Source organism: Loigolactobacillus iwatensis (genome assembly GCF_003950295.1).
GTDB lineage: Bacteria > Bacillota > Bacilli > Lactobacillales > Lactobacillaceae > Loigolactobacillus > Loigolactobacillus iwatensis.
Genome location: NZ_RHNP01000019.1, coordinates 1 through 51559, shown reverse-complemented (window position 1 = coordinate 51559; position 51559 = coordinate 1). Strand labels below are relative to the sequence as shown.

Below are 51559 nucleotides of genomic sequence, written 5' to 3'. Positions count from 1 at the left end.
ACTTTAACAGAATATAAAAGTGGTGAATCATAATTCCGTCGAATTATGATTCACCACTAATGTTAGTCAGTTTTTGTTGCATTATCCTAGTCAGGTAAGTAAGTGCTGGTCGATCCCGATACTCTTTTTTTGGTTGAAAGGCAGTCATTGTAATTTTGGAGTGGGACTTTTCTAAAGCCTCCGTAATTGAGTTTAAGGATAGATATTGTCCCCCAGTTTTAACGTGTGTAATACCGTTTTCTTGATTAATACTGCCGTTGATTGCGTTGATAACGATATCGAATTTAACGTTGGTGGTCGCAAGTTTCTCGCTAGGAATAAACTGATTGGCCCCTAATTGGTTCAATAAATTAGCGTGTTTTGCGGCTGCAACTGCCGTGACCGATAAACCGGCGATTTTAGCCAATTGAAGTAATAAACTACCGACACCACCAGCCGCACCTTCAATTGCCAGTGATTGGTCTGGCTGAATTGATAGTGCATTGAATAAAATATTATAGGCAGTTATACCAACTGAGGGTAACCCAATGGCTTGTTCAATCGGAAAATCAGGGGGCAAGCGGCCAATCTTATTATGTGAAACGGGCACCTGGCTGGCGTAACCACCAATGTTGGGGTGTGCAATTACAAGTTCACCAGGCAGGTAGTCGGTGACCGCACTACCAATGGAATTAATCGTGCCAACAACGTCAGTACCGGGAACGATGGGAAAAGGTAAGGGCCGCTCAGCTTGTTGCTCACCACGACGTAGGGCGGCATCATATGGATTTAGACCAAAGCCAATGACGTCAATTAAAACTCGAATCGGGGACAGTACTGGTGGGGCCTGAACTATTTTTTTGAAAACTGATGGCGGTCCGAATTGATTAAAACCGAAGCTTTGCATAGTAACCATCCTTTCTATATTGCTATAAGCGTATCATAGCAAAGCTTCTTGAAAATAAGAAGAATAACGATTCAACAACAAAGTTAGAGGGAAGAGTGCATTTTAGTCCGAATTCGCTTATAATGAAAGACTGGTAATACAGATTAATGGATCAAGTACCAGAAACATTTCTTCATTAATTTGTTGTTGGACATAGACAAAATTAGTTAAGGAGTCAACATGTTTTTAAACTACAAGCCAACTTGGAAGTTAAGTGCAGTGGTACAAATAACCCCTGCAGATTTAAAGCGGCACGGCATTAAGGCTGTGTTAGCTGATCTTGATAACACTTTGATTGCTTGGGATAATCCAACGGGAACAAAGGAGTTGCAAGCTTGGATTAAAACTATGGCAGAGGCCAAGATTCCAGTAGTTGTGGTCTCTAATAATAACGCTAAACGAATTCACCGCGCAGTCACATCACTTGGGTTACCTTACATTGCTCGGGCCATGAAACCATTTTCCTTTGGTATCCGGCGGGCTAAGGTTCAATTGGGCCTAGCTGATAGTGAAATTGTCATGGTGGGTGATCAATTGCTAACGGATATGTTGGCCGCTAATGCAGCGCATATTCGGACAATCTTAGTACATCCTTTAGAGGAAACTGACGCGTGGAATACAAGTATCACACGCTTTTTTGAAAAATTTTTTATGCGGCATTTAGATCGGGAATATCCAGAATTAACGTGGAGGAATAGCCTAAATGACTGAGAGTAATGAAGAAGCACTTTATTGTATTGGGTGTGGTGCCCAGATTCAAACAACGAAACCAAATGAAGCAGGTTACACACCACAGGCCGCTTTAGAAAAGGCCAAGGAAACGGGTGAATTATACTGCCAGCGTTGTTTTCGATTACGGCACTATAACGAAATTTCTGATGTGCGCTTAACGGACGATGACTTTTTGGCCTTATTAACTCAAATTGGCGAGGCCGATGCGTTGATCGTTAACGTGGTGGATATTTTTGATTTTTCTGGTAGCTTAATTCCTGGCCTTCACCGTTTTGTGGGTGATAATCCGGTTTTGCTAGTTGGAAACAAGGTTGATGTTTTACCGGGTTCAGTTAAGCGGACTAAAGTAAAAAATTGGTTACGAGAACAAGCACACGCAGTTGGGTTACGACCAATTGATGTTCTATTAACCAGTGCTAAAAATGGTTATGAATTAGATGATTTATTAGCCGCAATTGAAAAATACCGGAATGGGCGTGATGTTTACGTTGTCGGGGTGACTAATGTTGGTAAATCAACTTTGATTAATCAAATCATACGACAAACAACGGGAACGCAGGATTTAATTACAACTTCACGCTTTCCTGGAACAACGTTGGATAAAATCGAGATTCCGCTGGATGATGGGCATAACTTAATTGATACACCGGGAATTATTCATCGTGAGCAGATGGCCTATTATTTAGGGGCCAAAGATTTAAAATTAGTGACGCCGCAAAAATCAATTAAGCCTAAAACATATCAATTAAATGGTGGGCAAACCGTTTTTTTGGCTGGGTTAGCACGTTTTGATTACGAAGAAGGACCAAAGCGTAGTTTTACATTTTATTTAGACAATAATCTATTGGTTCACCGAACTAAATTACAAAACGCAACGGACTTTTACACCCGCCAAGTGGGTAAATTATTACAACCACCACGGGCCAAAGAAGTCGCAGCCTTTCCTGAATTGGAACGTATCCAGTTCACACCGAAAGAAAAAAGTGATCTTGTTTTTGCCGGACTGGGTTGGGTAACAGTACCAGCCGGAGCAGTTATAGCAGGCTGGGCACCTAAAGGGGTAGCGGTTAGTTTGCGGAAAGCATTAATTTAAAGGAGATTAAAATGACGTTAACAGGTAAACAAAAGCGTTTTTTACGAGCGCGCGCCAATCGATTACGGCCAGTTTTTCAAGTTGGTAAAAATGGCTTGACAGCGACGTTTATTCGCCAAATCGACGAAAGCTTAGAGCGAAATGAGCTAATTAAAATTAATTTATTACAAAACACGACGGTATCGGCCAAAGAGGTTGCGACTGTCTTAACTGAGGCTTTGCCTAAGCTAGTTGTCGCACAAATTATTGGGCATGTGTTAGTATTATATCGTCCAGCAGAAAAAGAAAAGTATCAACGAATTTCTGCTCAAGTAGCAGCTTTATAAAGAGGTGTAGCAGTTGTGGCTAATGAAACATTAACCCAACCTGTAATAACAGTTGAAACTAAAAAAAAGATTTTAGATAATGGACGACATAAACAGGTTGGCATTATGGGCGGTACTTTTAACCCGCCTCATATCGGTCATTTGATTATGGCGCAAACAGTAGGAACACAATTAGGGTTAGAGAAGATTTATTTTATGCCTGATGCTAATCCACCCCATGAACACCCGAAAAATGCCATCTCGGCTGATCATCGGGTTGCAATGGTCAAACGTGCCATTACGGGTAATCCTTTGTTTGATCTTGAATTGGCAGAAGTTAAACGTGGTGGAATTAGTTATACGTATGATACGATGTCCAATCTAAAACAACAGCATCCAGATACGGATTATTACTTTATTATTGGGGCTGATATGGTCAATGACTTGCCACATTGGCACCGAATCGATGAGTTATTAGAACTGGTTCAATTTGTTGGCGTTAAACGACCTGATTTTCAAGTTCATAGTCAATATCCAGTGCTTTGGGTGGACGCGCCATCTTTAGATGTTAGTTCATCAATGATTCGAAAACGCTTAGCTTGTGGGCTGTCAATTCGGTACTTAGTGCCGGATGAGGTTTTAGATTACATTGAACGAGAGGGGCTTTACCGTGACTAATGTCAGTTATCCTCAGAAATTAGTACCACTTGATCGGAAAACTTTATTAGAGCGCATTAAGGCACAGCTAACTAAGGGCCGCTTTCAGCACGTTTTACGGGTTGAGCAAACGGCACTTGATTTGGCTGAACGTTATGGTGGTGATCGGCAACGGGCTGGTTTAGCGGGCTTAGTTCATGATTACGCCAAGCAACGTCCTGATGCAGAATATAAGGCCTTGATTCGGACGGAAGGCTTTGATCCAGAACTATTGGCTTATAATAATGGTATTTGGCACGGCGTTGTTGGGGCCTTTATTATTGAGCGTGAATTAGGTATTCACGATGAACAAATTTTAAATGCTGTTCGGCGGCATACAATTGGTTCGGACAATATGACAGTGCTGGATAAAATTATTTTTGTAGCAGATTTTATTGAACCAGGTCGTGATTTTCCGGGAATAGCGGAAGCACGGCAGGCCGCCGCAACTTCATTAGATGCAGGTGTGGCGTTTGAAATTAAACAGACGCTTAATTATTTATTGAGTACAAATAAGAAAATATATCCAAAAACAATTGCAACTTATAATGCTTACGTTGCAAAATAGAAATTTATTGGCAAATTGATGTTATCACGTGTTATGAAATTAGAGGGGGATTGATTGTTAGTGGATAGTCGAGAAATGTTAGAAATTGCAGTACGTGCCGCCGACGGTAAACGTGCTGAGGATATCGTTGCCTTAGATGTTCGAGAAGTTAGCCTATTAGCTGATTATTTTGTAATCATGCAAGGCAACTCAAAACGACAAATGGACGCCATTTTAGATGAAATTGAAGAAAAAGAAGAATTGGCGGATGTTAAAGTTGTTCGGGTGGAAGGCAAAAACTCAGGTAAATGGGTTTTAGTTGATTTAGGGGATATTGTTATTAATATTTTCAGCCCAGAAGAACGGGCCTACTATAACCTTGAAAAACTTTGGTCCAACGCTGAGACAGTTGACGTAGCCGATTGGATCGACGCATGATTTACCAAACTTTTGCCACACTATATGATGAGATGATGGATACCACCTTATATGATAGGTGGCTTTCTTTTGTTCAAAAATACGCCCCAAAAAAGGCCCATAAATTATTGGAATTAGCGTGTGGAACGGGTATTCTGGCCGTTAAATTAGCCAAACAAGGGTATCAGGTTACCGGACTTGATTTGTCAGAGGAGATGTTGACCCTTGCGGCAAATCACGCGATGGAAAATCAGGTAACATTACCACTTATTCAAGGTAACATGTTGGATTTAAGTGATATCGGCCAGTATGAAATTGTGACTTGTTTGGATGATTCATTATGCTATATGCCAGATGAAGCAAGCATTGAGCAAGTTTTTCAGCAAGTTGCCGCTTGCTTGAAGCCAGGTGGTCAGTTCTTATTTGATATGCACTCATTACACCAAATTGATGACCTTTTTCCTGGGTACATGTATAACTATAAATCCGTTGATCAGGCCTTTATGTGGACCAGTTACGTTGGTGAGCACCCACATTCCATTGAGCATGATTTAACCTTCTTTGTTTGGGATGATGAGCGCCAGGCCTATCAAGAAATTAGTGAGTTGCATAAGGAACGAACCTACCCGATTGAAGTCATTCGCCAGGCCCTCCTTGCAGCGGGCTTTTCCAATGTAATAGTTCGAGCAGAATTTGGTGATGAAGCCGTCACTGCTGATAGTATCCGTTGGTTTTTTGTTGCACAAAAGGGTGATTAAAATGCTACAAGCAACAGGAATGATTGTTGAATATAATCCATTTCACAACGGTCATTTGTACCATTTACAGCAAGCACGAAAACGAACCCAGGCGGACGTGCTGGTTGCAGTGATGAGTGGTAATTATCTTCAACGTGGGGAACCGGCAGTGATTGATAAATGGCAGCGCACTAAGGCCGCATTAGCTAATGGTGTTGATTTAGTTGTGGAACTACCTTTAGCAACTGCTGTTGAACCTGCTGATCGTTTTGCGCAAGGGGCACTCGCAATTTTGAGCCTGTTAGGGTGCTCGGCGTTAGCATTTGGTACTGAAAATGAACAGATTGACTACCAAGCAATTGGTCAAAAATTGGCGGCGTTACCTGCTAGACACACTTATTTTCGTGACTACAAACAGACCTACGCTACGCAATTAAATCAGTACTATCGCGACACACTGAATTTAAATATTGATACACCCAATCAATTATTGGCACTCAGTTATGCGACTAGTAATGCAAAGTTGCCTAGGCCGTTAAAATTAATTCCGATTGCACGAAGTGGTTCTCAGTACTTAGACCAAGAACTAAATGGTAGTGCAATTGCTAGTGCAACGGCCATTCGCCATTTGATTACTGCGGTTGATTTTTCCCACGCAGACTTGGAAAAAGTTGTACCTAACGAAACCTATCAATCTATAGTGACGCAACCAGTTATGAATTGGACGGCCTTTTTTCCCTATTTGAAATATAAAGTAGAGTCAAGTTCTTTATTTGAGTTAGGTCAAATTTACCAAATGACCGAAGGCTTGGAATATCGGTTTAAGAAAGTTGTTCATCAAACAACTAATTTTTCAGAGTTATTGCGAGCCTTAAAGTCCAAACGATACACTTACACACGTTTGCAGCGCGTTTGCTTATATATCCTGTTGAATATTAAACAGACGGAAATCATGACGACGTTAGAGCGGCCCTACATCCGTTTGTTGGGCTTTAATGAAAAGGGCCAGGCTTACCTTCACCAAATCAAACAGGATCTAAAAGTACCATTAATTAGTCGGGTTGATCAGGAAGTAGGGGGCGAGAATGGCTTATTAGCGTTAGAGGTTAAGGCGGATTGGCTATACGAGCAACAAACTGGCCGTGCACAAGATTTTGGTCGAAGTCCACTTCGAGTTTGAAATTTTCTACTTGGCCAAGGCGATTTAATTTAGCGTAATAAAAAAGGATTGCGGTAAAAAGATCTCACCGCAATTCCATTTTTGTTATTATTGTTCAACCACATGGGCGGCCTTAACCTCGTCACTTGCTAAGGTTAGGGTTCCCGCTTCATAAAGAATATCATATTTGACGGCCCGACCAATATTCAAAAAGTCGCGGGGACTAGATGTAATGACCGTGTCATCAGTGGTAATTCGAACAGAAGTAACTTCGTTTAACGTCATTGTTTTTCCGTTCGTTAACTCTAAGGTTAAAACGTTATCCATTAAAAGAACCTCCTAAATAATATAAATTACGCTGCCAAATAGTGGCTTTGTTTATTAGTATACCCTAATCTTGTACCCTTATAGTTGTTGGGTCAATTGTTTTATTGCAAAAAGTAAGCAGTATGATCGACCGTTTGGTGTTTTTGGCAATTTGTAAAGAAAATTAAATGGAATTTGGGCATAAATACTGTTAAATCGGTGCTCAGCTGCGTAAAGCAAAATACATTGACAAAGCTATTTTGCACAGTTATAATTATTGTCGTTGCGTTAGGAGGTACGTTCGATGAAATGGTCGTTACTTGAACTTGAGAAGTACCGTGAAACACCACTAAATATTAAGGAAACACTTGATTTAAAGCAGTCATTACAGGATCGTAATGCTGATTTACTTGATGTTAGTCCTGTACTTGTTGCTGGGATAGTTGCGTTAGATGGTGACAAGATTATCACTTCTTTGAAGGTCAAGGTAACCTTAACGTTACCTTCCACACGCTCTTTAAAACCAGTAACGTTGCCACTTGATTTCGCGATTAGCGAACTCTATGCGTCCGCTACACAAGCCGCAAATGAAGAGCAGTCAGATTCTGTGATTCCGTTAGAAGATGGCTCCTTGAACCTCGATAAGGCAGTCGAAGATAATATTTTGTTGCAGATTCCACTAAAGGTTTTAACTACTAGTGAGCAACAAGCCGATATCGATATCCCAAAGGGGAACGGTTGGGAAGTTATCTCTGAGGATACTTACAACCAGCGGCAGGCAGCAAAGAAGAAACAAGTTGATCCGCGTTTTGCGCAGTTAAAAGGCTTATTTGGTTCGAATCAACCAGAAGACTAAGCTCAAAACGATTAAGATAATTTATTTTAAGGAGGTGGATTTAATGGCAGTACCAAAAAGAAAAACGTCAAAGGCGCGTAAACGTCTACGTCGCGGACACATTAAATTAGTTACGCCTAACTTGAGCCCATGCCCAAACTGTGGTGAATTAAGAATGTCACATCATGTTTGCCCAACTTGCGGCTTTTATGATGGCAAACAAGTAGTCAACACAGGTTATACTAAATAACTAGAACCTGTTTAAAAGCTTTAGCGGCCATGGCGCTAAAGCTTTTTTTGTGTTGCAAACTCACTTTTACTTTTATTTAGTGACTGTTTTTGATAGGATAAGAGTGTTAACTATTGAAGGAGGCTCAATGATTTATGGAAAATAAAAAACCCCAAATTGGCGTTGTCGGTATGGCCGTCATGGGGAAGAACTTAGCACTGAACATTGAGAGTCGCGGTTATACGGTTGCCATTTTCAACCGAACAGGCTCAAAAACAGAGGCTGTTGCCAAGGAACATGCGGATAAGAATTTGGTACCTAGTTATACGATTGAAGATTTTGTTGCATCACTGGAAAAACCACGTCGAATTATGATGATGGTTAAAGCCGGTGCAGCAACAGATGCTGTCATTCAAGAAATTTTACCTTTATTGGATAAGGGTGATGTTTTAATTGATGGTGGTAATACCTTCTTCAAAGACACAATGCGCCGTAACGCAGAATTAGACAAGTCCGGTATTAATTTTATTGGGACTGGTGTTTCTGGTGGCGAATTAGGTGCCCTACAGGGGCCTTCGATGATGCCTGGTGGTCAAAAAGAAGCTTATGACTTAGTTGCCCCAATCTTTGAAAAGATTGCTGCTAAGGCTAAAGATGGCAAGCCTTGTGTAACTTATATTGGCAATAATGGTGCTGGCCACTACGTTAAGATGATTCATAATGGGATTGAATACGGTGATGAAGAACTAATTGCTGAAAGCTATAACCTATTAAAAAACGTGGTTGGTTTATCTGTTGATGAAATTGCAGCTATTTTCTCCGACTGGAATAAAGGCGAATTAGATAGTTACTTGATCGACATTACTGCGGATATTTTAACGCGCAAGGATGATCTTGGTTCTGGTGAGCCAATCGTTGATAAAATTTTAGACCGGACAGCGAATAAGGGAACTGGTAAATGGAGTTCAAGTAACGCCTTAGAACTTGAAATTCCGCAATCACTAATTACTGAGTCCGTTTATGCACGTTATATTTCAATGATGAAAACTGAACGGGTTGCTGCAAGTAAAGTTTTACCAAAACCAGAAGGTAACGTTTCTTTTGACAAGGACAGCGTTGTTGAAATGATTCGTAGAGCTCTATACTTCAGCAAAATCATGAGTTATGCCCAGGGCTTTGAACAAATGCGGATTGCTTCTAAACACTATGACTGGAATCTTCAGTATGGTGAAATTGCAAGTATTTGGCGTGAAGGTTGTATTATTCGGGCACGCTTCTTGCAGAATATTACGGATGCTTACGACAAAGAACCTGAACTACAGAATTTACTTTTAGATGATTACTTCAAGGATATTGCCAAGCGGTACCAAGAAGCAGTTCGTGATTTAGTTGGCATTGCTGTTAAAGCAGGTGTGCCAATTCCTGGCTTCACTTCTGCAATTACTTACTACGATTCTTACCGTGCAGAACGATTACCAGCAAATATTATTCAGGCCCAACGCGATTTCTTTGGTGCCCATACTTATGAGCGGACAGATCGTGACGGTAGTTTCCATTATTCATGGTACAAAGAACAATAATTAGTTAATTTATGAATTAATTGATGATATAAAACATGAGTCTCGTGGGTATCGTTTTAGTCAACTACCTAATTAGAGCAACTTTTGTTTTATATCATTTTTTTATCATTTTATGGTAATGGTCTGTGAGTTAGTTTAGAGGGAATTGGTGGCTTTTTTACACTATTCATGGTAGAATACTACCTTGTATGAGTTATTTAAATATTAAAGTTTGAATTTAGTAAATAAAAAATACAATTATGACGTAACACTGTGAAAATGTTAATAGTCTTTCAAGGAGTTGTGCGGTTGAATGAGTAAAATTCTAATTATTGAAGATGAAAAAAATCTGGCCCGTTTTGTTGAGCTTGAATTGAAACATGAAGGTTATGAAACGGCTGTTCATTATAATGGACGAACAGGTTTAGATGCTGCGCTAGCAACTGATTGGGACGCCATCTTATTAGATTTGATGTTACCTGAATTAAACGGTTTAGAAGTTTGTCGGCGTGTTCGGCAAGTTAAGAACACACCAATTATTATGATGACAGCACGGGACTCAGTTATCGATCGTGTTTCTGGTTTGGACCATGGTGCCGACGATTATATCGTTAAGCCATTTGCCATTGAAGAATTATTGGCACGTTTACGGGCTTTACTACGCCGAATTGATATTGAAGGCGAGCAAAATAATGCTAAGCAAACAACTGTTTCGTATCGAGACCTAACAATTGAGAAAGAAAACCGGGTTGTTAAGCGCGGGAACGAAACAATTGATTTAACGAAGCGCGAATATGAGTTATTGCTAACGTTAATGGAAAATATCAACGTTGTCCTAGGCCGTGATGTCTTGCTTAACAAGGTTTGGGGTTATGAAAGTGAAGTTGAGACGAATGTAGTTGATGTTTATATTCGTTATTTGCGAAATAAAATTGATCGAGACGGTGAGGAAAGCTATATTCAAACCGTTCGTGGTACAGGGTACGTGATGCGCTCGTGAAATCCATCACTGCTGATAAACAACAAAAGCGGGCTCGGCGTTTTTCATTAAAATGGAAGTGGGCGCTGGGTGCCGCTTTTGGTATATTCATTGTTTTTGCATTCTTTTCAATTTTAATTTTTAATCGTTTTACCGCTATCATGCTAGGTCAAGAACAGACTAACCTGCGTGATACCATGACATTGGTGGTTGAACGCCTAAATAATCAATCGGATACCTTAACACACGCAACAGTTTTACCATATCTTCGTCCTGATTTGGCAACGCCAGCGGATGAGGTTCCTAAGAGTGATCAAAACGCGAAGAAAAATATCTATACTGATTCGATTATTGTTAAATTGGCCCGTGAGGATGTGACCGTCAGCGTTTATAATCCTAATGGTAAGTCAATTTTTGCTTCACGGAACATTCCAACAAAATTTAAGAAGACGGCCAATATTGATATTGAGCGAACAAAAATTCATGGCGTAAATGGCTTTATTGGTCGGCGGCCAATTCGTTCTCGAACTACTGGACGGATTATCGGTTACGCGCAGGTGACGACACAACTTGGAACCTTACGCAAGGATCAGAATCAACTGTTGAAGGCCTTTTTTGGTATTGGGTTACTTGCTTTCTTGATTAGTGGATTAGTGGGGTACCTTTTGGCTAGTTATTTCATGCGACCGATTAAGTCAATGACCGATACAATTGATATTATCAAGAATGATCCACAATCAGCAGAACGAATTCCTCAGGTTAAACGAAATGATGAATTGGCCGATTTAGCCAACTTATTTAACGATATGCTGGATCGAATGCAGCGGTATATTGAACAACAAGAAGAGTTTGTTGAAGATGTTTCGCATGAATTACGCACCCCGGTCGCAATTATTGAGGGCCACTTACAAATGTTGAATCGTTGGGGAAAGGATGATCCGGAAGTTTTGGCGGAGTCAATTAGTGCCTCCGTCCAGGAAATCACCCGGATGAAAAGTCTAGTTCAAGAGATGTTAGATCTAACTCGGGCTGAACAAGTTGAGGTTCATTATCCCCACGCAAAGACTGACGTTAAGGACGTTACGCAGCAGGTCTTCAATAATTTCAAACTCATCCATCCTGATTTTACCTTTACCTTGGATGACGATCTGGATCAACCGACGATCGTTAAGATTTATCGGGACCATTTTGAGCAAATTATGATTATTTTGATGGACAATGCTGTCAAGTATTCTGAAAAACGGCAAGAAGTTCATTTGTCAATTGCGCGTACGGGTAATCAAGTTGAAATTGCTGTGCAAGACTTTGGTGAGGGAATTGCCGAAGCAGATCTTGCACGAGTCTTTAATCGTTTCTACCGGGTTGATAAAGCGCGGAGTCGTGATAAAGGCGGCAATGGTTTAGGTTTGTCAATTGCCCAACGCTTAGTTGATAGTTATCATGGCAAAATTTCAGCAGAGAGTGTACTGGGTAGTGGCACGATTCTTCGAATGAGCTTTCCTATTTTAAATACGTTGCCCAAGGGTGAGTCACCAATAGCGACAACTGATGATTCGAAGTAAAGCGTTGCTAAATGATAGTTTAATAACTAAAAAACGTCACTGACAAAATTGTCAGTGACGTTTTTTAATTACCGTTCGTGGTGTTGTTTACCAGAATTACGGTTCTTTTGATTAGAATTTGTGTTTGATTTAGCAGCCACTTTTTTAGGTTTGGCTGCAGGCTTTGCGGTTTCTTCCACAGGTTTAACAACTTGCTTAGGTGGATTTTTCTTTAATTCTTCGGCAACTTCGGCCTTAATTTTTGGCATATAGTAGAAATTCGTAATAACCGTTTGTAGAATAGCTAGTAAACCACCAGCTAAGAAGTAGAGGCCTAAGCCAGCTGGTGAGGCCAAAGAAATGAAGAACGTCATTGCAGGACTCATTAACATCATCGTCTTCATTTGCTGTTTCTGACTTTCTGGTAATCCGATTAAGGAAATATAGCCTTGGATGACATAGGTTAAAGTTGCAAGAATCGTGATCACGAGGTTCGTTTGGCCAAGGCTAATTCCCATGAAAGTGCTCTTAAAAAGCACTGGATCGTACTGAATAGCCATATACAAGGCAGAAAAGACAGGTAACTGAATTAATAGCGGCAAGCAGCCGATACCACCAGTCATACTGACACCGTTGTCCTTGTAAAGCGTCATCATTTCCTGGCTAATTGCAGTACGTTCTTCGTTAGTTTGTGCAGCTTTTTGGCGCTTCTGGATATCATCCATTTGTGGTTTAATTGCGGCCATCTTTTGTTGTTGCCGAGTTGATTTTTTGGACTGGCTTAACATTAGTGGTAATAGAATTAAACGAACAACGAGTGTGATGATTAGAATTGCCCAACCATAGTTAGGCGGATTACCGAATAGCTTTGCAATCCAAGTGATTAAGTGCTGCATTGGTAAACCAAGAAACTTGTAAATTGGTCCGTAAAGAAAGCCAGTAGGTGGCGTTCGATGAATTTGTTGGTTTGAACAGGCCGATAAGAATAAGGTCAAAACTGTAAAAAGTCCGCCGTAAGTAAGTAGGCGTTTAGATTGCTTCATTTATTTAATTCCTTTCAAGTAAAGTCTTCTTGAATACTATACTTGAAGGGAATCAATTTTTCAATGAGACTTTAGTCGGTTACTTGAAAGCCGCGGTAGTTACCGGGCCTTATTTCCGCAAGGTCTACACGAGTTACCTTGCCGTAGGGTGAGGGTGATTCCTTAATTGAGGAAATGAATTTCTCAATTTGCTTGTTACTACCACTGGCCTCAATGTAGACTGATCCATCAATTAAGTTACGAACAATACCGCTAACACCAATTTTATCCGCTAAACGTTTGGTTGAGAAGCGAAAACCAACGCCTTGGACACGACCGAATACGGTCAATTGAACAGTACGCATTTTTTAGCCTCCTTTTTCAATTCCATTTAATGAACAGCAATAATTTTAAAAATCATGGTATAATGCAGAAAAAATGAAGGACGTGTTTTTGTGTCATTAATCCAATCTTCCAAGAACAATTATATCAAAGACTTACGTAAGTTGGCGCGAAAAAAGGAGCGTTTGGCCCAACAACGTTATTTAATTGAGGGAATTCACTTAGTTAAAGAAGTACTTAAGTCCAACGCTAAAGTTCAGGCCGTGTTAGCAACGGAAGCTTTTGAACAAAGTGAGTGGCTTGCTGGGGTTACTGTTCAGTGGATTTCAGAGGAAGTTGCTAAGACGTTGGGTGAAACGATTACAACGCAAGGAATCTTTGCTGTAATTGAGTTGCCTAAACTAGAAAAACCCGCAACTTTAAATGGTGCGTGGTTACTTTTGGACCAAATTCAGGATCCAGGAAATATTGGAACAATGGTACGAACGGCAGATGCCGCAGGCTTTAATGGTGTTGTGTTGGGCCAGGGTAGCGCTGATTTATATAGTCCCAAGGTAGTCCGATCTATGCAGGGAAGCCAATTTCACATTGCAATTTATGAGGCCGATTTACTAACCTGGTTTGCTGATTTTAAGGCGGCGGGAATACCGATTTATGGAAGTGAATTAAACGAAGGTGCGATTGATTTCCGAACAATTAAGTCACAAAATGATTTTGCGTTAGTCATGGGAAATGAAGGAAACGGAATGCAAGCGTCGTTATTAAAAATGACGACCCAAAACCTGTATATCCCCATAAAAGGGCAGGCAGAGTCATTAAATGTTGCAGTTGCGGCCGGCATTTTAATGTTTCAATTAAGCGCTGCCAATTAAAGCTTAATTTTCTTTAATGTTCAATGATATTGTTCGCAATTTTCTTAATAATGGATTAAACTAAATTTAATTAGGGTAAGATTAATCCATTGAAGAAAGGCAGCCATTGAATGAAAAAAAATTTAAACTGGCAAGATGATCAGGCATACGTAAATGAAGTTGCTGATTTATTAGAGACCGACGCTGTTAAACGACTAGCTGATTACACACAGCACCATTTTTCTAACCGACTAGAACATTCAATTCATGTTTCTTACCGTAGTTACTTAATCGCCAAGAAGCTTAAATTGGATGCACGCGCAACTGCACGTGGTGGTCTTTTACATGACTTATTCTACTATGATTGGCGGACAACTAAGTTTGATCTTGGTACCCACGCTTATATTCATCCGCGAATTGCGTTACGTAATGCAGAAAAGCTAACTCAATTATCAAAAAAAGAAAAAGATATTATTATTAAACACATGTGGGGTGCAACGGTTGCGCCGCCACGCTATCCAGAAAGTCTGATTGTTTCAGTGGTTGATGATTATTGTGCCATTGATGAATACGCGATTCCTGAAGCAACTAAGTTACGACAATCGTTCAAGCAACGGGTATTAAATCTTACAACCAAACTAAATGGTTAATACTAGGGAGTGAACCCAGACTTTTGGCGCACACTCTAGAGTAGCATTCGGAAATAGTAAGCGGCTAGGGCCTTTGTCCCAGCCCTTTTTTTGTTGTTTATCTAAATCTTGAAGATGGCGCTTTGGTCAGATAGGTTTACTTTTTTAAAGTAAGTATGCTAGAATAATTTCGAGGTGAGAACTATGACAGAAAAGACAGTTGCAGAATGTCAAAGCGAGCAGTTTCACTTATGCCCTAAATTTCAAAAAACTTTTACAATTCTTGGAAAAAAATGGAACGGTTTAATTGTCGACGTTCTTCTCGAAGATGGTACGCAACGCTTTAAAGATTTGGCAAAAAAGGTTCCTAAGTGTAGCGACCGGGTATTAGTTGAACGTTTAAAAGAACTTGAACAAGAAAAAATTGTTGAAAGAAAAACTTATTCTGATTCTGCATTAATCGAATACCAATTAACGCCGCAAGGACAGGATCTTGAACAGGTTATCACTGCCGTTCATAGTTGGTCGGATACTTGGCTTGATGCAAAACAATGCGTTGAGGAGTTGACGCACTAGGCTTTTGTGCTACAATTAATACCAGTTTAAAAATGCAGATGGAAATTAGTAGCTAGGTTTAATCATTCAGAAAGTTGACTATTTTGATGGAAGGTCGATCGACTATGCCTGGTGAATTTCACTTCCGGAGTTGGCTTTGGGCGTGCACAGCACAAATAAAGTTCCGGCACAGGCCGTTATCCTGTCTGAGTGCACACCTTTTTAATTAAGGCTTGTGAACTAGGGTGGTAACGCGAAACCTCGTCCCTTTATTAGGGTGGGGCTTTTTTTGTGTCAAAAATAAACATCTGTTAATTCAGTTAAAGGAGATTGAATATGAGTACTTTACAAGAAAAATTAACTCAGTTACAGCAAAAGGGTAGTCAGGATATTAAGGCGGCAAGTGATTTAAAACAATTAAATGATATCCGGGTTAAATTATTAGGAAAAAAGGGACCAATCACGGAAGTTTTGCGCGGAATGCGTGATTTAACAAAAGAAGAGCGACCAGCAGTTGGTAGCTTTGCGAATAAAGTTCGGGATGCCTTGGCCGAGGTTGTTGACGAAAAGAAGGCCGAGTTAGAGCAGGCAAAAATTGCGCAACAATTAGCCACAGAAACAATTGATGTGACCTTACCTGGTGACCAGCCTAAAGTTGGCGCACATCACGTTATTTCACAGGTCATTGAACAATTAGAGGATACATTTTTAGGAATGGGATTCAAGGTTGTCTATGGTTATGAAGTTGAAGAGGAAAAGTACAACTTTGAAATGTTAAATATGCCTAAAGATCATCCTGCTCGTGATATGCAAGATACTTTTTATATCACGAAAGATGTTTTAATGCGGACCCATATGTCACCGGATGAAGCCCGTGAATTAGAGAAACATGATTTTAGTCAAGGACCACTAAAAATGGTTAGTCCTGGCCGCGTGTACCGACGTGATACTGATGACGCAACCCATTCACACCAGTTTTTCCAAATGGAAGGCCAGTATATCGGTAAGAATGTTACAATGGCCGATTTAAAAGGAACTTTAGAATTCGCTATTCGCCAAATTTTTGGTGAAGAACGGGAAATTCGTTTCCGTCCAAGCTATTTTCCGTTTACTGAACCGTCAGTTGAAGTAGATATTTCTTGCTTTAAGTGTAACGGAAAGGGCTGTGATGTTTGCAAACATACTGGTTGGATTGAAGTTTTAGGTGCTGGAATGACACACCCGAATGTCTTAAAAGCGGCCGGCGTTGATCCTGAAGTTTATGGTGGTTTTGCGTTTGGTTTAGGTATCGACCGCTTTGCGATGCTGAAGTATGGTATTGATGATATCCGTAATTTTTACCAAAATGATGTGCGTTTCTTAACTCAATTTGAAAAGAGAGGCTAGAGTCTGATGAAAGTATCTTATAACTGGTTAAAGGATTATATTGATTTAGATGTCACCCCAGAAGAATTAGCAAATAAAATCACCTTGACTGGTATTGAAGTGGAGGACACCTTCCATCCAGATGCTGGCCTGAAGAAGATTGTAGTAGGTTACGTTGTTTCAACTAAACCGCACCCAAATTCTGACCATTTACAATTATGTCAGGTGGATCTTGGCGCTGATCCAGTTCAAATTGTTTGTGGTGCACCTAATGTTGCTGCTGGCCAAAAAGTAATTGTTGCGCTACCAGGATCGCGGATTGCAAACAACGAAAAAATTAAAAAAGGTAAAATGCGAGGCGAAGTTTCTAACGGAATGATTTGCGCGTTACAGGAAATTGGGTTTAGTACTGACATAGCGCCGCAAGCGTATGCCGACGGAATTTATGTTTTACCAGCGGATGCTAAGGTTGGTGCACCGGTGTACCCTTATTTAGGTATGGATGACGCAATTTTAGATTTGGCCATTACACCTAATCGAGCGGACGCACAAAGTATGCGCGGTGTAGCTTATGAAGTTGGTGCGGTTTACGCTAAGAAACCACATTTTGACGTTGCAAAGCCGGTAGAAACTGCTAAACCAGTTACTGATGTTTTACAGGCTAGCGTTGCAGCTGAAAAAGATGCACCTAGTTATAATTTACGCGTGATCGAAAACGTTAAAATCCAACCAAGTCCACTTTGGTTACAAATTAGGTTGTGGAACGCAGGGATTCGGCCAATTAATAATGTGGTTGACGTCACTAATTACGTGATGTTGGATTACGGCCAACCAATGCACGCTTTTGATTATGATAAAATTGGTTCAAAAGAAATTCTAGTTCGCCGAGCAACTGATGGTGAGAAGTTGACAACGTTAGATGGTAATGAACATGAGTTAATCGACGATGATATTGTAATCAGTAATGGGACTAAGGCGATTAATTTGGCTGGCGTTATGGGCGGCCTAGATTCTGAAATTACTAACGAAACGACAACCGTTGTTTTAGAAGCAGCAATTTTTGATCCGATGCACATTCGGAAATCGGCACAGCGGTATAACTTACGTAGCGAGGCATCATCACGTTTTGAAAAGGGAATTAATAAAGGCACCGTTTTAACAGCCTTAGATCATGCAGCTAGTCTAATCGCCGATTTTAGTGATGGGGATGTACTGGCAGGTATTTTATCACCAACGAAGATTGCACCCACAGCTACTGTTGTCGAAGTTTCGCAGGAACGTATTAATCATGTGCTGGGCATGCAAATTTCAACGGCCGAGATTACTAAAATATTTAAACGTTTGGCCTTTGGTGTTAGTGAAACGAACGGGCAATTTAAGGTCAGTGTACCGACTCACCGGTGGGATATTAGTATTCCCGCTGATTTAATCGAAGAAGTAGCGCGTCTTTACGGCTATGACAAAATGCCAACCACGTTACCAGCCTCTGCTTCAACGCCAGGTATTTTAACGCCTCAGCAACGGCGGGTTCGGCAGATGACCCAATTACTTGAAGCAAGTGGCCTCAATCAGGCGATTAGCTATGCGCTGACAACAAGTGAAAAGGCCAGTCAGTTTACGTTGACACCGGCGGAGACGACTAGTGTCGCTTGGCCAATGACCGTCGACCACGCCGTTTTACGAATGAACTTGGTGAGCGGATTATTAGATGATTTAGCGTATAATATTGCCCGTAAACAAGTTAACGTTGCTTTGTATGAACAAGGCCGTGTTTTCTTAAAACAAGATGCAAAAATGACGCGTCCTGAAGAAGTTGAATATGTTGCTGGTGCAATAAGTGGTGATTGGCAGGCGAAGACGTGGAATCAGGTGGCAAAACCGGTTGATTTTTATCAAATTAAAGGCATTGTTACTGCTCTTTTAGATCAATTTAACTTGAAGGCGACCTATCGTGTCACGACAACGCGCACCGAAATGCATCCTGGACGAACAGCAGATATTTATGTTGGTGACCAGTTAGTTGGTTTTGTTGGTCAAATACACCCACAAGTTGAAAAAGCCTACCGGATTAAACCGACCTATGTTTTCCAGCTTAATTTAACGGCCTTATTAGCGATAGATAAGCAGGCAGTTGTTTACCAGGCCATTTCTAAGTACCCGGTGATTACTCGCGATATTGCTTTACTAGTTGCTAGTGATGTTACTAATCAGGCCATTACTGACGCAATTTTTGAAAAAGGTGGCGCTCACTTAAAAGATGTGACGCTATTTGATAGCTACACCGGCGCAAATATTGAAAAAGGTAAGAAATCATTGGCCTACACATTAACTTATCAAAATCCTAGTGCAACTTTAACGGATGATGAAGTTAATGCTGCCTTTGCAAAAGTTGAAAAGATTTTAGTTGAAAAAATCGGAGCCGTAATCCGTTAAAGTGTTGTGTTTTTCTTAATTTCTAAAACTGCTGCTGCACATGCCGTTATTTTCTTGTATACTATTAAAGGCTATTGAAATACGCACATAAGGGAGGCCTTTCTTTGGATAACCGTGGCGGAAATCAACCCGAACATCGAAGAAAATCAAAACAAAACGATTTACAGCAGCACGCTGAAAAATTGGCTGAAGATCGGATTGCTGAAAAGAAAATTGTGGATCGCATTGTTTATTGGATCGCCGGTATATTAGTTGTGCTAATTATTTTAGTTATTTTGGTTGGGATGCAGTATTTCCATTCATCACTCCAGCCTTATGATAAAAATGCAACTAGGCCTGTAGAAGTTAGTATTCCGGTAGGCGCGTCTAATAAAGAGATTGGTGCAATTTTACAAAAAGATAAAGTTATAAAAAGTGGGACTGTTTTCAGTTACTACGTTAAGACACATAATTACGCCTCTTTTCAAGCAGGCTATTATTCATTAAAGCCATCGTTGTCACTTGCTCAGGTAACGAAGAAATTGAGTGATGGCGGTGAAATGAGCAGCAAGTATCATATTCTTGTTGGTGAAGGAACAACAATTGACCAAATTGGTGATCAAATCGCTAAAGCAACGCCTTATTCTAAAAAAGAATTTTTGGCCCTGATGAAAAATCAGACCTACGTTCAAACTTTAGAAAAAAAATACCCGCAGTTGTTAACTTCGAGTATGGCAAGTAAAAACGTACGTTATCATCTGGAAGGTTATTTATTCCCGGCTACCTATAATTATTATGAAGGTCTAACGTTAAAAACTTTGGTTAATAGTATGGTTGCCAAAACGAATACAGTGATGAAACCGTATTATAGCCAGATTAAGGCGCAAAATTTGACTGTCCAGAAGGTATTAACTTTGGCTTCACTAGTTGAGCGTGAAGGTGTTACATCCGCTGATCGGAAAAAGATTGCGGGGGTTTTCTTTAATCGAATTGATACTAAAATGCCACTCCAATCGGATATTTCCGTGATGTACGCGTTAAATACCCATAAAAAGCATCTTTATAATAAAGATACAGCAGTGAAATCACCGTATAACCTTTATAAAAACAAAGGTTATGGACCAGGGCCGTTTAATAGTCCAAGTGCGTCATCAATTTATGCTGTGATGCATCCGGCTGATCGAGCTCAGAATTACTTATACTTTGTGGCTAACCTTAAGACGGGCAAAGTGTATTATTCACAGACCTTTGAACAGCATACAACGACAAATAGTGGGATTCAGACTAAAAATAAGGATACGAATTAAAGTGTTAACGAAAAAACAGTCGGACATTGTCCGGACTGTTTTTCGTTAGGCATAAATTTTTGGAGGAAGTTTAATGATGAAGAATAAACCAGTTGTCATTGGTGTAACTGGAGGAACTGCATCGGGTAAAACGTCTGTTTCGCACGCTATTTTTGATCATTTTTCCGAGAACTCAGTTTTATTACTTGAACAAGATTCTTATTACAAGGATCAGAGTAAGATGACGATGGCACAGCGCCGAGCAGTTAATTATGATCATCCGCTGGCCTTTGACACTGATCGTTTAATTCAGGACTTGAAGAGGTTATTAAAGCGGCAGGCGATTGATAAGCCCATTTATGATTATAAAGTATTAAATCGTAGTGCACAGGTTATCCATGAGGAACCAAGGGATGTTATTATTCTTGAGGGTATCCTGATTTTGGACGATCCGCGTTTACGTGATTTAATGGATATTAAGGTCTTTGTTGATACCGATGATGATGTTCGGATTATTCGCCGAATCCAACGGGATATGCGTGAGCGTGACCGAACGCTAACTAATATTATTGACCAGTACCTGACTACAGTTAAGCCAATGTATCATCAATTTGTTGAGCCAACAAAAAGGTACGCCGATCTCATTGTTCCCGATGGTGGGGAAAATCAGGTTGCCATTGATTTATTGGTCACTAAAGTACGGGATATTTTACAAAAAAAGCAAACTATTAATTAAATCGACTTGACAGACTTGGCCTGTTTAAATATCATTAGCGCTATGGGTTTTAAATTGACTTTAATTCTTAGGTGATTTAGGTCAAATTATGGTTTAAACATAAATTAAGATTATTTTAAGAGGTGGATAAAATGGCAGAAAAAGAATTCCCAATGACTGCTGAAGGTAAACAAAAATTAGAAGATGAATTAGAAAAGTTAAAAACGGTGACGCGTAAAGAAGTTGTTGAACGTATTAAGGTCGCCCGTGGCTTTGGTGATTTATCTGAAAATTCTGAGTATGAATCTGCTAAAGACGAACAAAGTTTTGTTGAAGGACGAGTTTCAACAATCGAAAATATGCTCCATTACGCAAAGGTCGTTGATAACGGAGCAGTTGCTTCTGATGAGGTTTCAGTTGGTAAAACTGTTTCCTTTAAAGAAAAAGGTGAAGATGACGAAGAAACCTACACGGTTGTCGGTGCCGCTGAATCGGATCCGATGGCAGGTAAGATATCCAACGATTCACCAATTGCTGGTGCCTTGATTGGTAAGCACGTGGGCGATGATGTCGTTATCAAGACGCCTGGTGGTGACATGAACGTTACAATTACTAAGGTAGAAAGTAATTAGCGATTGCCGTAAAAGAAGCTCTTTTACGAAAAATGAGCCGTAAGAATGCTTTAGGTTGAGCAACGATTAACTTCATCATTGGAGTAATGGTTACTTAGGGCACCCTTAGGCTTTTTTTTCGACCAATTTTTAAAATCAGTCCTAAGGCCGATTAAAATTAAGACTAAAGCAAACAGTTGTTAGGCCCAATTTAGGCTATACTAAAATAAAACTAGAAGGAGGTCGCACTATGCAACGTGGCTCTTGGCGTCTTTTTATGATTATTGAAGCCATTTTATTAATTGTAATGGGTTGGCAAATTTTTTCTAACCCACCTCAATTGGTTTTTATGGTATTAGGAATTCTAAGTTTGCGCTTAGCAACTAAACAACGACATAAACGCTTCTTAACTAGTTTTTTTTGGTTATTTGGTAGTTTAGCAATTATTATTACAATTTTCACTAATCCAACAATTTGGGTTATGCTTTTAATTGGTCTATTGTTCACCGTTATTAGAGGACATGATTTAAAAGTAGGTGATCTAAAGCGGGCGTGGATACCATGGGCACGTAAACAATTTGTTGCGGTTGAAACAACTGAACCAACACCTAAAAATGGCAAGCGAATTCGCCATCCTTGGTTTGGTAATCAAACGATTGGGCGCAATGTCTTTGAGTGGGACGATATTAACTTATGTATTGCAATTGGGGACACAATTATCGATTTAGGTAACACCTTATTACCTAAGGCTGATAGTGTCATTATTGTCCGTAAGGGAATTGGTCGAACCCGGATACTGGTTCCAGTTGGAACGGCCGTGATGTTAGATCACACTGCAATGGTTGGCAACGTTAATTTTGCCGGAAAGGCCTATCACGTGGGTAATGACGAACTAACTTTTTATAGTGATGATTACGATACAAATGAACGCCGCGTTAAGATCCTAACTAACGTTTTGGCCGGTGATTTAGAGGTGTTATTTGTATGACAAAATTATCCCGCGGTTTGTTATTTGCAACTAGTAGTTTGCTCTGCTTTTTGGTTATTAACGTGCTATTTTTCTTTTATTTTTTTGCGATTAATCACGCAGAAAGGTTTTTAACCTTATTTACTGCTCAGATTATGTACTTACCAGTTTATGTTTACATCGTTGTCGCGGCTTTATTGACTGGTTTTTTGACAACTAGTCTAATTTATTTATTGGTCCGTCAACAATTTAATCAAACTGAGGCCAAACTAACTTTGTTGACAAACGGTCAATATGAGGCGGACGCGCTGAAAGTTGGACGTAGTTCTTTTGACCAGACTTTTGGCTTTGACACTAACGAAACAATCGAAAAATTACGTCAAAAAATGGTGACATTGCAGCAAGAAATTCAGACCTACAGTAATCAACCCAAGGTCGTTGCTGGGGAAACAAAGGAAGAAATACTCACACAGGAACGCCATCGTTTGGCCCGTGAGTTACATGATTCGGTTAGCCAACAACTGTTTGCTGCAATGATGATGTTATCCGCCTTAAATGAAATTGCCGCAAAGCCTGAAAAGACGCCCCAAGTGATTAAGCAATTAAAGTTGGTGGAAACAATCATTAACGAGGCACAATCAGAAATGCGGGCGCTCTTGTTACACCTAAGGCCAATTAGTTTGGAAGGTAAGTCGTTGAAACAAGGTATTATTCAATTATTAAAAGAATTGCGAACCAAGATTCAATTAGAAATGAAATGGGAGATTAGTGATGTTCATTTAGCAAGTGGTGTGGAAGATAACTTGTTTCGGATCGTTCAGGAACTTTTGTCCAACACATTACGACATTCAAAGGCGAAGTCGTTGGAGGTTTATTTGAAACAAGTGGACCAAACTGTTATCTTAAAGGTTGTAGATGACGGAGTGGGTTTCGTTATGAAGGACGCAGATAATGCTGGCAGTTACGGCTTAAATAATATTCAAGAACGAACTGCAAGTATTGGTGGAACTGCCAAAATTATTAGTTTTCCTAAGCAGGGAACCAGTGTTGAAGTTCGGGTACCAATATTAAAAGAAAGCTAAGGATGTGCAGGTTGTGATTAAGGTATTAATTGTAGATGATCATGAAATGGTTCGCATTGGCGTTGCCAGCTATCTGGCCGTTCAAGATGATATTGAGGTTGTTGGTGAGGCGGAAAATGGTAAGATTGGTGCTGAAAAAGCACTGGACTTACGCCCTGATGTTATCATGATGGACCTAGTCATGGACGTCATGGATGGGATAGAATCAACTAAACAAATTATGACGGCTTGGCCGGAAGCCAAGATATTAATTGTGACTAGTTTTATTGATGACGAGAAGGTTTATCCGGCAATTGAGGCCGGTGCAAAAAGTTATATTTTAAAAACCTCAACGGCGGCAGAAATTGCCGACGCGATTAGGTCCACTAATAAGGGCGAATCGGTACTGGAACCCGAGGTAACCACTAAAATGATGCACCGCTTATCACGAAAGCCAGAACCAAAACTTTACGAGGATTTAACTAAGCGTGAGGTTGAAGTATTAGGGCTAATTGCTCAGGGCAAGAGTAATCAGGAAATTGCCAATGATTTATTTATTACGCTAAAAACTGTAAAAACGCATGTTTCCAATATTTTATCGAAATTGCAAGTAGAAGATCGTACGCAGGCTGCTATTTACGCATTAAAGCATCATTTAGCAGAATAAAAAGGACAAAATCGTAATCTAAGCCTAAGCAGTGGTGAATTCACTGCTTAGGAAGATTGCTATTTTGTCCTTTTTAATCGCTTAATGGTGTTTGATTTTTAAATACAGTAACACTAAAAGGTCAACTAGGCCGCTTAGACCAGAGATGATTAAGCCCAGTGTTAGGTAAGGCGGCCAATAAGTTAAACTGACGGTGTGGCTGCCCTTACTTAATGGAATGGCAATTAAACTACCAAGTACTTGTTTAAATTTTTTAGGGTGACCATCAACGCGTAAGTGCCAACCTTTGGCGGCAGGGATAGTGGTCATCATTACTTGTTTACGGTGGGGAATGGTGATTTTACCCGTTAAATGTGTATTACTATTATGCGTTAACCGCCAAGGGTGAGCCTGCAGCGTTTGCGTTGCTTGATTCAAAGCGGCCGTATTAAAGTGATAAAGTTGGAAATTCTGTAACCAAACTTCCGGTTGTTTTAGGGTAATTGTTAAGGTTACAGGTTGATTTTGTTCCGCAGCAGCCAAATCGACAATTACCGTATCACGAAAGGTATCGTATTGTTGTAATGGGTGGTTATTAACTGTAAAACTGACAGCCTTACTATTAAGGTTTGAACCAATTGTCAGATAATAAGGATCACTGGTTGTTGGTGTAAAACGGTAAGTAATCGTGCCGTTCTTTTTTTTGTTGATTTTTTTATAGGTTTCCGTTAATGGTGCCTTATCTTGGCGAACGTTGTGGTAAGTTACCGTCGCAAATTGCTGAGCCATAAACAGAGATGTGTACTGTTTGGATCCCATTAAATGATTCAGAATTGTTGACTGATAGAGTGTTGGGTATTGACTGTTTTTCACTGGCTCTAAAATCTTATTGGAAGCCGCAAAGCCAAGTGGTAAAGCGTAATTATTTTGGTAAGTTTTAGTTAGCTTGTCTTGGCCGATTTCGCGATAAAAGGCCAGGTCGGGTTTATCGGTCAGTGGTGGTAGCACAGTTGTACTGCCTTTACTTTCTGGTTTAGCGTCTAAGTAGTATTTCATTCCTAAAAAGGCGTCCGTAAATAAGGTGCCATTAGAGTAAGTGATAAAACCATCACCAGCTGGTTGACCAAGACGGCCCATAAAATTAGGAATCTTGGCCTCAAAGGTCGAACTAAAATGGGAGGCGCTATTATAATTGGCTTCCATTGAGTCGTTTTTGGTCCGCATGAAGGTTTTTTCTATGCGATAGAAGTCATTTGTTTTATTCTGGGCCTTTACCCGTTTAACCACTTTTACCAGTTCAGCGGTGTAATTGGCGTAATCGCTCTGACTAACGTAACTAATTTGGTTAAGACTTAGATAAGCATTTGTTGCCATTTCAATGATTGCAAAACTAACAAATATCAAACCAAAGTACCGGTTAGCTAGACGAACACGTTGGCGTAAGGCCAAAAAGATGAGTGCTAAGAACCCAAATAAGACAGTTAAGAGTAACTGTGAAGGCTTAAGAAAGTTAAACTGGTCCAAGTGAAAATAAACGTAGCCATCGAAACCGATCAGTAAAAGTGCAAGGACCCCAATTTGCCAGGAGGTTAACTTGCGGTTAGCTTTTAAGGCAATCGCTGCAAGCCACACTAACCAAAAGCAAATCACAAAACTAAAACGATAAGGATACCAAATTGGAAATTGCATGGCGTGCCAAACAAGATCAAGTGGTTGTAGGCAAAGTGAGAAAAAGAAGAAAAAACTAACCACTAAAGCACTGAGGCGTTCCCGCCAACCAATTTGATGACTAAGAAAATAGAGTACAAAGCCCAGTAGGACTAATGAGCCGACAAAAATATTTGGGTAGCCAGTGGGCATTTGATCAAAATTAAAAGCACCAACGACAAATTTAGAAAGCATTTTGAGGGGTGAATATTCAAACTGCCATTTAAAATGCGTTAACGTATACTTGGCCTTACTTTGAGTGAGCGCGTAGAAAGTTGGTAGTAACAGGGCCGCGGCCAAGCCGGCACCTAAAAATGAGCCAACAATGAACTTTCGCCAAGCGGTTAATAATTTCCGCCAGCCAGACCAATGACGAAAGCTCGCCCAAAACATGTAAGTGATTAAAAAAAGACAGATCATGTAACCCATATAGTAGTTAATCACTAATGTGCAACCAAGAAGAAAACTATAAAATAAGTAGCTTTTACCATTAAAAATCTTTTCAACACCAAGGACAACTAATGGTAAAAAGACGGCCGCATCTAACCACATCACATTTAATTGATTGGCGACTAACCAACCCATCAAGGCGTAGCTAATCGCAAAAGTTGGAATTCCCCACTTGGTCTGAACTTTTGTCCTTTTTAGTAGGATTGCAAAAGTCAGTCCACTGCTACCGTACTTGAGCAAGGTCATTAACATTACGCCAAAGGTCAGCCATTTACCCGGTGTCAGTAGGAGCAACAAGTTAAATGGACTCATTAAATAGTAAGCCCAAACTCCGAGCATGTCACCACCAATTGCTTTGGAAAAGGAGTATAAGATCTGATCCGGGTGGTGCAAGATGGTATCGCGGAAAAAGGCGTAAAAATCAATGTATTGCTGCCCAAGATCAACGGTTAGCAGACTGTTATTACCAAAAGGAAACATGTGCCGGATTGCAAAATAACTCCCCATAATAATAATGGGAGCGAAGAAGCTTAAAAGAAGTGGTGCGTGTTTCTTAAAAAAGCGTATGATTTGCACCAGAAGTTCACCTCAATTTAAAAAAGAATACTATAATGAGCATAAGCGAAGCTAGATTAACCCGCAAGCTTTTTTAACGCTTTTTAAAGACTCCTAAGATTTAAAAATGAGTTGCTTAATTTTTACTGAATCTTAAATTTGCGTTCTTTCAAAAGCCAAAAGGTTATGCTAACATGATAGAAGTGTTGCGAGATAAAAGATGTTACGTTAAAAACGCGTGGCAAATTTAATTTGAAGATTAATTAAATGAGAAGTGTTTCAAAAAGCGTATTTGTTTTTGAAACAATTTCTTTTACAGGATCGATTTTAAGGAGCAAGGTCAAGTGAAATTTTTGCGAAGCAGATCAAAAAGGCCGGGACGAAATCAATCAAGTATTCCGTTCCGTTTGAATTTCTTGTTATTTATTGTTTTTATTCTTTTTGCAGCATTGATTGCGCAATTAGGCTACCTACAAATCCTTTATGGTTCAAAGTTTGAGTCAGAGGTTGATCGCACTGATAAAACAGTCGTTACTGGAAGCGTGCCCCGAGGAATGATTTATGATTCTCAGGGACGAGTATTAGTTGGTAATCAGGCTCAAAATGCTATTAGCTACACTAAAGGCATGGATGTTTTAACTTCAGATATTTATAAAACTGCAAATCGTTTGAGTCAGTTCATTTCCGTCAGTACGAGTAATTTAACGCGGCGGGATAAGGCTGACTATTATTTGGCGAACTCTAAGAACTTAAAGCGGGTTGCCGCTAGTTTGCCTAAATCTGAAACCCAGGGCACTAATGGTGAAACGCCAAACGAAAAAACACTCTATAAAAAGGAAGTTGCCGCTGTTAGTAAGCAGGATCTGGCGTTTACTAATAAGCAACTTCAGGCCGCTCAGATCTATAAAACAATGAGTGGTGCCTATCAGTTATCAACGGTTTACGTTAAAAATAGTAATTTAACTGAAAAAGAAGTCGCTCAAGTCAGTGAACACCTTACTGAATTACCAGGAGTTAATATTAGCAATGATTGGGAACGTTCTTATCCAGATGGTGATTCAATGCGCAGTATTTTAGGTAGTGTCTCTACTGAAAAACAAGGTCTACCAAGCGATAAGGTTAATGAATACTTGGCCCAGGGTTACTCACGGAATGATCGAGTTGGAACTAGTTACCTAGAACAAGAGTATGAACCAGTTTTGAAAGGAACTAAGTCGCAAACTCAAGTTGAAGTTAATGCGAATAATAAGATTTTAAATACGAAAAAGATTTTCTCCGGTGAAAAGGGTGGCAACTTAGAATTAACAGTTAATTCTGCCTACCAAAAGGAAGTTGACGCTACATTAAAGAGTGTCTTTAATACGGCTAAGTCGGCCGGAGCAACTCAATATTCAGATGGTGCTTACGCCGTTGCAATGAATCCAAAGACGGGTGCTATTTTGGCCATGTCTGGAATTCATAACAACCCTAAAACAGGTAAAACCACTGATGATGCACTGGGTACGATTAATCGTAACTTTGTTATGGGATCTGCGGTTAAGGGTGCTACCGTCATGGGCGGCCTAATGAATGGGGCAATTTCACCAAGTAATAATACCTTGCCTGATTCACCAATTTATTTCTCTGGTGGTTTGGTTAAGAAAGCTGTTTATCCTGCTGGCACTTATAGCTCGCTAACGGCTCCACAAGCCCTGGAGGTTTCCTCAAATATCTACATGATGCGGCTTGCGATGAAGGAAGGTAACGCAAAGTATGAGGCTAATTCATACTTCCATATGCCTAAATCAATCTTTAAAACTGAACGTGGTTATTTTAATCAGTTTGGTCTTGGCATTAAAACTGGGGTTGATTTACCGGGTGAAACCAGTGGCTATGAAGGGCCAACAACCGACGTCGTTAAATCCCTAGATTTAGCTTATGGTAACTATGATGCGTACACGCCAATCCAGTTGGCACAATATATTTCGACAATTGCTAATAACGGTTCGCGGATGCAACCTTATTTAGTCCAGTCAATTCGTGGAACGAATAAGAATGGTTCATTAGGTCAAACTGAGTCAATCACGACACCAAAGGTTCTTAATCGAATTAACGCGCCTCAATCTTATTTCAATGTGGTTAAAGAAGGTATGTATAATGTAACGCATGGTTCAATGGCTTGGGGTACGGCACACCAATTGAAGGGTGTAACGCCATCTATTTCCGCAAAAACGGGGACGGCCCAAACATTCTACTATGATTCATCTAAACCGAATGATGCCAATCCACCAGAAACTTTGACCTTAAGTTTTGTTGGTTACGCACCATCGAATAATCCACAGATTGCAATTGCGGTTGTTTTCCCGGATATGGCTAATAGTGCGGATGAATCGAACTATAATATCGATGTTGCGCAAAAGATGTTTACCGACTATTTCAAATTAAATGGTCAAAAAACAAGTTCTGGTAGTTCAAGTACAACCACGAGCACGTCTTCTACGACAGCAACGACAACGACAACACAGTAGGCTTTAAAACCGAATTATCTTTTAAAGGTAGTTCGGTTTTTATTTTAGTTGAAATAAGGGAGAATTTAAGAATGCAAATTAATCATGCTGTATTACACATTACCGACCAAGAGACGGGCACCATTTATTATTCCCAACGTGAATTAGATTTAAATGATCCAGGAGTGGCCAAGTATATTGAACAAGTCACAAAGCGGTTTCTGAAGCGCGATGTTCAAACTGGCCTATTTCCCGATGATAGTCCAGTGGCTGCCTTATTATTAAGTGATGATAATTTTTTGGCTAAAAGTCAGCAATTGACGCAAGAATTATATGATTTTATTGCACCCCAGGCAGAAATACCCCGTGCTGATTTTTTAGTTGTGGACGTGACCGAGGCGGAACAAGATTATTGTGGCCTGTTTAAGCTAAACCACGGCCAAAATTTCGTACATTTTTTAAATTATGATGAACAGGAAGTGGCCAATCAAATTATTTTAAACCAGTCCGTATTACCTAGTAGCAGTCATAAAATTGATGACGGATTCTTGATGACAAAGGCGCAGCGCCGCTATTATGTCGCTTCTAAGGTGTTTGCCGTTGATGGTGAAAAGCAGGCCTATTTTTCAAAAATTTATTTAGGCCTAACGACCAAGCCAACATTAACTGAAAGTGTTAAAACGGTTGGTGAGACGGCTAAGACTGTTGCCGCCGAATTTACACAGGATGACTTTGAAACAAGTTCCCAAACTAAACAAGCAATTTTTGATAGTCTAAGTGATACTAGTACGTTAGATGTGGACTACGTTGCTGATCAGGTATTTAAGGACAATGAGCCGGCCAAAAAGGCTTTTACGGAAAAGGTTGCCCAGAAGGCCGTTCCTGCAAAAAAAGAGGACTTGACGCGTAATTTTGACCGTAAATTAAGCAAGCAGCGTTTGAAACTGGATAATGGCATTGAATTAATTATTCCAATGGCAATCTACCAAGATAAAGACCAAATTGAATTTGTGAATAATCCAGACGGAACCATTTCGGTAATGTTGAAAAATATTGGCGATATTCAAAATAAATTTTAGTGAATTTTTGGCAAAATGGCACTTTTAAACACTTTTTTAATAAAGCGTCAATTGTATAGTTGCAACAGATATTTGAGTTTTTTGGGGGGAGTTAAATGCGTTTTTTACACACGGCTGACTGGCATATTGGAAAAAAATTAGCCGGTTATGATTTATTGGCGGAGCAACAATTTGCATACGAGCAAATTGTGCAATTGGCAAAAGAAGAACACGTTGATGCAATTGTGATTGCTGGTGATCTTTACGATCGTGCGCAACCAAGTGAATTGGCAGTTAAAACGTTAAATGCGATGTTACAGCGATTGAATTTAACCGAGAAATTACCAGTTTTAGCAATCAGCGGTAATCATGACAGTGCTACTCGGTTAGCAACGGGAAGTCCGTGGTATTCAGCAACACAATTTTATTTGCGGACGACATTAGCGGCAGCGTTTAGACCCATCGAAATTGGTAACACGCAGTTTTTTTTATTACCTTATTTTGAACCATTTGCTGCTCGGCAATATTTTGAAGAAGATGATATTCATCAAATTTCAACCGCAATGAAGTTTGTGGTTAAGAAAATGAAGTCTGAATTTATACCTAATAAGAAGCACGTTTTAGTTGCCCATTTCTTTGCTGCTGGCAGTTCGACAACTGATTCAGAAACTAAACTCACTGTCGGTGGACTAGATGCAGTACCATTAACTTTATTAACGGATTTTGATTATGTCGCCTTGGGCCATTTGCATAGTAAGAATGCATTACATTCAGAAAAAATTCGGTACAGTGGCTCACCAGTTAAGTTTTCAATTTCCGAGGCCGAACAAGAAAAAGGGGTCTGGATCGTGGATACTGAGTTTGATCAGGTTGTTTTCCACGCCTTAAAACCGTTGCATGATGTTCGAGTCCTAAAGGCAAGTTTTGCGGAGCTGAGTGATTCTACTTTTTATAAGGCGCAACAACGTGATGATTTTCTTGCAATTCAATTGACTGATCAAAAGGTTATTCCTAACGTAATGCAGGAGTTAAGAAAAATTTATCCGCGAATTGTTAGTTTAACCCGGGCTGCTGGGCCAGTGGTAAGGCCACAGATGAAACGCCAAATTCGTAAGTTAGATCCCTTAACTTTATTAGCCAATTATTTTAATGATGTAACTGGTGACCAATTGACCGAGCAGCAGCAGCAGTGGGCAACAAAAATGTTGAAGGCAAGTCAAGAACAGAGGGAAGACAACTAATGCAACCACTATCATTATTATTAGAAAACTTTGGGCCTTACGAACATGAAACAATTGATTTTACAAAATTTACCGAAACGCCGGTTTTTTTGATTAGTGGCAAAACTGGCAGTGGTAAAACAACCATTTTTGATGCAATGTGTTACGCACTTTTTAATCAAACTTCAGGGGCCGATCGTGATGGTGCAGCAATGCGGTCTAATTTTGCCGCAACTGATGCCCAGACCAAGGTTACTTTTTGGTTTACCCACGGGCAGCGACGTTACCGAATTTGCCGGCAGCCAGAACAAACTGTTCCCAAAAAGCGTGGCGGGGGTTTTCGACAACAGCCGGCCAAAGTTAGCCTAAGCGTTTTTAAAAAAGATGAAGAGTTAACAGAATTAACCAAGGCAAAAAAGGTGCAGGAGTACGTTCAGGACTTATTGCAATTAGACGCCAATCAGTTTTCACAGATTGTTTTGTTACCTCAAGGTGAATTTCGCCAATTCTTAACCGCTACCAGTGATGATAAGGAAAAAGTTTTGCGCCGTTTATTTAACACCCAATTCTATGCTGATTGGGCACAGATGATGAAGACTAAACTGCACAGTGAACAAAAGGATCTGCTTCAAACCCAAGAGCAAATTGAGACGTTACAGCAACAGCTAATTTGGCAACCTGATTTTGAGCAGCCACAAGCCGGCCTGCCAATTGACGATGTTTTACAAATTGCTAAGCAACAACAGGCCCAGTTAAAAGTACAAATTGAGCAGCAAAAACGGCAATTAGAGCAAGCAAAACAAGCTGTTCAATTGATCCAAAATCAAACAGCGTTAGCGAGCCAACTGAGTGATTGGCAACAACAGACGGTTACTTTAAAAAAGGACTTAGCGGCCTTAACTGAAAAGAAGCCAGCAATGAAACAGTTGACCAGTGAAATAGCTAGTCTTGAATGGGCCAAGACGCAACGACCTAAGGTCCAACAACTTGAGCAAAGTCAGGCAGAGCTAGCCAAGTTGCAAAAACAGGTTCAGTTAAAGTTGACCGCGTTTGAAGAACAACAATTAGTTGCTAAAACGACTAATGCGACGTTTGGGACCTTAACGACTAAGCAAGCGGAGCAACAAGAAAGACAGCATGAATTGGATAAAATGCAACAATTACGGCCACTCTATCAAAAAGTGACCCTTGGAACGAAGCAAGTAGCGCAGCTTAAGGAAAAACAGATCAAATTACAAACAGCGGTAGATGAAAAGCAGCAACAATTAAGTGATAATGAGGAACAACAGCAAAATTTAAACAAGCAGCTAGCAAATCAGCCTGTGGTTACTGCCAAGTTAGATACAATCGCCGGCCAACAAACGATACTTTTAAATTGGCGTGATGAGTTAGAGGATTTAAGGATCGAAAAGCAGAAATTGGTTAAAAACGAGCAAGATTTGGTTACGACTGGTAATCAGACAAGCCATTCAGAAAAACAGGTCTCTGAGGCAAAGCAGGCATATCAGCAGTTAAATAGCCAGTGGGCTCAAGCGCAAATTGCTCGATTGAGCCAATCATTGCTGCCTGGAACGCCGTGTCCGGTTTGTGGTGCAGTTGATCATCCCAAACCGGCCCCAGCGCTCACGAGTACACTGATTAGTGAGGCGGAGGTTCAGCAGGCAGAGACTAAATTGACTCAAGAGCGTAAAAAATTGGCTCAACGGCAAACTGAATTTAGTGAGCGAACAGTTACGCTAAAACAGGCCAAGCGAAAATTAGAAAAAAAACGGCAATCATTACTAAGTGCCAGCCAGGATACGCTATCCGGTGTGAATTTAGATACAAATTTAACCGATTTTGATTCTTTACTAACCAAAAAGATTTCTGCCTTAAAAATGCAAAAAAAAGAGTTGGAACAAGAGCTGCAACGTCTTTCTAAACAACAAATTTTGGTAGAACAATTCAATCAAAAAATACAGGGACTGCAAGCTGACCTAATGGCATTGCAGCAACAGCAGCAGATCAGTGCCCAGCAATTAGTTAAAGAAACAACAAAACAACAATCCTTGCAAGAACAAGTTCCGGTGCAATTTTCAGATGAATCAGAGTTACAGAAACATTTAGAATCGTTAGAACAGCAAATTACGGCTTTTGCGGCTGACTTTAATCGCGCAACAACGGCTAAGGATACTGCAAATCAGCAATTAGCTGCGTTAAAAGCAACGATGACGGCAAACAAGCAACAATTGCAGCAGTTAAAGGACAAGGTTGCAAAACTGCAGCAACAGGTGACAGAAGCCTTAAGATCGCGGTGGACTGATCGGCCCGAGCAGCAGTTTAAGGAACTGTTAGCAAAATTAGCGACTTTGGATGAAAAGCGCCAGACCTTACAGACTTTTCATGACCAACGGCTACAAAAGCAAACTCAATTAGATCATCTAAATGGGTTAATTGATGGCCGACCACGTCCAGATTTAGAGAAGTTACAACAACAATTGGCTAAGCTAGAAGAACAGGTTACGGCAAGCAGTGCTCATTTTTATCAATCAGAAGCTAATCAGCAAACTAACGAAAAGTTACTGAAAAAGATTAACCAGTGTTTAGCGGCTAAAAAATCGCGTTTACAGTTATTGGCCCAGTTGAATCAACTCTCCAACGTTGCTAACGGTGATGGTGAAAACAAGGTAAGTTTAGAACGTTATGTTTTACAAACTTATTTAACTGAAGTTTTACTTGTAGCTAATCAGCGTTTATCGCCGTTAACCAACGGGCGTTATCAGCTACAATTACACGAAACTACAGGGACTCACCGTAATCATTCTGGTTTGGAAATTGACGTTTACGATGATAATGTTGGTGCTTTAAGAAGCGTGCATACACTTTCTGGCGGGGAAAGCTTTATTGCGGCTTTGGCTCTTGCCTTGGCCTTAGGTGAAGTGATTCAAAATGAAACGGGTAGTGTTGAAATTGATGCTTTGTTTATCGATGAAGGCTTTGGTTCCTTAGATGAAGAAGCGTTAGAAATGGCCATGACGGCTTTGGAAACAATTGAAGGTAAAAATCGAATGATTGGTATTATTAGCCACGTTAAAGAACTACAAGAGCAAGTGCCATTCCAACTGCAGGTCATTTCGGATGGTGGCGGTAAAAGTCATGTCCGCTACCAAATGGCGTTTGCGGGTCAGGCAGCACGCTAGTTGGTTTACTTGTATTTTTGTGTGACAATAAGGAAGTAGCGAAATAATTAATGGGGAGTAAAACATGACACAAAGATTTAAAAAAATGCTTAAAATTGTTGTTATGCTTTTAGGTTTAACAATTATTGTTAATGTTGGTTACCATTTAATGCAACCAAATGAGCAGCCAACCAATGCAAATGTGGTCAATAAAAAAATAACTAAGAAGCAAACTGTAACTAAAAAACAAGTTGTACCAAAAAAGAAGACCGTCAAAATTGATTGGCGTAAACCGTCCGAAACTAAACCGTACCCAAACTTAGCAGAACACCCAAATGCATGGATTAGAGTGGCAATTAAAAAGCAGCGGGTTTACATTATGGATGGTAATAAGCGACTGTATCGAATGTATGCTTCAACTGGAACTAAGGGAGGCACTCCAACCGGCACTTTTGCAATTCAAAAAGAGCGGGGAGATTTTTTCTATAATGCTGCTTCAGGAGAAGGTGCCCATTACTGGGTGTCATGGAAGGATCACGGAGTTTATCTATTCCACACGGTACCGACAGATAAAAATGGTAATTATAATTTGGCCGAGGCGGCTAAATTAGGTAAATCCGCCGCTTCCCACGGTTGCGTTCGCTTATCGGTTCCTGATGCACGCTGGATTTATGAGAATGTTCCGGAAGGGATGCGCGTGGTGATTGACGAAAAATAAAGGGTTAGTCAAGCGGTACCGGTGGTTGTTTGAGGCGTTGGCATCCACAGTAATTCTTTTTATCGGTTTATTTTTGTATCGGCAACTGGGCCGGGTACTGTATGTGCAAGCAATGTTGGCTTGGTCAAGTATTTGGCGGGTCATCATCATCTATTTGCTGATACTTTTAATTTGGCGGTTGAGTGAAGTACTTGGAAAAATGCCAAATTAGGTATAATTTAGCTGTCAAGGAGATTTGCTTAACATTTATTGTTAAAAAGACTGGTCAGAAGCATGAAAAAATGATAAGATAGTACTCGTTTGAGAATAGCGTTAATAATGAAATATCAGGGAGGGTCAAAAATATGCGTGTCAATATTACGATGGAATGCACAGAATGCCATCACCGCAACTATTTAACAAGTAAAAACCGACGTAACAATCCTGACCGGATGGAACTTAATAAGTATTGCCCAAATGAACGGAAAGTTACGTTACATCGTGAAACGAAATAACAACAGGTTAGTTCCTGTTGTTTTTTTGTAGGGGGAATTTTTATGACTAAGACAACTATTCGTTCAGCGCAACTTAAACGATTAAGTGATTATGCTGGGACTGTTGATAAAAAGGTTGCTGCGGCTGACTTAATTCGGCAATTAACGACAAGTACTACTTTTAAAGCGGCCCAAAAAATTGCGTTAACCTTTAGCCAAACAATTGAACTAGATACTAAGCCATTGATTGATATTTGTTGGCAATTAGGAAAAAGTGTGTATATCCCCCGGGTTATGCCAAAACGGCAAATGGTGTTTTTACCTTACACGCCAACGACTAAATTAGTTAAAAGTAAATTCGGTTTGTTGGAGCCGATTTATAATCAAGCACTTATAAATGATAAATTTGATCTATTTTTAGTTCCTGGAGTGGCTTTCTCAGTCACTAAACATGTACGCTTAGGGTTTGGTGGCGGCTATTACGATCGATATCTGGCGGCCCACCCGCAAAATACGGTTAGCCTAGTATTGCCACCGCAGTATTTTACCGAACCGACGTGGCCGGTAGAAGCGTTTGATGTTAAAGTTCAGGAGTTTTTTACAAAAGGTTAGGTGAGTAGTTGGAACGAATATTTAACGAATTTAAAAATGGCCCGTACGTCACTTATCTATTATTAATCATTCAAGTGGTAGTTTTTGGCCTAATGACTTTAGCCGGGGGCAGTACGAATACTAATGTTCTGGTTTCTTTTGGGGCTAAAGTTGACCAATTAATTCAGATGGGTGAGTGGTGGCGGCTGTTTACACCAATGTTTTTGCACATCGGTTTAATGCACTTGGCGGTTAATTCCGTCACGTTGTATTATATTGGGGAGCAAATTGAAGGTGTGTTTGGTCACTGGCGCTTTTTAGTAATTTATCTATTAAGTGGTTTTACCGGTAATATTGCTAGTTTTGTGTTTAGCCCCAATCTATCAGCCGGATCAAGCACTGCCATCTTTGGTTTGTTTGGTGCCTTCTTTATGCTGATGGAGGCCTTTCGTAATAATCAGGCCATCCGAGCAGTTGGTCGCCAATTTGGACTCTTTATCGTTTTAAATCTCGCTTTTGATTTATTTGCACCAGGAATCGATCTAGCAGGACACGTGGGTGGCCTGTTAGGTGGCTTTTTAATCGCAAATATTGTTGGTGTACCAAGGATTGGTGGTACGTTACGTGGACGACGAATTATTAGCCTAGTGATATTTATCGTCACGGCCGGATTTTTTCTAAATCTGGGTTTTAATCATTAGTATTTCTATGTATAATTGTGAGGTTGTGGCTAATGAAAACACTCTATGATGTTCAGCAGTTACTAAAAAAATTTAATATTTACGTTTATGTTGGTAAGCGAATCTGGGACATTGAATTGATGGGACTTGAGCTCGATCATTTACACGAAGCAGGGGTACTGGATCATGATACGTACATGCGGGCCAAGCTAGTTTTAGAACACGAGCATCGAATTGAAGAACGACGCGAGCAGATTAAGAATAACGGAGGTTAGTACGATTATGGATAAAAAAAAGCTAATCGGTGTTGACTTAGGTGGTACGACCATCAAGTTTGCCATTTTGACAACTAAGGGAGATATTCAACAACGCTGGAGTGTTGATACTAACATTTTAGATGAAGGTAGCCATATAATTCCCGATATTATTGATTCGATTAATCATCATTTGGATTTGTTCGAGATGTCCGCGGATCAATTTGCGGGGATTGGAATGGGCTCACCAGGTACAGTTGATCGAAAAGCCGGAACAGTTATAGGTGCCTTCAACTTAAATTGGAAGACACTGCAACAGGCTAAGCGAGAAATTGAAAAGGGTACTGGGATTGCGTTTGCAATTGATAATGACGCAAACGTGGCCGCACTAGGTGAACGCTGGAAAGGTGCCGGCGAAAATGACGCAAATGTGGCCTTTGTTACTTTAGGAACTGGTGTTGGCGGTGGGATTATCGCTGACGGTCATTTACTTCACGGCGTTGCTGGCTCTGCCGGTGAAATCGGCCACATCACAATTGACCCTAATGGCTACTTGTGTAATTGTGGTAAAAAGGGCTGTCTTGAAACGGTTGCTTCGGCCACTGGTGTTGTTCGTGTTGCCCGAGATATGGCAGAAGAATACGCGGGTACTTCTAGTTTGAAACAAAAATTAGATGATGGCGAAGAGATTAGTTCTAAGATTGTTTTTGATCTTGCTAAAGCAAATGATCCATTAGCATTAATGGTTGTTGACAAGGTCTCTCGTTACTTAGGACTAGCGTTAGGAAACGTTGCTAACACATTGAACCCTTCATATATTGTTATTGGTGGCGGTGTTTCGGCAGCTGGTAAATTTTTACTTGACCGTGTTCAAAAATATTTCAATCTTTATACGTTCCCCCAAGTTCGGGACACATCTGTGCTTAAGCTGGCGGAATTAGGTAATGAGGCTGGTGTTATTGGTGCTGCTTCATTGGCTAGCCAGTTTGTAAAATAGCGTTTTAGGAACGGAATAATGAGTGTGCTGCTCTTGGCTTAAGGTTACTGAAAATTTGGAAAACAAACTATTCAGATGATTGGCCAATCAAAACGAGCTACTTGTTATTCCGTATTTTTGTGACTAAATTAACCGTCGACGTTTAAATTGTGCACATTTAAATTTATTTAGGGAAGGCTTGAAAAACGCAAGAACCTGCACTTCCAAATACGTCTATAACAAATTAGTCCGGAAATACTAATAAAGATATTTTCCAAACAAGGCCCAAGTCCAATCAATTAATAAGTAAACAGTAATGCGTTACGCTTTTTATCTGGTGGATAAAATATTTAAAACGAATTCTGGAATAATATTCTTCGGGAATTAGAGTGAACTGAAATTAAGAAAATAATGACCTGCTTTGATAGGGTGAACGCTTAAAATTCATAATTTTTGGTCAGTTTTTATTTTGCCACTAGTCAATCGACCGGATTTGTGTGAAAATAGTGATTGTGGCGTTTAGTAACTAAACGCGTGATTTACGGGAGGTTTGTTGAAATGACTTTAGGTGCAGCAATTAGTGCTAGTTTTATTTTTAACGTAATTATTATTCTGTTCGTTGTTTATTGGGTAGGGAACCAACTTTATCTCTACATCCAAAGACGCCGGGTTGGTAAGGAAATTACGGAAGAAGTATTTAATAAAGGAATGCGTAAGGCCCAAATTGTGGATTTACGCGAGCCTAAGGATTTTGATTCTGGGCATATTTTAGGTGCCAGAAATTTACCTTATTCGCAATTAACCCAGCGGTATACTGATCTTCGGGCTGATTTACCCATTTATCTTTATGATCAGGGTCGAACTTTAAGTACACGGGCTGCAATCAAATTATACCGTAAAGGCTACCGTAACCTTTATTGGTTAAAAAAAGGTTATCAAAATTGGGATGGCAAGACTAAGAGCAAGAAACATGTTTAAAGAGCCACTGATTATAAAGTCGGTTTAGTGACCAGCTAACTTTATAAATCAGGGCTTTTTTAGTGATTAAAGTGGTTAATTTTTTTTAGCCCGAGAACTTAATTTTATTGGGCAATATGTCCTTAAAGTCAGTGGCTAGTTGAATTTCTGATAGGGGGTAATCAAGTGACGCTTATTTTTGCTCATCGAGGTAGTAAGGGAAGCTGTCCGGAAAATACACTGGCTAGTTTTCAGCAAGCAATAGCTGATGGCGCTGATGGAATTGAAACCGACGTGCAGTGTAGTAGCGATGGCGCCCTAATCATCATGCACGATGAGAAGGTTAATCGAACGACTAATGGTCGTGGTGCAATTAAGCAATTGTCATTAGCTGAACTAAAAGCACTGGACGCTGGTAGCTGGTTTGAACCACAATTTGTGGGTGAACGGATTCCTACCTTACCAGAAGTACTCAATTTACTGGATCAACAGCACTTTACTGGGGTATTTAATTTGGAAATAAAGACAGACCACACGGACTATCCTGGAATTGAGCAAAAAGTGATCCAGGCGATGACTCAGCGTAAACATACTTATCAAGTACTGTATTCAAGCTTCAATTTAACTTCATTGGCGCAGTTAAAGCTTTCCGCACCGAATGCTCACTTAGCAAGTTTATTTAAGTATTCAAGTCGCCAAACGCGAAAATTAACTAATGCCGGAACAATTGCGGCCTGGCACCCAAAGTTAGCCTGGGTTAGGCGCCATTTAAAAACAATTCCTGCTGGTCTAGCGATTCGGCCGTGGACGGTTAATACGGTTTCTGATTTAAAATACTGTTTTCAAGCTAAGTTTGCGGGCCTATTCACTGATTACCCGAAAGAAGCGTTGGCAATTCGGGAACAGGAGTGTGGAAAGAATGCCTAAACAGAAACTAATTTTAATTGTTGGTCCGACAGCAGTTGGTAAAACGGCCTTAGGAATTAATTTAGCGCAGGTCTTTTCAGGTGAAATTATTTCTGGCGATTCAATGCAAGTTTACCGTCACTTAGATATTGGAACGGCGAAAGTAACGCCGCAAGAAATGGCCGGTGTTCAGCACTACTTATTGGACATTTGTAATGTTGACCAACGCTTCACGGTTGCCGATTTTACAGAGTTAGCTGCTAAAGAAATTACGCAAATTATTACCCGCAAGCAGCAGCCATTTGTGGTTGGTGGAACGGGCTTTTACTTGCAATCTTTATTACGCGGTTACCAGTTAGGCGGTGCTAGATCCGCCCAAGATTTAACCTTACGTAAGCAATTAAGTTTAATGGCTGAGCAAGAGGGTAATCAGGCCTTATGGAATCGACTTACCCAGGTTGATCCAGCTGCGGCCAAACGGATTCCGGTGGCGGATACACGGCGGATTATTCGAGCGTTGGAGGTTTATACGCTGACAGGCAAACAAATTTCGGCGCAGACAGATCAAATAAATACAAGTTACGAACCATATATTATTGGACTGACAACGCAACGGGAATTACTTTATCAGCGAATTAATCAGCGGGTTGATTTGATGATGCAGTCAGGGTTGCTGACAGAAGCCAAATGGTTGTACAAGCGACAGGATATAGCTCCTCAGGCCAGTAAGGGAATTGGGTATAAGGAGTTTTTCCCTTATTTTGCGGGGGAATGTGATTTGGCAACAGCAGTAAGTAAAGTCAAACAGAATTCGCGTCATTACGCCAAGCGGCAGTTAACTTTTTTTCGAAATCAATTACCAGTTCACTGGTATGATTTGGTTACCAGGCCAGAAGATTTACCGCAAATTAAGCAAGCCGTCAAAAACTTTTTAAATAAGGAGTGATTTAAATGAGTTGGTTGGACAAATTAGATCCAAAATTGCAGTCATTCGTTAAAGTGGTTGACCAACAGGTTGAGCCACGGTTTGAACAAATTAGGGATAACGTTTTAACTAATCAGGAAAAGGTTCTAACGGCCTTTCGTGAACACCACGTTTCGATGGATAGTTTCACGGGCACTAATGGTTACGGCTATGATGATGAAGGGCGGGATCAATTAGATGCAATCTACGCTGATGTTTTTGGCGGTGAGGCCGCAATTGTGCGCCCACAATTCGTTTCGGGAACCCATGCGATTGGGACGGCCTTTTTCGGCTTATTACGACCAGGGGATGAGTTGCTTTACATCACTGGCAAGCCTTATGATACCCTACAAGAAGTGATTGGTATTGCCGGGAATAAAATTGGTTCACTAGCGGAGTTTGGAATTGATTTTGATTACGCACCACTTCAAGAAAATGGCCAGATGGACAAGGTGGTTGTAAAAGAGAAATTAGCGAAGAAGCCTAAGGTAGTTGCCATTCAACGTTCCCGTGGCTATGCCATTCGTGATAGTTTTACAATCGAACAAATCACCGCAATGATCAAGTTTGTTCGGCAGATTTTACCGAATGTGATCATTTTTGTAGATAATTGTTACGGCGAATTTTCTGAAACTACTGAGCCGTTACAGATTGGCGCTAATTTAATGGCCGGTTCGTTAATTAAAAATCCGGGTGGTGGATTAGCAAAAACTGGTGGGTACATCGCCGGTGACCAGAAATTGGTTGAAAAGGCGGGCTACGCTTTAACTGTTCCTGGAATTGGCGCCAGTGAATCAGCAACTTTGAACACGATGGGTGATATGTTTCAAGGCTTCTTTTTGGCGCCACATGTTGTTGGTGAAGCAATTAAAGGTGCCGTTTACGCTGCGGCATTATTAGAAAAAATGGGTTTGGATGTTCAGCCTAAATGGGATGCGCCAAGAACTGATTTAATTCAAACAATTAATTTTGGCCAAGCTGAGCCAATGACTAAATTTGCGGCAGCAATTCAAAAGTATTCGCCAGTTGATGCATACGTAACACCAATCCCCGAAGCTATGGCCGGCTATGAAGACGAGATTATTATGGCCGCTGGAACTTTTGTCCAAGGGGCCAGCGTTGAACTTTCGGCGGACGGACCCTTGCGGCTACCATATACACTTTATTTACAGGGTGGGTTAACGTTTGAACACGTTAAATTGGCCATCACTTCGGCAGCTAACGAAACTTTTTTTACCGAAAAGACAGTTAAGTAAAGTTTTATTTTATGATTGACGTTTGATTTTTACAAATAGGCCTAGTGGAACGTGGCTATCATGTTTAGTCTAAATTAGACGTAGGCGGGGCTGGTTAGGTTCCAAACCGCCACGCGTTCTATCCTCGCGCACCGGCATGGCATCTAACTAATTCTGTCTTGTTTCAGCTAAACTTCAAAATTCTAAAAATTAGCTAAAAGCTTTGGCAGTGATGGCTACGATGTACTAGTGAGTATAAAAGATCCTAATTCTACTTTGGACAGATTGGTCTGGCCGTTATCATTGGCCTATGTTATAAAACATAACATAAGTTATTGACAAATAGTTTTGGCCTTGTTATGATGGATTTGTCTAAAGGAGGGTCGCTATGAAAGAGAAAGAGCTGCGACGTTCGTTATCCGTTTTTCCAATTGGTACAGTGATGAAGTTAACTGATCTTACCGCACGTCAGATTCGCTACTATGAAGAGCAAGATTTAATTCACCCGAAGCGAAACGACGGAAACCGACGAATGTATTCATTGAATGATATTGATGTTTTATTGGAAATAAAGGACTATTTGGCAGAAGGCATAAATATGGCCGGAATTAAACATATTTATGACATGAAAGAAGTCGCGAAACAGAAGAAGCAGGCCGATCTGAAAAAACCGGTCACAGATGAAGATGTTCGCCGAATTTTCCATGATGAATTACTACAGGCTGGGCGCTTAACTAACGAAGATCAGGGTTCAACAACTCTTTTTCATACGCACAGGCCTCTGTAAATTAATATAAGGAGCAATATGATGGCAAAAGTTAACTACACAAAAGATGAGATTCGTCAGATTGTTAAGGATGAAAATGTTCAATTTCTCCGTTTAATGTTCACTGATATTGGCGGAATTATAAAAAACGTTGAAGTTCCGGTTAATCAACTAGAAAAGGTATTGAACAATAAGATTATGTTTGATGGCTCTTCAATTGACGGTTTCGTTCGCATTGAAGAAAGTGATATGTACTTATATCCAGAATTAGATACTTGGATGATTTTTCCGTGGGGTTCTGAACACGGGAAGGTTGCCCGCTTGATTTGCCGGATCTATAATACTGATGGCACACCATTTATGGGCGATCCACGAAATAATTTGATTCGCGTTCTTGACGAAATGCGTGAAGCTGGTTTTACTGATTTCAATATTGGGCCTGAACCAGAATTCTTCTTGTTTAAGTTAGATGATAAAGGTCAGCCAACTTTGAATCTTAATGATAAAGGTAGTTACTTTGATCTTGCCCCTGTTGATTTAGGTGAAAATTGTCGGCGGGATATTGTTCTTGAGATGGAAAATATGGGCTTTGAAGTTGAGGCCAGTCACCATGAGGTTGCACCTGGCCAACATGAGATTGATTTTAAATATTCTAATGCTTTGGCTGCGGCGGATAAGATCCAGACCTTTAAACTAATTGTTAAAACGGTTGCCCGTAAGCATGGTTTGCATGCAACCTTTATGCCAAAGCCACTGGATGGTATAAACGGTTCTGGTATGCACATGAATATGTCTTTGTTCCATGATAAAGGGAACGCTTTCTTTGATGAAAAAGGTGAGATGCAGCTATCAGAGGACGCTTACCATTTCTTGGCTGGTCTGTTAAGTCACGCCCGTGGATTAACGGCAATTGCCAATCCAACCGTTAACTCTTACAAACGTTTAGTTCCTGGTTTTGAAGCACCAGTTTACGTGGCTTGGTCAGGTAAAAATCGTTCACCACTAGTTCGAATACCTGCATCACGGGGCTTGTCAACCCGTTTGGAGTTGCGTAGTGTCGATCCAACTGCTAATCCATATTTGGTTATTGCTGCAATGCTGGAGGCTGGTTTAGATGGTGTTCGGCAAAAGGCTGAACCACAGCCAGCAGTTGACCGCAATATTTACCGGATGAATGATGATGAACGAGAGGCAAACCACATTATTGATTTGCCATCAACGTTGCATACTGCGTTAAAGGTTTTGCAGGGTGATGAGGTATTAAAGTCTTCACTCGGACCACATCTTTATCAGAGCTTCCTTGAAAGCAAACGCTTGGAATGGGCTTCGTACCGCCAGGTTGTTTCGCAATGGGAACGTGATCAATACCTTGAGCTTTATTAGACACTATAATTTAGGTTATTAATATAAAGTGCGGCATAATTGTTAAAATAAATCTAACAATTATGTCGCACTTTTTTATTGTTTAGGGTAATTTTTACAGGAGTACAGTCGAGCAAATCTAGGCCGTGTTTAGGAGTAGAACAAAAGTTGATTATTGGATTGGCTGTAGGCACATGAACTTAGATTTTTAGCCCACGTTCTAGAGTAATGATCGGAAATAGTCAGAGGTTAGAGCTTCTTGTTCCACCTGCCGACTAATTGGTGTGAATGTGTTTGAAAAGCAGTTCCAGTACTTAAGGCAACCCAGCAGTTTTATTTTCTAAAAGGTATTTCTAATTGGCTAGCATTTAAATCCAAAATGTAGTTGGCCTTAATCGAGGAACGCAACGTCATGCCCATATCAGTTGCATAAACAACAAGCCCGAATTGGTGACCAGCAGCCAAATGGAAATGAGTCGGTTGAAGTTCAAAGTGAACGGTATAGAACTCGTTTGGGATAACTTCCTCATTTTTAAATGATTGCTGCCGATTTTGTAGATTGATGTGGCCCTTAGTTATCATTTTAAAGGGTGTTGTTTCTGGTTGTGGCGTAAATTCCACTAGGTCGTCACTCTTCCAGTTATAGCCAAGTTTATAACCCGATCGTTCTAAAACGGTAGGAACCTCAGTCAGGCGATCAGCAACACCATAATCGACCAACATTACACTTAAAAGCCCAGTTGGTTGGTCCACTGCGGCCTGTAAAGTAACGGTTGGTTTACCATCAATTATTTGTGCCTGTTTAAACGGTGTTGTTTTTAAGCAAATTCGATTATTTTGGTAGGGGCCATCCGTACTTAATAATTGTTGCTGCCAAAGATGCTCATCACCATTAGCTTGCTTAAATTGTTCCAGGCCGTCATCTTTAAAACTTAGACTGGCTGCTGAAGTTGGTTCCGTGGTAGTTAAATTTTTAGTTGTTAGATGATAAAGTGTCAATTTTTGATCAATTCGTGACCAATCATGTTGGGCGGTCCAGGTTTCTGGAGTCAGATTATCTTGAATTGTGACGTTAGGCAAGATCTCTTTAGCGTGATTGGCCACGCCATAGAGTTCATGGCTTAGCCAAAGATTCATCATGTCCGTAAAATCAATGGAGGGCATGTTGTTCATGTAAATATGTTTACCTTGGTGTAAGAATAATTTACGACTGATTTTTTGCCCCCGTAAACCGGCCCAAAGTTTTTCAACATTTCGTGGCTTAACGTTCCAATCATTTAACCCGTGAACCATTACCATATCGGCCTTTACGTTGTTCAGATTATGTCGGTAATTACGTTCATCCCAAAAATGATTGTAATTTCCGGTGACGCGGTCTTGACCTTTAGCCAAAGCCGCAAGATTTTGCTGGAAAATAGTTTTTACTTTGTTGTAGTCACCAGCATCCCTTTGTCGGGAAAAACACAATTCAGCAAGGACATCAGTATCTTCTCCTTGGCAATCAATAGGTGCAATGACTAACCCATTATCTCGATAATAATCGTACCAACTGGAAATGGCCGCCTCTGAAATAACGGTTTTAAGTCCGGCAACACCAGTGGTTGCGGCCGCCGTAGCTAAGGTTCCCAGGTAAGACTTACCCGTCATTGCAACGTTACCGTTACACCACCAGGCCTTGATTGCGATACCATCAGTTCTGTTGGTAAATGCCTTTCGATCATCATGCAGCCACTGAATGATAGCGATGGTGGATTCGGTTTCGGCAGGGGAACCACAAGTTCGAATGCCATCAGATCCACGTGTGCCGATACCACCCGCGTAAACGTTAACGAAACCCCGAGGCAAAAAATAATCATTTAATGAATAAAAACTTGGTTCATCGGCATAACGTTCTGCCGTTTGGCTCTCACTATTAACAGTTCTTTCAGCTGGCAATTTAGTGGTTGGTTCGCTGTAATTAATATCAGGATAAGTTGTCTTAGTAGGTGTTTTGGGACTGATATTCTGATCAACTGAGTGCAGGTAGTCCGTAACATCGTTCATTCCTTTGTAGTAAGGGTTAGCAGTGTATAAAACGGGCATTTTTAGGCCATGATTGGTTTCTTGCGGCCGAAAAATAGTTGTCTCAAGTAAATCGCGGTGACCATCCTGATCAGTATCCAGACTGGATTCAACGTAAACAACTTCCTTAACGACTTGGTTAGGATCGAAAACCGGCTGCATTTTACCGTTAAAAATCATTGGTTGGGGGTTTTCTTTTGATTGAAAATCTTTGAAATAGCCACGGTTAGCTAGGTCGTCAAGAAAAGTAACGCCAAACTTAGTGTGGGTAGTCAATAACAAATAGCTGTTCGCTAAAAGTGCCTGATTATCAAAAATAGCCGGTTCATTAAAGGACAGTTGAGTCCGGCGCATAAATTCAAGTGGGGAGTTGAGTTTGTAGTCGGTTTCTGGATGGAAACCAAGGAGTTGTAAGGCGATATTATAAAAAATTTGGTTATTAAATGGTTTGTCTTGGTCCAATAGAGCAGCAACTGTGAAAGCTGAAGTCGCTAATAGATTCGCACGGGCCGCCTTTTTGGTCGTTAACGTATAGCAATCAGGAAAAACTTGGTTAAAAAAGTGAATTAGATTATCGCGTAAGGGATGTTTAAAAAAATTAACGTCAATAAATTTAATCGCTAATAATTCCTGTACCATAGTCTCTTGCGGAACGGTTATTTGAGCAAACTGATTAATTTTCATCATAGGCCTCCTGTATGCTAATCGAGTAATTCTTTCTAAAAATAAAAAATGGTACAACTCAATTATAGTTCATAACTGAGTTGTACCCCTACGAAATTTTTTGGTTGAACAATGTTAGAAAATATTTAAAAAAGTAGTTAGAATTTTTCCGTCCACAAAAGTATCCGCCTTAATGAAAAAATATATAAATGAGGACGGGTAACAGGATAGCAAGTAGCCAAATTAGGTACCTAGCGCCAGTTGTGCTGGTAATTCGGTAAAGAATAAACGCAATGAACCAAATAATTAAGACGCTAATTCCAATCGTTAGCCAGTGGGCCATAATATCACTCCTTAATAATTGTGACGTTACAGTGGGCGTTCTGGGCAATGTAAGTGGCAGTCGAGCCTAATTTACCAGATTCAAAGGCGTTGTTCCCGGTAGCGCCAATAAATAATAAATCAAATTTCAACTGTTCAGTTAACGTTACGATTTGTTCTTTTGGATAGCCGTAAACAACCTTTGTTTCAATCTGTTCTAGGCCAACCTTTTGTGCCTCCTCTGTATAATCTGCGACCAGTTCAGTTGCCAGATTAGTTTCCTGATCAACTAAGTGTAAGAATGTATCGTGATAACGTTCGGCAAGGTAACCGCGGTCATTAACAACGTAAAGAATAGTGAGTGTTGCTTGCACGGTCTTGGCCAATTCAACTGCGCGTTGAAATGCGGTGTACGCTGCTTTTGAACCATCGACAGCGACAAGAAAAGTTTGTTTCATCATTTACCCTCCTTATTGTAAAGGCTTACCTTAATAACTTTAGTATACGGGGCTATTAATGTAGAAGTCAAAAATAATGGTTAAGATTATGGTAACAAGCAAATAAAAGCGAAAGGGGCAGTTGAAAAGGTTATCTAGATTTTGCAATGATGTTTGCTAGATAATTTAACGTTATTCGACCTGTAATCGTCTTACCAAATATTAAGCGACACTAATCAAGTTAAGAAAGTAAGTAAGAATAGCATTAAAAACGAATAATTTATCGAGGCAGTAACAATCGTTTAATAAAAATGTGATTGTAAGCAATCGCGGTATCGGTACCTGAAATTGGTCTAGTTTAAAATTAAACAATAAACAGTTTAATGAAAGCACTTGCAAAAAAGGAGTGAATAATGGTAGAGTAGTCTCTAAGAATTAGTATTAATTAAAGTACAATTAGGAGGTACTCAGAAATGGCATATAAAACAATTAACCCATATACGAATGAATTGGTAAAGACGTACCCGAATCATGATGACGCATACGTTGAAAAGGTACTCAGTAAGGCCGATGCGCTTTATCATCAGTGGCGCAATCAACCGGTTAAGGAACGAACTGTTCTATTACACGCGGTGAGTGACTATTTTACGGCACATACGGATGAATTGGCAAAGATTCTTACAATTGATATGGGTAAACGGCTTAGCGAAGCAAAAGGCGAAGTAGCCATTTGTGCCGCAATTGCGCAATATTATGCGGATCATGGTGAAGAAATGCTGCGGCCACAGACAATTAAATCTTCAGCCGGTGATGCGCGAGAAGAAAAACACCCAATTGGCACGTTAATGATGGTTGAACCGTGGAATTTTCCATACTACCAGTTAATGCGGGTTTTCGCACCTAATTTTGCGGTAGGCAATCCAGTTGTTTATAAACACGCTAGCAATACACCAGCCTCTGCGGCAGCATTTGAAGAAGCAGTTCGTAATGCTGGGGTACCTGATGGCAGTTGTACCAATCTTTTCATCAGTTATGATCAGGTTTCTAATGTGATTGCCGACAAGCGGATTCATGGCGTGGCTTTGACAGGTTCCGAAAGGGCTGGTAAAAAGGTTGCCGCCGAGGCTGGACAGAACTTGAAAAAGAGCACGTTAGAATTAGGTGGCAGTGATGCATTTATCGTCGCGGAAGATGCTAATCTAGAGGAAGTCAACAAAGTTGCTACTTCGGCGCGGCTTTACAACGCAGGGCAAGTTTGTACATCATCTAAGCGTTTTATTATTACTGAAAATCATTACGATGAATTTTTGGCTGCTTTAAAGAAGAGCTTCGCGCAAGTTAAGTGGGGCGACCCAATGGATGATGCAACAACTTTGGCACCACTTTGTACAGTTAGCGCTAAGGAAAAGCTTCAAACGCAAGTAGATGATGCTATTGCTAAGGGTGCAACACTTGAATACGGGAACCAACCAATTGATCATCCTGGGAACTTTTTTGAGCCAACTATTTTAACTAATATTACGCGGGACAATCCAGCATACTTCACTGAATTTTTTGGTCCAGTTGCACAGGTTTATAAGGTTAAAGATGATGCAGCTGCAATTAAATTAGCCAACGATTCTGATTATGGTTTAGGTGGGGTTGTTTTTGCTGGCGATCCTAAGCATGGGGCAGAGATTGCGTCACAAATTGAAACTGGTCAAGTTTTCGTAAATACGTATTTTGGAACGTTGCCAGAATTGCCATTTGGTGGTGTTAAAAATTCGGGGTATGGCCGTGAACTTGGTCATTTAGGAATTAATGAATTTGTTAATAATGAGCTAGTGGTTGTTAATCCAGAACCAAAAGTTGATTTTGAAAATACTTTTGGTGGTTTTGTTTAAGGAGTGGGACAAAAGTTGATTTTGGATTAGGCACGTGAACTCAGACTTTTGGCGCACGTTCCGTAATGATTAGAAATAGTCAGAGACCAGGACTTTTGTCTTGGCCTCTTTTTGTGTACCTTAAATTTGGTCGATTAATTATAGGCCGACAAGTTACAAACAATTTGTTATACTGTGAGCAGGTTATTTTAATTAAAAGAGGTTGTAAAAAATGAAACAGCTCGCAGATGGTAATTGGCAATGGCCTCGTTACCAGGATTTCTTATCTGAATTTATTCAGGCTTATACGGCAGTTGATCCAACGATTGTCACTGATTTTGATCATTATGTCACGAATTTTCCGAAACGAACCGAGATTTGTCAACATTACGCTAAAAAATGGCTAACAATAAAGCAGGATGCTGGGCTTAACTTCCAACCGACTACTTTATCCGTTGGTGAATTATTAAATTTCATCAGTGAGATTTGGGCGGAAGAACCAGTTAATTTATACTCATTGATGAAGCATGGTATTACTGAACAATTAGTTGCCGCTCGCTTCGAAAGTCTGGATCGGCTTTACGCACTGTTACATGTCACCCCAAAGGAGAACTAAATGCCAAGTCATGAATCAAAAAACGATGACGCTACCTCAGAAATAAACGTTGAAAAAACAGATACGAAATTCTTTTGTCCAGTTTGTCAAGAAGAGTTAGTTTTTGGCGCAAAAAAATGCCATTCTTGTGGTACGCAGATATTTTATCGCGATTTATCAAACGCAGCTTGGACCGAACGTAAAATAAAGATGTTGCACAATAGTGATGCAATCAGTCATTAAAATGAAATGTCGTTGACACGCCAGTTCTTCTTATTTATAATTAAGCGTGTTATTGTCTCAGTAGCTCAGCTGGATAGAGCAATGGTCTTCTAAACCATGGGTCGTGGGTCCGAATCCCACCTGAGGCATAGATAGTAACTGCAAGTAGTTCTTTAAATAGTCTAGATGCCTTTATATCAGGTATTTGGGCTATTTTTTTATTTTTGCTAATGCAAATAACCGCAAGTTTATCAATTCAAACTGGGCAAAAACTGGGCAGACAGTAAGCAGTAAATAATCGACCGTTTAAAAAAGGCAAACCGGCTTCTCGAAATTGAGAAATCGGTTTGTCTTTTACAT

The 51559-nt window shown here is 40.2% G+C and carries 52 protein-coding genes and 1 tRNA gene; 45 read left to right on the top strand and 8 right to left on the bottom strand.

Features of this window, described 5'->3' with window-relative positions; translation table 11 throughout:
* Positions 1-43: 43 nt before the first annotated feature.
* Positions 44-886: an NADP-dependent oxidoreductase gene (locus tag EKM98_RS06525; protein ID WP_164512665.1), complete on the bottom strand. Its 843-nt coding sequence runs from the start codon at positions 884-886 to the stop codon at positions 44-46.
* Positions 887-1105: 219 nt separating this feature from the next.
* On the opposite strand from EKM98_RS06525, the gene EKM98_RS06520 reads away from it, so the two are divergent.
* The 8 genes from EKM98_RS06520 to EKM98_RS06485 all read left to right on the top strand — a co-directional run bounded on the left by EKM98_RS06520 (position 1106) and on the right by EKM98_RS06485 (position 6632).
* Complete coding sequence (locus tag EKM98_RS06520; protein WP_125981410.1) at positions 1106-1636, top strand: YqeG family HAD IIIA-type phosphatase; 531 nt, start codon at positions 1106-1108, stop codon at positions 1634-1636.
* Positions 1629-2750 (top strand): ribosome biogenesis GTPase YqeH, encoded by a 1122-nt coding sequence (gene yqeH, locus EKM98_RS06515; protein ID WP_125981409.1) that lies wholly within the window; start codon positions 1629-1631, stop codon positions 2748-2750. The genes EKM98_RS06520 and yqeH overlap by 8 nt, the downstream gene beginning before the upstream one ends.
* 11 nt (positions 2751-2761) lie before the next feature.
* On the top strand, positions 2762-3076 hold the full coding sequence (yhbY, locus tag EKM98_RS06510; protein ID WP_125981407.1) for a ribosome assembly RNA-binding protein YhbY: 315 nt from the start codon (positions 2762-2764) through the stop codon (positions 3074-3076).
* Positions 3077-3091: 15 nt separating this feature from the next.
* Positions 3092-3733 (top strand): nicotinate-nucleotide adenylyltransferase, encoded by a 642-nt coding sequence (locus tag EKM98_RS06505; RefSeq protein ID WP_125981405.1) that lies wholly within the window; start codon positions 3092-3094, stop codon positions 3731-3733.
* Positions 3726-4319, top strand: a complete 594-nt coding sequence (yqeK, locus tag EKM98_RS06500) for a bis(5'-nucleosyl)-tetraphosphatase (symmetrical) YqeK (RefSeq protein WP_125981404.1) — start codon at positions 3726-3728, stop codon at positions 4317-4319. Before EKM98_RS06505 ends, yqeK begins: the two co-directional genes overlap by 8 nt.
* A gap of 75 nt (positions 4320-4394) precedes the next feature.
* Complete coding sequence (rsfS, locus tag EKM98_RS06495) at positions 4395-4736, top strand: ribosome silencing factor (protein WP_068226197.1); 342 nt, start codon at positions 4395-4397, stop codon at positions 4734-4736.
* Positions 4733-5473: a class I SAM-dependent DNA methyltransferase gene (locus tag EKM98_RS06490; protein ID WP_125981424.1), complete on the top strand. Its 741-nt coding sequence runs from the start codon at positions 4733-4735 to the stop codon at positions 5471-5473. Before rsfS ends, EKM98_RS06490 begins: the two co-directional genes overlap by 4 nt.
* 1 nt (position 5474) lies before the next feature.
* Complete coding sequence (locus EKM98_RS06485) at positions 5475-6632, top strand: nucleotidyltransferase (RefSeq protein WP_125981402.1); 1158 nt, start codon at positions 5475-5477, stop codon at positions 6630-6632.
* Positions 6633-6719: 87 nt separating this feature from the next.
* Here the strand turns inward: EKM98_RS06485 and EKM98_RS06480 are convergent, their stop codons facing one another.
* Positions 6720-6938, bottom strand: coding sequence for a hypothetical protein (locus EKM98_RS06480; protein WP_068223677.1), 219 nt, complete (start codon positions 6936-6938; stop codon positions 6720-6722).
* A gap of 283 nt (positions 6939-7221) precedes the next feature.
* Between EKM98_RS06480 and EKM98_RS06475 the strand changes: the two genes are divergently transcribed.
* From EKM98_RS06475 to EKM98_RS06455, 5 genes are all read left to right on the top strand, one after another.
* Entirely contained in the window at positions 7222-7773 is a 552-nt protein-coding gene (locus tag EKM98_RS06475) for a YceD family protein (protein ID WP_125981400.1), read from the top strand.
* A gap of 43 nt (positions 7774-7816) precedes the next feature.
* Positions 7817-8002, top strand: a complete 186-nt coding sequence (gene rpmF / locus EKM98_RS06470) for a 50S ribosomal protein L32 (protein WP_075168969.1) — start codon at positions 7817-7819, stop codon at positions 8000-8002.
* Between the two features lie 134 nt (positions 8003-8136).
* Positions 8137-9561: an NADP-dependent phosphogluconate dehydrogenase gene (gndA, locus tag EKM98_RS06465; protein ID WP_125981399.1), complete on the top strand. Its 1425-nt coding sequence runs from the start codon at positions 8137-8139 to the stop codon at positions 9559-9561.
* Positions 9562-9853: 292 nt separating this feature from the next.
* Positions 9854-10540: a response regulator transcription factor gene (locus tag EKM98_RS06460; protein ID WP_068223686.1), complete on the top strand. Its 687-nt coding sequence runs from the start codon at positions 9854-9856 to the stop codon at positions 10538-10540.
* Entirely contained in the window at positions 10537-12081 is a 1545-nt protein-coding gene (locus EKM98_RS06455; RefSeq protein WP_125981397.1) for a HAMP domain-containing sensor histidine kinase, read from the top strand. Before EKM98_RS06460 ends, EKM98_RS06455 begins: the two co-directional genes overlap by 4 nt.
* 68 nt (positions 12082-12149) lie before the next feature.
* Here the strand turns inward: EKM98_RS06455 and yidC are convergent, their stop codons facing one another.
* Positions 12150-13103 carry a membrane protein insertase YidC gene (yidC, locus tag EKM98_RS06450; RefSeq protein WP_125981394.1) on the bottom strand — a complete coding sequence of 318 codons (954 nt, stop codon included), beginning with the start codon at positions 13101-13103 and terminating at the stop codon, positions 12150-12152.
* Positions 13104-13174: 71 nt separating this feature from the next.
* A complete protein-coding gene (locus EKM98_RS06445; protein ID WP_125981393.1) occupies positions 13175-13447 on the bottom strand; it encodes an acylphosphatase in 273 nt (90 codons plus the stop codon).
* 90 nt (positions 13448-13537) lie between these two features.
* Here EKM98_RS06445 and EKM98_RS06440 point away from each other — a divergent pair, with 90 nt between their 5' ends.
* From EKM98_RS06440 to EKM98_RS06390, 11 genes are all read left to right on the top strand, one after another.
* The gene (locus EKM98_RS06440; RefSeq protein ID WP_125981392.1) at positions 13538-14296 is read left to right on the top strand and encodes a TrmH family RNA methyltransferase; all 759 of its coding nucleotides are present in this window, start codon (positions 13538-13540) and stop codon (positions 14294-14296) included.
* A 110-nt stretch (positions 14297-14406) separates the two neighbouring features.
* Complete coding sequence (locus EKM98_RS06435) at positions 14407-14925, top strand: HD domain-containing protein (RefSeq protein WP_125981390.1); 519 nt, start codon at positions 14407-14409, stop codon at positions 14923-14925.
* 183 nt (positions 14926-15108) lie between these two features.
* Positions 15109-15480, top strand: a complete 372-nt coding sequence (locus tag EKM98_RS06430; RefSeq protein ID WP_068223705.1) for a winged helix-turn-helix transcriptional regulator — start codon at positions 15109-15111, stop codon at positions 15478-15480.
* A 315-nt stretch (positions 15481-15795) separates the two neighbouring features.
* Positions 15796-16845 carry a phenylalanine--tRNA ligase subunit alpha gene (gene pheS, locus EKM98_RS06425; protein WP_125981388.1) on the top strand — a complete coding sequence of 350 codons (1050 nt, stop codon included), beginning with the start codon at positions 15796-15798 and terminating at the stop codon, positions 16843-16845.
* Positions 16846-16851: 6 nt separating this feature from the next.
* Positions 16852-19257, top strand: a complete 2406-nt coding sequence (gene pheT, locus EKM98_RS06420; RefSeq protein WP_125981386.1) for a phenylalanine--tRNA ligase subunit beta — start codon at positions 16852-16854, stop codon at positions 19255-19257.
* A gap of 182 nt (positions 19258-19439) precedes the next feature.
* The gene (gene mltG, locus EKM98_RS06415; RefSeq protein ID WP_225418542.1) at positions 19440-20543 is read left to right on the top strand and encodes an endolytic transglycosylase MltG; all 1104 of its coding nucleotides are present in this window, start codon (positions 19440-19442) and stop codon (positions 20541-20543) included.
* Positions 20544-20616: 73 nt separating this feature from the next.
* Complete coding sequence (udk, locus tag EKM98_RS06410) at positions 20617-21258, top strand: uridine kinase (RefSeq protein WP_125981383.1); 642 nt, start codon at positions 20617-20619, stop codon at positions 21256-21258.
* A gap of 131 nt (positions 21259-21389) precedes the next feature.
* Positions 21390-21869, top strand: coding sequence for a transcription elongation factor GreA (greA, locus tag EKM98_RS06405; RefSeq protein WP_125981381.1), 480 nt, complete (start codon positions 21390-21392; stop codon positions 21867-21869).
* Positions 21870-22098: 229 nt separating this feature from the next.
* On the top strand, positions 22099-22836 hold the full coding sequence (gene liaF / locus EKM98_RS06400) for a cell wall-active antibiotics response protein LiaF (protein WP_125981380.1): 738 nt from the start codon (positions 22099-22101) through the stop codon (positions 22834-22836).
* Positions 22833-23897, top strand: a complete 1065-nt coding sequence (locus tag EKM98_RS06395) for a sensor histidine kinase (protein WP_125981378.1) — start codon at positions 22833-22835, stop codon at positions 23895-23897. Before liaF ends, EKM98_RS06395 begins: the two co-directional genes overlap by 4 nt.
* 13 nt (positions 23898-23910) lie before the next feature.
* Positions 23911-24543 carry a response regulator gene (locus EKM98_RS06390; RefSeq protein WP_068226200.1) on the top strand — a complete coding sequence of 211 codons (633 nt, stop codon included), beginning with the start codon at positions 23911-23913 and terminating at the stop codon, positions 24541-24543.
* An 81-nt stretch (positions 24544-24624) separates the two neighbouring features.
* On the opposite strand, the gene EKM98_RS06385 is transcribed toward EKM98_RS06390, so the two are convergent.
* Positions 24625-27255, bottom strand: coding sequence for a YfhO family protein (locus tag EKM98_RS06385; protein ID WP_225418541.1), 2631 nt, complete (start codon positions 27253-27255; stop codon positions 24625-24627).
* Positions 27256-27578: 323 nt separating this feature from the next.
* On the opposite strand from EKM98_RS06385, the gene EKM98_RS06380 reads away from it, so the two are divergent.
* The 17 genes from EKM98_RS06380 (at position 27579) to glnA (ending at position 45059) form a co-directional block, all read left to right on the top strand.
* Positions 27579-29741 (top strand): peptidoglycan D,D-transpeptidase FtsI family protein, encoded by a 2163-nt coding sequence (locus EKM98_RS06380; RefSeq protein ID WP_125981376.1) that lies wholly within the window; start codon positions 27579-27581, stop codon positions 29739-29741.
* Between the two features lie 71 nt (positions 29742-29812).
* Positions 29813-30799 carry a nucleoid-associated protein gene (locus tag EKM98_RS06375; protein ID WP_125981375.1) on the top strand — a complete coding sequence of 329 codons (987 nt, stop codon included), beginning with the start codon at positions 29813-29815 and terminating at the stop codon, positions 30797-30799.
* 95 nt (positions 30800-30894) lie between these two features.
* Positions 30895-32019, top strand: coding sequence for an exonuclease SbcCD subunit D (locus EKM98_RS06370; RefSeq protein WP_125981373.1), 1125 nt, complete (start codon positions 30895-30897; stop codon positions 32017-32019).
* Complete coding sequence (locus EKM98_RS06365; protein WP_125981371.1) at positions 32019-35177, top strand: AAA family ATPase; 3159 nt, start codon at positions 32019-32021, stop codon at positions 35175-35177. Before EKM98_RS06370 ends, EKM98_RS06365 begins: the two co-directional genes overlap by 1 nt.
* Before the next feature lie 64 nt (positions 35178-35241).
* Entirely contained in the window at positions 35242-35874 is a 633-nt protein-coding gene (locus tag EKM98_RS06360; RefSeq protein ID WP_225418540.1) for a L,D-transpeptidase, read from the top strand.
* On the top strand, positions 35861-36085 hold the full coding sequence (locus EKM98_RS06355) for a hypothetical protein (RefSeq protein WP_125981369.1): 225 nt from the start codon (positions 35861-35863) through the stop codon (positions 36083-36085). The genes EKM98_RS06360 and EKM98_RS06355 overlap by 14 nt, the downstream gene beginning before the upstream one ends.
* 133 nt (positions 36086-36218) lie before the next feature.
* Entirely contained in the window at positions 36219-36368 is a 150-nt protein-coding gene (gene rpmG / locus EKM98_RS06350) for a 50S ribosomal protein L33 (protein WP_075168921.1), read from the top strand.
* A 42-nt stretch (positions 36369-36410) separates the two neighbouring features.
* A complete protein-coding gene (locus EKM98_RS06345) occupies positions 36411-36959 on the top strand; it encodes a 5-formyltetrahydrofolate cyclo-ligase (RefSeq protein ID WP_125981367.1) in 549 nt (182 codons plus the stop codon).
* An 8-nt stretch (positions 36960-36967) separates the two neighbouring features.
* Entirely contained in the window at positions 36968-37639 is a 672-nt protein-coding gene (locus EKM98_RS06340) for a rhomboid family intramembrane serine protease (RefSeq protein WP_125981365.1), read from the top strand.
* A gap of 32 nt (positions 37640-37671) precedes the next feature.
* Positions 37672-37893, top strand: a complete 222-nt coding sequence (locus EKM98_RS06335; RefSeq protein WP_125981363.1) for a YqgQ family protein — start codon at positions 37672-37674, stop codon at positions 37891-37893.
* A 7-nt stretch (positions 37894-37900) separates the two neighbouring features.
* The gene (locus tag EKM98_RS06330; protein ID WP_125981361.1) at positions 37901-38869 is read left to right on the top strand and encodes an ROK family glucokinase; all 969 of its coding nucleotides are present in this window, start codon (positions 37901-37903) and stop codon (positions 38867-38869) included.
* 537 nt (positions 38870-39406) lie between these two features.
* Positions 39407-39826 (top strand): rhodanese-like domain-containing protein, encoded by a 420-nt coding sequence (locus tag EKM98_RS06325; protein WP_068223761.1) that lies wholly within the window; start codon positions 39407-39409, stop codon positions 39824-39826.
* Between the two features lie 165 nt (positions 39827-39991).
* Complete coding sequence (locus EKM98_RS06320) at positions 39992-40732, top strand: glycerophosphodiester phosphodiesterase (protein WP_225418539.1); 741 nt, start codon at positions 39992-39994, stop codon at positions 40730-40732.
* Entirely contained in the window at positions 40725-41657 is a 933-nt protein-coding gene (gene miaA, locus EKM98_RS06315) for a tRNA (adenosine(37)-N6)-dimethylallyltransferase MiaA (RefSeq protein ID WP_125981357.1), read from the top strand. Before EKM98_RS06320 ends, miaA begins: the two co-directional genes overlap by 8 nt.
* Before the next feature lie 5 nt (positions 41658-41662).
* Positions 41663-42931 (top strand): methionine gamma-lyase family protein, encoded by a 1269-nt coding sequence (locus EKM98_RS06310; RefSeq protein WP_125981355.1) that lies wholly within the window; start codon positions 41663-41665, stop codon positions 42929-42931.
* 367 nt (positions 42932-43298) lie between these two features.
* Positions 43299-43697, top strand: a complete 399-nt coding sequence (locus EKM98_RS06305; protein ID WP_125981353.1) for a MerR family transcriptional regulator — start codon at positions 43299-43301, stop codon at positions 43695-43697.
* A gap of 21 nt (positions 43698-43718) precedes the next feature.
* On the top strand, positions 43719-45059 hold the full coding sequence (glnA, locus tag EKM98_RS06300; protein ID WP_125981352.1) for a type I glutamate--ammonia ligase: 1341 nt from the start codon (positions 43719-43721) through the stop codon (positions 45057-45059).
* Positions 45060-45371: 312 nt separating this feature from the next.
* Here the strand turns inward: glnA and EKM98_RS06295 are convergent, their stop codons facing one another.
* The 3 genes from EKM98_RS06295 to EKM98_RS06290 all read right to left on the bottom strand — a co-directional run bounded on the left by EKM98_RS06295 (position 45372) and on the right by EKM98_RS06290 (position 48544).
* Positions 45372-47783: a Xaa-Pro dipeptidyl-peptidase gene (locus tag EKM98_RS06295; RefSeq protein ID WP_125981418.1), complete on the bottom strand. Its 2412-nt coding sequence runs from the start codon at positions 47781-47783 to the stop codon at positions 45372-45374.
* 169 nt (positions 47784-47952) lie between these two features.
* Positions 47953-48105, bottom strand: coding sequence for a hypothetical protein (locus EKM98_RS12060; protein ID WP_164512664.1), 153 nt, complete (start codon positions 48103-48105; stop codon positions 47953-47955).
* A 4-nt stretch (positions 48106-48109) separates the two neighbouring features.
* Positions 48110-48544 carry a universal stress protein gene (locus tag EKM98_RS06290; RefSeq protein WP_125981350.1) on the bottom strand — a complete coding sequence of 145 codons (435 nt, stop codon included), beginning with the start codon at positions 48542-48544 and terminating at the stop codon, positions 48110-48112.
* A gap of 449 nt (positions 48545-48993) precedes the next feature.
* Between EKM98_RS06290 and EKM98_RS06285 the strand changes: the two genes are divergently transcribed.
* The 4 genes from EKM98_RS06285 to EKM98_RS06270 all read left to right on the top strand — a co-directional run bounded on the left by EKM98_RS06285 (position 48994) and on the right by EKM98_RS06270 (position 51348).
* Positions 48994-50403, top strand: coding sequence for an NAD-dependent succinate-semialdehyde dehydrogenase (locus EKM98_RS06285; protein ID WP_125981348.1), 1410 nt, complete (start codon positions 48994-48996; stop codon positions 50401-50403).
* 211 nt (positions 50404-50614) lie between these two features.
* Positions 50615-50998: a hypothetical protein gene (locus tag EKM98_RS06280; RefSeq protein WP_225418538.1), complete on the top strand. Its 384-nt coding sequence runs from the start codon at positions 50615-50617 to the stop codon at positions 50996-50998.
* Positions 50999-51220, top strand: a complete 222-nt coding sequence (locus EKM98_RS06275) for a DUF2089 domain-containing protein (RefSeq protein WP_225418537.1) — start codon at positions 50999-51001, stop codon at positions 51218-51220.
* A 54-nt stretch (positions 51221-51274) separates the two neighbouring features.
* Positions 51275-51348 (top strand) — tRNA-Arg (locus tag EKM98_RS06270).
* The last annotated feature ends 211 nt before the right edge of the window (positions 51349-51559 follow it).

Excerpts from the sequence above, each read along its gene's own strand:
- miaA (WP_125981357.1), top strand. The coding sequence starts at position 40,725 with ATGCCTAAACAGAAACTAATTTTAATTGTTGGTCCGACAGCAGTTGGT.
- EKM98_RS06295 (WP_125981418.1), bottom strand. The coding sequence starts at position 47,783 with ATGAAAATTAATCAGTTTGCTCAAATAACCGTTCCGCAAGAGACTATG.
- EKM98_RS06290 (WP_125981350.1), bottom strand. The coding sequence starts at position 48,544 with ATGATGAAACAAACTTTTCTTGTCGCTGTCGATGGTTCAAAAGCAGCG.
- rpmG (WP_075168921.1), top strand. The coding sequence starts at position 36,219 with ATGCGTGTCAATATTACGATGGAATGCACAGAATGCCATCACCGCAAC.
- yhbY (WP_125981407.1), top strand. The coding sequence starts at position 2,762 with ATGACGTTAACAGGTAAACAAAAGCGTTTTTTACGAGCGCGCGCCAAT.
- EKM98_RS06445 (WP_125981393.1), bottom strand. The coding sequence starts at position 13,447 with ATGCGTACTGTTCAATTGACCGTATTCGGTCGTGTCCAAGGCGTTGGT.
- yqeH (WP_125981409.1), top strand. The coding sequence starts at position 1,629 with ATGACTGAGAGTAATGAAGAAGCACTTTATTGTATTGGGTGTGGTGCC.
- EKM98_RS06395 (WP_125981378.1), top strand. The coding sequence starts at position 22,833 with ATGACAAAATTATCCCGCGGTTTGTTATTTGCAACTAGTAGTTTGCTC.
- EKM98_RS06520 (WP_125981410.1), top strand. The coding sequence starts at position 1,106 with ATGTTTTTAAACTACAAGCCAACTTGGAAGTTAAGTGCAGTGGTACAA.
- EKM98_RS06280 (WP_225418538.1), top strand. The coding sequence starts at position 50,615 with ATGAAACAGCTCGCAGATGGTAATTGGCAATGGCCTCGTTACCAGGAT.
- EKM98_RS06485 (WP_125981402.1), top strand. The coding sequence starts at position 5,475 with ATGCTACAAGCAACAGGAATGATTGTTGAATATAATCCATTTCACAAC.
- EKM98_RS06525 (WP_164512665.1), bottom strand. The coding sequence starts at position 886 with ATGCAAAGCTTCGGTTTTAATCAATTCGGACCGCCATCAGTTTTCAAA.
- EKM98_RS06490 (WP_125981424.1), top strand. The coding sequence starts at position 4,733 with ATGATTTACCAAACTTTTGCCACACTATATGATGAGATGATGGATACC.
- EKM98_RS06275 (WP_225418537.1), top strand. The coding sequence starts at position 50,999 with ATGCCAAGTCATGAATCAAAAAACGATGACGCTACCTCAGAAATAAAC.
- greA (WP_125981381.1), top strand. The coding sequence starts at position 21,390 with ATGGCAGAAAAAGAATTCCCAATGACTGCTGAAGGTAAACAAAAATTA.
- pheS (WP_125981388.1), top strand. The coding sequence starts at position 15,796 with ATGAGTACTTTACAAGAAAAATTAACTCAGTTACAGCAAAAGGGTAGT.
- EKM98_RS06305 (WP_125981353.1), top strand. The coding sequence starts at position 43,299 with ATGAAAGAGAAAGAGCTGCGACGTTCGTTATCCGTTTTTCCAATTGGT.
- gndA (WP_125981399.1), top strand. The coding sequence starts at position 8,137 with ATGGAAAATAAAAAACCCCAAATTGGCGTTGTCGGTATGGCCGTCATG.
- EKM98_RS06480 (WP_068223677.1), bottom strand. The coding sequence starts at position 6,938 with ATGGATAACGTTTTAACCTTAGAGTTAACGAACGGAAAAACAATGACG.
- EKM98_RS06475 (WP_125981400.1), top strand. The coding sequence starts at position 7,222 with ATGAAATGGTCGTTACTTGAACTTGAGAAGTACCGTGAAACACCACTA.
- rsfS (WP_068226197.1), top strand. The coding sequence starts at position 4,395 with ATGTTAGAAATTGCAGTACGTGCCGCCGACGGTAAACGTGCTGAGGAT.
- EKM98_RS06325 (WP_068223761.1), top strand. The coding sequence starts at position 39,407 with ATGACTTTAGGTGCAGCAATTAGTGCTAGTTTTATTTTTAACGTAATT.
- EKM98_RS06285 (WP_125981348.1), top strand. The coding sequence starts at position 48,994 with ATGGCATATAAAACAATTAACCCATATACGAATGAATTGGTAAAGACG.
- EKM98_RS06370 (WP_125981373.1), top strand. The coding sequence starts at position 30,895 with ATGCGTTTTTTACACACGGCTGACTGGCATATTGGAAAAAAATTAGCC.
- EKM98_RS06435 (WP_125981390.1), top strand. The coding sequence starts at position 14,407 with ATGAAAAAAAATTTAAACTGGCAAGATGATCAGGCATACGTAAATGAA.
- EKM98_RS12060 (WP_164512664.1), bottom strand. The coding sequence starts at position 48,105 with ATGGCCCACTGGCTAACGATTGGAATTAGCGTCTTAATTATTTGGTTC.
- EKM98_RS06360 (WP_225418540.1), top strand. The coding sequence starts at position 35,242 with ATGACACAAAGATTTAAAAAAATGCTTAAAATTGTTGTTATGCTTTTA.
- EKM98_RS06460 (WP_068223686.1), top strand. The coding sequence starts at position 9,854 with ATGAGTAAAATTCTAATTATTGAAGATGAAAAAAATCTGGCCCGTTTT.
- glnA (WP_125981352.1), top strand. The coding sequence starts at position 43,719 with ATGGCAAAAGTTAACTACACAAAAGATGAGATTCGTCAGATTGTTAAG.
- EKM98_RS06335 (WP_125981363.1), top strand. The coding sequence starts at position 37,672 with ATGAAAACACTCTATGATGTTCAGCAGTTACTAAAAAAATTTAATATT.
- pheT (WP_125981386.1), top strand. The coding sequence starts at position 16,852 with ATGAAAGTATCTTATAACTGGTTAAAGGATTATATTGATTTAGATGTC.
- EKM98_RS06365 (WP_125981371.1), top strand. The coding sequence starts at position 32,019 with ATGCAACCACTATCATTATTATTAGAAAACTTTGGGCCTTACGAACAT.
- EKM98_RS06330 (WP_125981361.1), top strand. The coding sequence starts at position 37,901 with ATGGATAAAAAAAAGCTAATCGGTGTTGACTTAGGTGGTACGACCATC.
- EKM98_RS06375 (WP_125981375.1), top strand. The coding sequence starts at position 29,813 with ATGCAAATTAATCATGCTGTATTACACATTACCGACCAAGAGACGGGC.
- udk (WP_125981383.1), top strand. The coding sequence starts at position 20,617 with ATGATGAAGAATAAACCAGTTGTCATTGGTGTAACTGGAGGAACTGCA.
- yidC (WP_125981394.1), bottom strand. The coding sequence starts at position 13,103 with ATGAAGCAATCTAAACGCCTACTTACTTACGGCGGACTTTTTACAGTT.
- EKM98_RS06310 (WP_125981355.1), top strand. The coding sequence starts at position 41,663 with ATGAGTTGGTTGGACAAATTAGATCCAAAATTGCAGTCATTCGTTAAA.
- EKM98_RS06345 (WP_125981367.1), top strand. The coding sequence starts at position 36,411 with ATGACTAAGACAACTATTCGTTCAGCGCAACTTAAACGATTAAGTGAT.
- rpmF (WP_075168969.1), top strand. The coding sequence starts at position 7,817 with ATGGCAGTACCAAAAAGAAAAACGTCAAAGGCGCGTAAACGTCTACGT.
- EKM98_RS06430 (WP_068223705.1), top strand. The coding sequence starts at position 15,109 with ATGACAGAAAAGACAGTTGCAGAATGTCAAAGCGAGCAGTTTCACTTA.
- liaF (WP_125981380.1), top strand. The coding sequence starts at position 22,099 with ATGCAACGTGGCTCTTGGCGTCTTTTTATGATTATTGAAGCCATTTTA.